54 protein-coding genes (2 of these 54 running past the window's edge) are annotated in these 57,056 nt (G+C 67.9%); 18 read left to right on the plus strand and 36 right to left on the minus strand.

The genetic code is table 11. The features are described 5' to 3' along the window. The 5 genes in view from sufC to AC5RUH_RS03465 are tightly spaced (at most 59 nt apart) and all read right to left on the minus strand, a layout consistent with a single transcriptional unit that may run on beyond the window. On the minus strand, positions 1–651 hold the 5' portion of the coding sequence (gene sufC / locus AC5RUH_RS03445) for a Fe-S cluster assembly ATPase SufC (RefSeq protein WP_493999656.1). It extends 111 nt beyond the left edge of the window; the window shows 651 of its 762 coding nt (coding positions 1–651); the start codon lies at positions 649–651; its stop codon lies beyond the left edge, outside the window. A gap of 59 nt (positions 652–710) precedes the next feature. After that, positions 711–1,070, minus strand: coding sequence for a non-heme iron oxygenase ferredoxin subunit (locus tag AC5RUH_RS03450; protein WP_493999655.1), 360 nt, complete (start codon positions 1,068–1,070; stop codon positions 711–713). Continuing rightward, a complete protein-coding gene (gene sufD / locus AC5RUH_RS03455; protein WP_494127894.1) occupies positions 1,070–2,353 on the minus strand; it encodes a Fe-S cluster assembly protein SufD in 1,284 nt (427 codons plus the stop codon). The genes AC5RUH_RS03450 and sufD overlap by 1 nt, the downstream gene beginning before the upstream one ends. Then, the gene (gene sufB / locus AC5RUH_RS03460; RefSeq protein ID WP_493999653.1) at positions 2,353–3,837 is read right to left on the minus strand and encodes a Fe-S cluster assembly protein SufB; all 1,485 of its coding nucleotides are present in this window, start codon (positions 3,835–3,837) and stop codon (positions 2,353–2,355) included. Before sufB ends, sufD begins: the two co-directional genes overlap by 1 nt. Beyond that, positions 3,837–4,616, minus strand: a complete 780-nt coding sequence (locus AC5RUH_RS03465; RefSeq protein ID WP_494109226.1) for a helix-turn-helix transcriptional regulator — start codon at positions 4,614–4,616, stop codon at positions 3,837–3,839. Before AC5RUH_RS03465 ends, sufB begins: the two co-directional genes overlap by 1 nt. 98 nt (positions 4,617–4,714) lie before the next feature. Here AC5RUH_RS03465 and AC5RUH_RS03470 point away from each other — a divergent pair, with 98 nt between their 5' ends. Genes AC5RUH_RS03470 through AC5RUH_RS03480 form a run of 3 tightly spaced genes read left to right on the plus strand, consistent with a single transcriptional unit; the run spans position 4,715 to position 7,348 of the window. Next, positions 4,715–5,665 (plus strand): ABC transporter ATP-binding protein, encoded by a 951-nt coding sequence (locus AC5RUH_RS03470; protein WP_494127895.1) that lies wholly within the window; start codon positions 4,715–4,717, stop codon positions 5,663–5,665. Then, positions 5,662–6,408, plus strand: a complete 747-nt coding sequence (locus AC5RUH_RS03475) for an ABC transporter permease (protein WP_494076029.1) — start codon at positions 5,662–5,664, stop codon at positions 6,406–6,408. The genes AC5RUH_RS03470 and AC5RUH_RS03475 overlap by 4 nt, the downstream gene beginning before the upstream one ends. Positions 6,409–6,412: 4 nt before the next feature. Further along, positions 6,413–7,348 carry a COX15/CtaA family protein gene (locus tag AC5RUH_RS03480; protein WP_494023133.1) on the plus strand — a complete coding sequence of 312 codons (936 nt, stop codon included), beginning with the start codon at positions 6,413–6,415 and terminating at the stop codon, positions 7,346–7,348. Positions 7,349–7,437: 89 nt separating this feature from the next. Here AC5RUH_RS03480 and AC5RUH_RS03485 read toward each other — a convergent pair whose 3' ends face one another. Together AC5RUH_RS03485 and AC5RUH_RS03490 are read right to left on the minus strand one after the other, a co-directional pair. Further along, positions 7,438–8,376, minus strand: coding sequence for a dihydrodipicolinate synthase family protein (locus AC5RUH_RS03485; protein WP_494127896.1), 939 nt, complete (start codon positions 8,374–8,376; stop codon positions 7,438–7,440). 106 nt (positions 8,377–8,482) lie between these two features. Beyond that, a complete protein-coding gene (locus AC5RUH_RS03490) occupies positions 8,483–9,442 on the minus strand; it encodes a heme o synthase (protein ID WP_493978526.1) in 960 nt (319 codons plus the stop codon). A 406-nt stretch (positions 9,443–9,848) separates the two neighbouring features. On the opposite strand from AC5RUH_RS03490, the gene tkt reads away from it, so the two are divergent. The 6 genes from tkt to pgl are packed head-to-tail and all read left to right on the plus strand — an operon-like array spanning position 9,849 to position 17,977. After that, positions 9,849–11,954 carry a transketolase gene (gene tkt / locus AC5RUH_RS03495; RefSeq protein WP_494127914.1) on the plus strand — a complete coding sequence of 702 codons (2,106 nt, stop codon included), beginning with the start codon at positions 9,849–9,851 and terminating at the stop codon, positions 11,952–11,954. A 10-nt stretch (positions 11,955–11,964) separates the two neighbouring features. Beyond that, positions 11,965–13,089, plus strand: a complete 1,125-nt coding sequence (gene tal / locus AC5RUH_RS03500; RefSeq protein WP_494023136.1) for a transaldolase — start codon at positions 11,965–11,967, stop codon at positions 13,087–13,089. Beyond that, positions 13,086–14,699, plus strand: coding sequence for a phosphoglucose isomerase-related protein (locus AC5RUH_RS03505; protein WP_493999644.1), 1,614 nt, complete (start codon positions 13,086–13,088; stop codon positions 14,697–14,699). The genes tal and AC5RUH_RS03505 overlap by 4 nt, the downstream gene beginning before the upstream one ends. Further along, on the plus strand, positions 14,699–16,258 hold the full coding sequence (gene zwf / locus AC5RUH_RS03510; protein ID WP_494127897.1) for a glucose-6-phosphate dehydrogenase: 1,560 nt from the start codon (positions 14,699–14,701) through the stop codon (positions 16,256–16,258). The genes AC5RUH_RS03505 and zwf overlap by 1 nt, the downstream gene beginning before the upstream one ends. Before the next feature lie 53 nt (positions 16,259–16,311). Next, positions 16,312–17,196: a glucose-6-phosphate dehydrogenase assembly protein OpcA gene (locus tag AC5RUH_RS03515; RefSeq protein WP_494001252.1), complete on the plus strand. Its 885-nt coding sequence runs from the start codon at positions 16,312–16,314 to the stop codon at positions 17,194–17,196. After that, on the plus strand, positions 17,186–17,977 hold the full coding sequence (pgl, locus tag AC5RUH_RS03520) for a 6-phosphogluconolactonase (protein ID WP_494049991.1): 792 nt from the start codon (positions 17,186–17,188) through the stop codon (positions 17,975–17,977). Before AC5RUH_RS03515 ends, pgl begins: the two co-directional genes overlap by 11 nt. 43 nt (positions 17,978–18,020) lie before the next feature. Here pgl and AC5RUH_RS03525 read toward each other — a convergent pair whose 3' ends face one another. The 14 genes from AC5RUH_RS03525 to AC5RUH_RS03590 all read right to left on the minus strand — a co-directional run bounded on the left by AC5RUH_RS03525 (position 18,021) and on the right by AC5RUH_RS03590 (position 32,360). Further along, a complete protein-coding gene (locus AC5RUH_RS03525; RefSeq protein WP_493999641.1) occupies positions 18,021–18,407 on the minus strand; it encodes an RNA polymerase-binding protein RbpA in 387 nt (128 codons plus the stop codon). Between the two features lie 176 nt (positions 18,408–18,583). Then, on the minus strand, positions 18,584–18,835 hold the full coding sequence (gene secG / locus AC5RUH_RS03530; RefSeq protein ID WP_127515609.1) for a preprotein translocase subunit SecG: 252 nt from the start codon (positions 18,833–18,835) through the stop codon (positions 18,584–18,586). Between the two features lie 46 nt (positions 18,836–18,881). After that, positions 18,882–19,697 carry a triose-phosphate isomerase gene (gene tpiA / locus AC5RUH_RS03535; RefSeq protein ID WP_494127898.1) on the minus strand — a complete coding sequence of 272 codons (816 nt, stop codon included), beginning with the start codon at positions 19,695–19,697 and terminating at the stop codon, positions 18,882–18,884. 140 nt (positions 19,698–19,837) lie between these two features. Continuing rightward, complete coding sequence (locus tag AC5RUH_RS03540; protein WP_494127899.1) at positions 19,838–21,076, minus strand: phosphoglycerate kinase; 1,239 nt, start codon at positions 21,074–21,076, stop codon at positions 19,838–19,840. 35 nt (positions 21,077–21,111) lie between these two features. Then, on the minus strand, positions 21,112–22,122 hold the full coding sequence (gene gap, locus AC5RUH_RS03545; RefSeq protein WP_494127900.1) for a type I glyceraldehyde-3-phosphate dehydrogenase: 1,011 nt from the start codon (positions 22,120–22,122) through the stop codon (positions 21,112–21,114). A gap of 81 nt (positions 22,123–22,203) precedes the next feature. Beyond that, positions 22,204–22,398, minus strand: coding sequence for a hypothetical protein (locus AC5RUH_RS03550; protein ID WP_493999637.1), 195 nt, complete (start codon positions 22,396–22,398; stop codon positions 22,204–22,206). 27 nt (positions 22,399–22,425) lie between these two features. Continuing rightward, on the minus strand, positions 22,426–23,406 hold the full coding sequence (whiA, locus tag AC5RUH_RS03555; RefSeq protein WP_493987300.1) for a DNA-binding protein WhiA: 981 nt from the start codon (positions 23,404–23,406) through the stop codon (positions 22,426–22,428). A 15-nt stretch (positions 23,407–23,421) separates the two neighbouring features. Continuing rightward, on the minus strand, positions 23,422–24,462 hold the full coding sequence (locus tag AC5RUH_RS03560; RefSeq protein ID WP_493999636.1) for a gluconeogenesis factor YvcK family protein: 1,041 nt from the start codon (positions 24,460–24,462) through the stop codon (positions 23,422–23,424). Then, positions 24,462–25,376 (minus strand): RNase adapter RapZ, encoded by a 915-nt coding sequence (rapZ, locus tag AC5RUH_RS03565; protein ID WP_493978538.1) that lies wholly within the window; start codon positions 25,374–25,376, stop codon positions 24,462–24,464. Before rapZ ends, AC5RUH_RS03560 begins: the two co-directional genes overlap by 1 nt. A gap of 36 nt (positions 25,377–25,412) precedes the next feature. Continuing rightward, on the minus strand, positions 25,413–27,422 hold the full coding sequence (gene uvrC, locus AC5RUH_RS03570) for an excinuclease ABC subunit UvrC (RefSeq protein WP_493999635.1): 2,010 nt from the start codon (positions 27,420–27,422) through the stop codon (positions 25,413–25,415). Positions 27,423–27,470: 48 nt separating this feature from the next. Continuing rightward, on the minus strand, positions 27,471–28,136 hold the full coding sequence (locus AC5RUH_RS03575) for a lysophospholipid acyltransferase family protein (protein ID WP_493999634.1): 666 nt from the start codon (positions 28,134–28,136) through the stop codon (positions 27,471–27,473). Further along, positions 28,133–28,852 (minus strand): HAD hydrolase-like protein, encoded by a 720-nt coding sequence (locus tag AC5RUH_RS03580; protein ID WP_494023142.1) that lies wholly within the window; start codon positions 28,850–28,852, stop codon positions 28,133–28,135. Before AC5RUH_RS03580 ends, AC5RUH_RS03575 begins: the two co-directional genes overlap by 4 nt. Before the next feature lie 77 nt (positions 28,853–28,929). After that, entirely contained in the window at positions 28,930–31,776 is a 2,847-nt protein-coding gene (gene uvrA, locus AC5RUH_RS03585; RefSeq protein WP_494023311.1) for an excinuclease ABC subunit UvrA, read from the minus strand. A 200-nt stretch (positions 31,777–31,976) separates the two neighbouring features. Next, positions 31,977–32,360 (minus strand): GntR family transcriptional regulator, encoded by a 384-nt coding sequence (locus tag AC5RUH_RS03590; RefSeq protein ID WP_493978542.1) that lies wholly within the window; start codon positions 32,358–32,360, stop codon positions 31,977–31,979. A gap of 109 nt (positions 32,361–32,469) precedes the next feature. Between AC5RUH_RS03590 and AC5RUH_RS03595 the strand changes: the two genes are divergently transcribed. Continuing rightward, the gene (locus AC5RUH_RS03595; RefSeq protein WP_493999632.1) at positions 32,470–33,114 is read left to right on the plus strand and encodes an MBL fold metallo-hydrolase; all 645 of its coding nucleotides are present in this window, start codon (positions 32,470–32,472) and stop codon (positions 33,112–33,114) included. 125 nt (positions 33,115–33,239) lie between these two features. On the opposite strand, the gene AC5RUH_RS03600 is transcribed toward AC5RUH_RS03595, so the two are convergent. From AC5RUH_RS03600 to AC5RUH_RS03625, 6 genes are all read right to left on the minus strand, one after another. After that, positions 33,240–34,235 (minus strand): DNA topoisomerase IB, encoded by a 996-nt coding sequence (locus AC5RUH_RS03600; protein ID WP_494127915.1) that lies wholly within the window; start codon positions 34,233–34,235, stop codon positions 33,240–33,242. Beyond that, entirely contained in the window at positions 34,199–34,654 is a 456-nt protein-coding gene (locus tag AC5RUH_RS03605; RefSeq protein ID WP_494109216.1) for a hypothetical protein, read from the minus strand. The genes AC5RUH_RS03600 and AC5RUH_RS03605 overlap by 37 nt, the downstream gene beginning before the upstream one ends. Positions 34,655–34,811: 157 nt before the next feature. Then, positions 34,812–35,063 carry a hypothetical protein gene (locus AC5RUH_RS03610; RefSeq protein ID WP_493999630.1) on the minus strand — a complete coding sequence of 84 codons (252 nt, stop codon included), beginning with the start codon at positions 35,061–35,063 and terminating at the stop codon, positions 34,812–34,814. Between the two features lie 289 nt (positions 35,064–35,352). Then, on the minus strand, positions 35,353–35,562 hold the full coding sequence (locus tag AC5RUH_RS03615; RefSeq protein ID WP_494127901.1) for a hypothetical protein: 210 nt from the start codon (positions 35,560–35,562) through the stop codon (positions 35,353–35,355). 11 nt (positions 35,563–35,573) lie between these two features. Continuing rightward, positions 35,574–35,987 (minus strand): CBS domain-containing protein, encoded by a 414-nt coding sequence (locus AC5RUH_RS03620; RefSeq protein ID WP_494013916.1) that lies wholly within the window; start codon positions 35,985–35,987, stop codon positions 35,574–35,576. Positions 35,988–36,237: 250 nt separating this feature from the next. Then, positions 36,238–36,456 carry a CsbD family protein gene (locus AC5RUH_RS03625; RefSeq protein ID WP_493999627.1) on the minus strand — a complete coding sequence of 73 codons (219 nt, stop codon included), beginning with the start codon at positions 36,454–36,456 and terminating at the stop codon, positions 36,238–36,240. 301 nt (positions 36,457–36,757) lie between these two features. Between AC5RUH_RS03625 and AC5RUH_RS03630 the strand changes: the two genes are divergently transcribed. Further along, positions 36,758–37,651, plus strand: a complete 894-nt coding sequence (locus AC5RUH_RS03630) for a glucose 1-dehydrogenase (protein WP_494127902.1) — start codon at positions 36,758–36,760, stop codon at positions 37,649–37,651. Positions 37,652–37,740: 89 nt separating this feature from the next. Here AC5RUH_RS03630 and AC5RUH_RS03635 read toward each other — a convergent pair whose 3' ends face one another. Continuing rightward, positions 37,741–38,517 carry a trans-aconitate 2-methyltransferase gene (locus tag AC5RUH_RS03635; RefSeq protein WP_494127903.1) on the minus strand — a complete coding sequence of 259 codons (777 nt, stop codon included), beginning with the start codon at positions 38,515–38,517 and terminating at the stop codon, positions 37,741–37,743. 90 nt (positions 38,518–38,607) lie between these two features. Between AC5RUH_RS03635 and AC5RUH_RS03640 the strand changes: the two genes are divergently transcribed. The 4 genes from AC5RUH_RS03640 (at position 38,608) to AC5RUH_RS03655 (ending at position 44,325) form a co-directional block, all read left to right on the plus strand. After that, positions 38,608–41,157: a DEAD/DEAH box helicase gene (locus tag AC5RUH_RS03640; protein WP_494013913.1), complete on the plus strand. Its 2,550-nt coding sequence runs from the start codon at positions 38,608–38,610 to the stop codon at positions 41,155–41,157. Between the two features lie 170 nt (positions 41,158–41,327). Continuing rightward, complete coding sequence (locus tag AC5RUH_RS03645; protein WP_494013912.1) at positions 41,328–42,506, plus strand: zinc-dependent alcohol dehydrogenase; 1,179 nt, start codon at positions 41,328–41,330, stop codon at positions 42,504–42,506. Between the two features lie 29 nt (positions 42,507–42,535). Then, a complete protein-coding gene (locus tag AC5RUH_RS03650) occupies positions 42,536–43,030 on the plus strand; it encodes a GNAT family N-acetyltransferase (protein WP_494127904.1) in 495 nt (164 codons plus the stop codon). Between the two features lie 38 nt (positions 43,031–43,068). Then, a complete protein-coding gene (locus tag AC5RUH_RS03655) occupies positions 43,069–44,325 on the plus strand; it encodes an alpha/beta fold hydrolase (protein ID WP_494127916.1) in 1,257 nt (418 codons plus the stop codon). Positions 44,326–44,379: 54 nt separating this feature from the next. Here AC5RUH_RS03655 and AC5RUH_RS03660 read toward each other — a convergent pair whose 3' ends face one another. The 3 genes from AC5RUH_RS03660 to uvrB form a co-directional block, all read right to left on the minus strand. Next, on the minus strand, positions 44,380–45,708 hold the full coding sequence (locus AC5RUH_RS03660; RefSeq protein WP_494127905.1) for an MFS transporter: 1,329 nt from the start codon (positions 45,706–45,708) through the stop codon (positions 44,380–44,382). 39 nt (positions 45,709–45,747) lie between these two features. Beyond that, positions 45,748–46,866 (minus strand): TerC family protein, encoded by a 1,119-nt coding sequence (locus AC5RUH_RS03665; RefSeq protein ID WP_494013909.1) that lies wholly within the window; start codon positions 46,864–46,866, stop codon positions 45,748–45,750. Between the two features lie 259 nt (positions 46,867–47,125). Continuing rightward, positions 47,126–49,222: an excinuclease ABC subunit UvrB gene (gene uvrB, locus AC5RUH_RS03670; RefSeq protein WP_494023150.1), complete on the minus strand. Its 2,097-nt coding sequence runs from the start codon at positions 49,220–49,222 to the stop codon at positions 47,126–47,128. Between the two features lie 162 nt (positions 49,223–49,384). On the opposite strand from uvrB, the gene AC5RUH_RS03675 reads away from it, so the two are divergent. Then, positions 49,385–50,218, plus strand: a complete 834-nt coding sequence (locus AC5RUH_RS03675) for a VOC family protein (RefSeq protein WP_494023151.1) — start codon at positions 49,385–49,387, stop codon at positions 50,216–50,218. Between the two features lie 11 nt (positions 50,219–50,229). On the opposite strand, the gene coaE is transcribed toward AC5RUH_RS03675, so the two are convergent. Both coaE and AC5RUH_RS03685 read right to left on the minus strand, forming a co-directional pair. Further along, complete coding sequence (coaE, locus tag AC5RUH_RS03680; RefSeq protein WP_494127906.1) at positions 50,230–51,441, minus strand: dephospho-CoA kinase; 1,212 nt, start codon at positions 51,439–51,441, stop codon at positions 50,230–50,232. Positions 51,442–51,640: 199 nt separating this feature from the next. Further along, positions 51,641–51,874, minus strand: a complete 234-nt coding sequence (locus tag AC5RUH_RS03685; RefSeq protein ID WP_493999616.1) for a DUF6480 family protein — start codon at positions 51,872–51,874, stop codon at positions 51,641–51,643. A 117-nt stretch (positions 51,875–51,991) separates the two neighbouring features. Between AC5RUH_RS03685 and AC5RUH_RS03690 the strand changes: the two genes are divergently transcribed. Continuing rightward, positions 51,992–52,666: an IMPACT family protein gene (locus tag AC5RUH_RS03690; protein ID WP_494127907.1), complete on the plus strand. Its 675-nt coding sequence runs from the start codon at positions 51,992–51,994 to the stop codon at positions 52,664–52,666. Further along, positions 52,659–53,792, plus strand: coding sequence for a class I SAM-dependent methyltransferase (locus AC5RUH_RS03695; protein WP_494127908.1), 1,134 nt, complete (start codon positions 52,659–52,661; stop codon positions 53,790–53,792). Before AC5RUH_RS03690 ends, AC5RUH_RS03695 begins: the two co-directional genes overlap by 8 nt. 56 nt (positions 53,793–53,848) lie before the next feature. On the opposite strand, the gene AC5RUH_RS03700 is transcribed toward AC5RUH_RS03695, so the two are convergent. The 3 genes from AC5RUH_RS03700 to AC5RUH_RS03710 form a co-directional block, all read right to left on the minus strand. Next, positions 53,849–54,157, minus strand: a complete 309-nt coding sequence (locus AC5RUH_RS03700; protein ID WP_493999613.1) for a PRC-barrel domain-containing protein — start codon at positions 54,155–54,157, stop codon at positions 53,849–53,851. 232 nt (positions 54,158–54,389) lie between these two features. Then, positions 54,390–55,862, minus strand: coding sequence for a 30S ribosomal protein S1 (rpsA, locus tag AC5RUH_RS03705; RefSeq protein WP_493980210.1), 1,473 nt, complete (start codon positions 55,860–55,862; stop codon positions 54,390–54,392). 287 nt (positions 55,863–56,149) lie between these two features. Beyond that, positions 56,150–57,056, minus strand: the 3' portion of a protein-coding gene (locus tag AC5RUH_RS03710) for a GNAT family N-acetyltransferase (RefSeq protein WP_494127909.1). Its footprint extends 404 nt past the window's final position; 907 of the gene's 1,311 nt are visible here — the last part of the coding sequence; the start codon falls outside the window, past its right edge; it ends in the stop codon at positions 56,150–56,152.

Genomic DNA, 57,056 nt, shown 5'->3' on the forward strand with positions numbered 1-57,056 from the left:
GTCGGGCTTGATGTAGCGCAGGATACGCGTGTAGTGGGTGATGAGCAGGGTGCCCATCGCGCCGCCGGCATGCACGCGGTTGTGGCCTTCGGAGACCACCTTGAGCGCATCCACGTCCAGGCCGGAGTCGGTTTCGTCCATGATGGCGAACTTGGGCTTGAACAGTTCGAGCTGGAGGATCTCCACGCGCTTCTTCTCGCCGCCGGAGAAGCCCTCGTTCACGTTGCGCTGGGCGAAGTCTGCGTCGATGCGCAGCTGGCTCATCGCTTCCTTGACGTCCTTGGTCCAGGTACGCAGCTTCGGGGCCTCGCCGTCGAGGGCGGTCTTGGCGGTCCGCAGGAAGTTGGTCATGGTCACGCCGGGCACCTCGACCGGGTACTGCATGGCCAGGAAAAGGCCGGCGCGGGCGCGCTCGTCAACGCTCATGGCCAGCACATCTTCGCCGTCCATGGTGATGGAGCCGGAGTCGACGTTGTAGCGCGGGTGTCCGGCGATGGTGGCCGCCAGGGTGGACTTGCCGGAACCGTTCGGGCCCATGATGGCGTGGATCTCGCCGGTGTTGATCGTCAGGGACACGCCCTTGAGGATCTGCTTGCTGCCCTGCTCGGTGTCGATGCTGACGTGCAGGTCCTTGATTTCAAGAGTAGACATCTGTCTGCTTTCTCCTTTGCGCCCGGTGCGGGCGGGCGCCGTTCACGTGATGGAAGTTCTTAGTTGAGGTCCGGGGCAGGCGCCCCGTTGAGGACGTTCGTGACGTCCACGTAGACACTGTCGCCATCGAGCGCCAGCGCGAACACCGGGACGGGTTCGAACGCCGGCAGGCTCAGCGGCTCGCCGGTGCGCAAATCGAACTGGGAACCGTGGCCCCAGCATTCGATCGCGCAGCCTTCGACGTCGCCTTCGGAGAGGGAGACGTCCGCGTGCGAACAGGTGTCCCCGATGGCGTGGAGTTCGCCCTCGGAGTCCCTGACGATGGCTACCGGGTAGTCATCGATCAGGATGCGCACTGCCTGGTTGACCTGTATGTCGGAGGCCTGGCACACCAGTTCGCCGCGCGGCGTCCCGCTCATCAGAGGTTGCCCGCCTCGAGTTCCCGCTCGAGCGCCGCATTGAGGCGCTCTTCGAGGGCGGGCACCCGGATCTGCTGAATGACCTCGTTGAGGAACCCGCGGACCACCAGGCGGCGGGCGACGTCCTGCGGGATGCCGCGCGCCATTAGGTAGAACAGGTGCTCGTCGTCGAAGCGGCCGGTGGTGCTGGCGTGGCCGGCACCTTCGATCAGGCCGGTCTCGATTTCGAGGTTCGGCACCGAGTCGGCGCGCGCGCCGTCGGTCAGCACCAGGTTCCGGTTTGCCTCGTAGCTGTCGGTGCCCTCGGCTTCCTTGCGGATCAGCACGTCGCCCACCCAGACGGTGTGCGCGTTCTTGCCCTGCAGGGCGCCCTTGTACAGCACCCGCGACTTGCAGTTCGGCACCGCGTGGTCCACGAACAGGCGGTGCTCAAGGTGCTGTCCGGCGTCGGCGAAGTAGAGGCCGTACATTTCCACATCGCCGCCGGTGGCGGTGAACCGGGTGGACGGCGTGACGCGGACCAGGTCGCCGCCCAGGCTGACGGTCACGTGCTTGAACTTCGCGTCGCGGCCCACGCGGGCCTGCTGCGAGGAGGCGTGAACGGCGTCGTCGGCCCATTCCTGCACCGAGACGACGGTGAGGTCGGCGCCGTCCTGCACGTCGATCTCCACGTTCTGCGAGACCGTGGCGCTGCCCTTGTGATCCAGCACGACGACGGCCTTGGAGAACTTTTCGGCCACGATGACCAGGTGCTGCGCGGACAGCTCGGTGCTGTTGCCTTCCACCACCACGGCGACGCCGGAGTCCAGCTGGGCCTCGGCCGGGATGGTCACCACTGTCGCTTCGCGGAAGGCCTCCCAGGCGGCGGCGGAGACGCGGTCCTCGGGGATGCCGGCGACGCCGATGCGGGCATCGGCACGGCCCACGGTCTCGACCAGGACGCCGGCCGGCAGCTCGGCGCCTTCGGGGCCGGTGACGGTGACGGCCGGGGCGGTACCGGTCAGCGCGTCGCTCTGCAGGCCGCGCAGGCGCTTGAGCGGCGTGAACCGCCAGTCTTCTTCGCGTCCGGTGAGCGGGCCGAAGTCTTCCGACTTGTACGAGGTCAGGCGGCCGGCGCGGGAGCTGTCCGGAACACCGACGCCGCCTCCGTGGCTGTGGCTCTTGGCGCTGTCGCCTGCCAGCGGGCCTGCGGCAGCGTTGGCCGGGGAGAGATTTTCGCCTTCCTCCGTGAATCCGTCGATGGCCGGAGCACCGATGCGTGCCTTCTCAGTGATCTCAGTCATTAACCTACGGATCCTTCCATCTGCAGTTCAATCAAGCGGTTCAGCTCGAGGGCGTATTCCATCGGCAGCTCGCGGGCGATCGGTTCGATGAAACCGCGCACGATCATGGCCATTGCTTCGTCTTCGGCCAGGCCGCGCGTCATCAGGTAGAACAGCTGCTCTTCGCTGACCCGGGACACGGTCGCCTCGTGGCCCATGGTGACGTCGTCCTCGCGGACGTCGATGTACGGGTACGTGTCCGAGCGCGAGATGGTATCCACCAGCAGGGCATCGCAGACCACGCTGTTCTTGGTGTTCTTCGCGCCCTCGCGCACCTGGACCAGGCCGCGGTAGGCCGAGCGGCCGCCGCCGCGCGCCACGGACTTGGCCACGATCGCGCTGGACGTGTTCGGCGCAATGTGGACCATCTTCGAGCCGGTGTCCTGGTGCTGGCCCGCACCGGCGAAGGCGATGGACAGCGTTTCGCCCTTGGCGTGCTCACCGGTGAGGTAGACCGCCGGGTACTTCATGGTGACCTTGGAGCCGATGTTGCCGTCGACCCACTCCATGGTGGCGCCCTCGTGGGCGATGGCCCGCTTGGTCACCAGGTTGTACACGTTGTTCGACCAGTTCTGAATCGTCGTGTACCGGACGCGCGCGCCCTTCTTCACGATGATCTCGACGACGGCGGAGTGCAGCGAGTCCGAGCTGTAGATCGGCGCCGTGCAGCCCTCGATGTAATGCACGTAGGAGTCTTCGTCGGCGATGATCAGCGTGCGCTCGAACTGGCCCATGTTCTCGGTGTTGATCCGGAAGTAGGCCTGCAGCGGGATATCGACGTGGACGCCCTTGGGGACGTAGACGAAGGAGCCGCCGGACCAGACGGCGGTGTTCAGCGAGGCGAACTTGTTGTCGCCCACCGGGATGACCGAGCCGAAGTACTCCTGGAAGATCTCCGGGTGTTCCTTCAGGCCGGTGTCGGTGTCCAGGAAGATGACGCCCTGGGCTTCCAGGTCTTCGCGCAGCTGGTGGTAGACGACCTCGGACTCGTACTGGGCCGCGACGCCGGAAACCAGGCGCTCACGCTCGGCCTCGGGGATGCCCAGCTTTTCGTAGGTGACCCGGATGTCCTCGGGCAGGTCCTCCCACGTCTTGGCCTGCTTCTCCGTGGACCGGACAAAGTACTTGATGTTGTCGAAGTCGATGCCGGACAGGTCGGCGCCCCAGGTGGGCATCGGCTTGCGGTCGAAGTACTTCAGGCCCTTCAAACGCAGGTCCAGCATCCACTGCGGCTCGCCCTTCTTGGCGGAGATGTCGCGGACCACTTCTTCGTTCAGACCGCGGCGGGCGTTGGCGCCGGCGGTGTCGGCGTCGGCCCAGCCGTATTCGTAGGTCCCGATGCCATGCAGCTCGGGGTTCTTTTCCAGGATTTCGGAAATGGTGGTGTCGGCTACATCGGTCGTCCCGACCGCGTTCCTCATGCTCTGATCCACTTGGTCCGTCATCACGGCCTCTCTTGCAGATTGATGGATACTCGTCTCGTGCCTGTCGCCGGTTCGACGGGTCGAACCGCAGACCTTGTTCGACCCACCGGGATGTGGGTCGTACACACATGTCCCCCGCTGGCCAGCGTGGACAGTCGCCTGACATCCACCCCGAGCAGCCGGGAAAAAACTTCGGTTTCGCTGTCGCAGAAATCCGGGAAATCCGCTGCCAGCTGCTGCACCGGGCAGTGCCCCTGGCACAGCTGAACGGCCAGCATGGTGCTGTGCGGCGCCTGGGTTCCCACCACGTTGGTGGACCCGACGAAGCCGTCGGCGCTCAGCGCCTCCGCCAGCGCCTTGGCCCGCTCTTCAATTCCGGGCCCTGCGGCCTCCACCACCGGGCGGTAGCGTTCTTCCATGTCCCGGTATCGGTTCCGCGCGAACTCAGCGACCGCCTCGCGGCCGGCAGCCTCGCCCAGGGCCGCCAATGCGGTGCGCGCAATATCCAGGTAGTCGTTGCCGAGGCGCGTCTGGCCCTGCCGGCTTAGAACGTACTTGCGGGCCGGGCGACCGGCACCGGTGGCCGAATTCGCGGTGAGCTTGACCTCGATCAGGCCCTTGCGGGACAGGGCATCCAGATGGCGCCGCACGGCCGCGGGCGTGAAGCCCAGTATCTCGCCGAGCCCGGCGGCGCTGACGGGTCCGTGTTCCAAAACGGCATTCAACACCCGGTCCCGGGTCCGCTCCTCGGACTCCGGTGCCTGGGCGCGCAAAGAAGCACTACTGGTCATGGAATACACAACACAATCATGACGTATTCTATTCCGCGCTACCAGTAAGGCAGGCCTTAGCGAAGCTTGCTCTGCGTCGACCGCTCTACGTCCCGTAGAATGTTCGGGTGCCTACCTCCGAACCCTGCCTGGACATCCAGGGACTCGTGAAAGATCTGGGACCGGTGGAGGCCCTGGACAACAAGATGATCCGCGTGATCGATGGGGTCCACATGCGCGCCTATCCCGGGCAGGTCACGGCCTTGCTCGGGCCCAACGGCGCGGGCAAGACCACCACCTTAGCCTGCGCGCAGGGCCTGATGCGCCCCAGCGGCGGGACGGTCCGCCTGCTCGGCCAGGATCCCTACCAGGCGGGAGCCGAGCTGCGCAGCCGGGTGGGCGTCATGCTGCAGGAAGGCGGCCTGCCGCAGGCCATCCGGCCGCTGGCCCTGCTCCAGCATGTTGCCGGGATGTACCGGGACGCCCGCAGCGTAGACGAACTGGCGGAGCGGCTGGGTATCAACGGCTTCGCCAACACACCCATCCGCAGGCTTTCCGGCGGCCAAAAGCAGCGGGTCGCGCTGGCCGCCGCCCTGGTCGGCGATCCGGAGGTCCTCTTTTTGGACGAACCGAGCGCGGGCCTGGATCCGCAGTCCCGGGCCGTGGTGTTCGACCTGATCCAGGAACTGCGGGCCGAGGGGCTGGGCATCATCCTCACCACGCACCTCATGGACGACGCGCAGCGGCTGGCCGACTATGTCTTCATCATCGATGCCGGCAGGACCGTGGTGCACGGCACGGTGGCCGAACTCACGGCGGCCACGGACGAGAGTGCCGGCGTCGAACGCCTGCTGACGTTCGATGCCGTCCCGGGCCTGTCCTTCGCCCTGCCCGAGCCGTTCGCCGCCGTCGAAAACGTTCCCGGCCGTTACATGGTGGCCGGCCACATAACCCCCGCGCTGCTGGCCGCCCTGGCGGCGGAGTGGGCGGCCCACAATGTCATGCCGGCCTCCATCCACATGGCACCGCGCTCACTGGAAGATGTCTTCCTCGATATTTCCGGGAAGGACCTGCGATGAGCGCCCCCGCCGCCTTGATCCGCCGGATCGCCCTGCAGGGCCGCTACGAGACGTTGGGCATGCTTCGCAACGGCGAGCAGTTGCTGATCGCCATCATCCTGCCGCTCCTGGCGCTCATCGGCCTGACCGTCACGCCGCTGCTGGACACCTTCACGGACGACAGGATCGCCATGGCCGCCCCGGGCGTCCTGGCCTTGTGCACGGTATCCACGGCCCTGACCGGCCAGGGAATCGCCACCGGCTTCGACCGCCGCTACGGGGTCCTCCGCTTCCTGTCCACCACGCCGTTGGGACAGAGCGGCCTGATCCTGGGAAAGATCCTCGCCGTGCTTGCCATCATGGTCATCCAGGTGGTGGTGGTGGGCGGGACAGCCCTCGTCTTCCTCGGATGGGAGCCCGCGCTCGGCGGCCTCCTGCCGGCGGCCGCCCAATTGGTGCTCGGTGCCGCGGCTTTCACCTCGCTGGGCCTTTTGATCGCCGGTACCGTCCGGCCGGAAGCCACGCTGGCGATCACCAACCTGCTGTGGGTGCTGTTGGCGGCGGCCGGGGGTATCCTCTTTCCGGTGGCCAGTTGGCCTGACGTTTTCGAGCCGGCCGCCCACGTGCTGCCCTCGACGGCCTTGGGCGACGCCCTGCGCAGCGCCCTGATCGACGCGCAGTTCAATCTCACCGCCTCAATCGTGCTGCTGGCCTGGACCGTAGTGGCCAGCCTTGCCGCCATCCGCTGGTTCAAATGGAGCTAAGTCAATGACCACCGCCACCCCGAAGTCCCGCGACCTCAAGGATCGGCTGCCCGTCTCGGTCACTCGAACCGTGCACGGGCTGGCCATCGCCTCGCTGGTATCGCAGATGGGCATCATCATCACCGGCGGCGCCGTGCGGCTGACCAAGTCCGGCCTGGGCTGCTCCGAGTGGCCCAACTGCGTGCCCGGTTCGATGACGCCGACGCCGGAGATGGGCATCCACGGGCTGATCGAATTCGGCAACCGCACGCTGACGTTCATCCTGGTCATTATCGCCGTGGCCATGCTCGTGTCGCTGTGGCGGATGCGCCGTTCGCACCGCACCCTGTTCGGCCTGGCGGTGGCCCTGCTGTGCGTCATTCCGGTGCAGGCCCTGATCGGCGGCATTACCGTGTGGACCGACCTTAACCCGTGGGTGGTGAGCCTGCACTTCCTGGCCTCGGCGGCACTCGTGGCCGTGGCCACGCTGCTGGTGAACCGCACCGGCATGTACCTGCGCGGCCGCTCCGCCGTGGCAGTTGCTCCGGTCCCGCGCATCCAGGCAACCCTGGGCTGGACCATCGCCGCTACCTCCGCTGCCTCCATCGTGCTGGGCACGATCGTGACCGGCACCGGCCCGCATGCCGGCGACGCCAGTGCCCCGCGGCACGACTTCAGCGCCGACCTGGTCACGCGGATCCACGTGGTGCCGGTCTACCTGCTGGTCGCGGCCATAGTGCTGGCGCTGGTGCTAGCCTACCGCCGCGCCACCTCCCCGCAACTGCGCACCGCCCTTTGGTGGCTGGCCGCCGTGGTCGTGCTGCAAGGCGGCATCGGTTACCTCCAGCACTTCACCGGCCTGCCCGTCGGCCTCGTGCTGCTGCACATGCTCGGGTCCGCCCTGCTGACCGTCGCGGCCACGAACGTCTGGGACCGTTCGACGGGCAAGTTCCCGCTCTAGTCCGGCCCGGCGGCGGGCAAGTTCCCGCTCTAGTCCGCCGGTCGGCGGGCAAGTTCCCGCTCTAGTCCGGCCGGGCGGCGAAGCCGCCGCTACTGTCCTGCCGGCGCCCGGTCAGCCGGGCGGAACGCCTCGATATCCTCCAGGAGGCGCGCGAGTTCGCGGCGGCTGCTCCCGGGCAATGGGTGCAGCGGCAGCCGCGGATCGCCCGCATCGATCCCGGCGGCCCTCGCCAGCGAGTAGAGATTGCTGAGTGGGCGCAGCGACGCGAAATAGGCCATGAGCGGGGCCAACGCGGCCCGTGCCGCGGCCGCGGTTTCCTCATCTCCGGCCAGCACCGCGTCGCGCAGCACCCGGTAATGCGCCGGCAGCACGGCAATCGGCCCGCCGTGCCAGGCATCGGCCGCGAAGCCGGCGTCGGCGATCAGCGCGTCGCCGCTCATGCCGTGGCTGAAGTCGCCGGCCTCGACCGGGAGCAGGCCGCGGAGTTCTTCATATCGTCCGCGGAATACTTCGGCGGAGGGTGCCGATTCTTTCACGGCCACGATGTTGGGTTCCGCGGCCAGCTCGGCCACGAGCTCCAGGCTGAAGCTGAACTGCGTGGTGCGGGGATTGCTGTACAGGCAGACGGGGAGGCCGGACCGGCGGGCGGCCGTAACACACTGGGCCGCCACTTCCTCGTCCGTCAGTGGATAGTAGGACACCGTGGAAACCAGGAGGCCGTCGGCACCGGCCCCGTGGGCGTCGTCAATGTTCTGCAGGAGTTCACGGGTGCCCACCGCGCTCACGCCGACGCACACCGGCAGCCCGGGCCGGACCGCCTTAACCGCCTCCACCGCCGCCGTGACGACGACCCGTCGTTCCGCGCGGTCCAGATACGCGAAGTTTCCCGAACTGCCCAGCACCGTGATCGCGTCGACGGGCGCCTCGCTCACGGCCGCGATATGGCGGATCAGCTCCGGAAGGTTGACGCCGCCGTCGTGATGGAAGGGGGTCACCGGATAGGCAATCAGGCCGCGGAAGGGATTCATGCCGCAATCTTAGGGCAGCAGGGCCGCCCCCGCAGGGCTCGGCACGGGCAGCAGGGCCCCCGGCGCACCGCCGGGAGGCAGCAGGCCGGCGTCGGGCGCATTGCGCCTAACCGAAGACGGGACCGCCGATAAAGGGATCCAGGGCCAGGGCCAGGAACAGCACCGTGAGGTAGCTGATGGAACCATGGAACACGCGCATGGCGCTCTTGTTCGTGACGGCGGTGCTTTCGGTTCCGCGCTTGGTCAGCGCGTAGAGCCGGTGCGATTCGTAGACGAACCAGGAACCGCTGAGCAGTGCCACGATGGTGTAGACCCAGCCGGCGCCGCCGACCGGAGCCAGCAGCAGCGAGCAGACCAGGGTGGCCCAGGCATAGAGGACAACCTGCACGGAGACCTGCCGTGCGCTGGCGATCGCGCCGAGCATCGGCACGTTGGCCGCGTTGTAGTCGTCGCTGTATTTCATGGACAGCGGCCAGTAGTGCGGAGGCGTCCACAGGAAGATGACCATGAACAGGATCACCGCCGGCCACGCCACCGTGTTGGTCACCGCGGCCCAGGCGATGAGCACGGGGAAGCACCCGGCGGCGCCGCCCCAGACGATGTTCTGCGAGGTGCGGCGCTTGAGGATCAGCGTGTAGATCACGACGTAGAAGAAGATCGCGCCGACGCCCAGCATGCCGGCCAGCGGATTCGCCCCGAACCAGAGGAGCGCCACGGCCACCACGGCGAGCACCCAGGAGAACACCAGCGCCTCGCGCGGAGTCAGTTCCCCGGTCACGAGCGGGCGGTTTTCGGTCCGGTGCATGAGCTTGTCCATGTCCCGGTCGATGTAGCAGTTAAAGGACCCGGCCGCACCGGCGGCGAGGGCACCGCCGACCATCGTGGCAGCCATCAGCCAGAGGTCGGGGAAACCGCCCTGGGCGAAGATCATGGTGGGCAGGGTGGTCACCAGCAGAAGTTCCATCACGCGGGGCTTCGTGAGCGACAGGTAGGCCTTGGCCTTGCGCGAGAAGCCGGGCTTGGCCGGAACGGCCAACGCCTGGTCCGGAACGGTCTGGATATTCAAGGAAAAACCACTCAGTTCTGCTGGAGTTCGTCTGACACACGAAAGCGCCCAGCCGTTAAGGACGGGCCAAGGTGCACCTACATCATACTCCTTCTATGTCTCGTAGAAACCGGTTTCCTGCCCGTGGAAACCGGTGTCGCCTGCCCCCGCCGAAACCCGCGCGGGCCGGGGGCGGCCGCCGGCGTCAAACAGTGACCGCTGTGACTGCTGGCACTGCACCACGTCCTGCGCATTGCAGACGCAACGGATAGAGTGGGGAAGGAGCGCCAATCCGCGGTTATGGGCGCAACAAGCTTGAGGCAGCAACAACGGCGAATGGCCCAATCGGTCCGCGGCCACGGCTGTTTTCCGGACCGTCGGCTGCCGCTTAGACGTAGATCAGAAAGGGGCCCACCCGGTGCCACACATGGAAGATCAGGAATTGTCCTGGACATCGCTGGACCAGCGGGCGGTGGACACGGTGCGTGTCCTCGCGGCGGATGCAGTCGAGAAGGTCGGCAACGGCCACCCCGGCACCGCCATGAGCCTGGCCCCGGCCGCGTACCTGATCTTCCAGAAGTTCATGCGCCACGACCCCACCGATCCGCACTGGGTGGGCCGCGACCGGTTCGTCCTCTCCCCCGGCCACACCTCGCTGACGCTGTACATCCAGCTGTTCCTCTCCGGCTACGGCCTGGAACTGGAGGACCTGAAGGCGCTGCGGACCTGGGGATCGCTCACGCCGGGCCACCCGGAGTACAAGCACACCCCGGGTGTCGAGATCACCACCGGCCCGCTGGGCCAGGGGCTCGCCTCCGCCGTCGGCTTCGCCTATGCGCAGCGCCGCACCCGCGGCTTGTACGACGCCGATGCTGCCGCCGGCGAGAGCCCGTTCGACCACACGGTCTGGGTGATCGCGTCCGACGGCGACCTGCAGGAGGGCGTCACGTCTGAGGCCTCCTCCCTGGCCGGCCATCAGGAGCTGGGCAACCTGGTGGTGCTCTACGACGACAACAAAATCTCGATCGAAGACGACACCGACATCGCCTTCAGCGAAGACGTGCTCAAGCGGTACGAGGCGTACGGCTGGCACACCCAGCGGGTCGACTGGACCGAGACCGGCGAATACGTCGAAGACGTCCCGGCCCTGTTCGAGGCCTTGAAGGCCGCGAAGGCCGAGACTTCCCGGCCCTCGATCATCTCGCTGCGCACCATCATCGGCTGGCCCGCCCCCAAGAAGCAGAACACCGGCAAGATCCACGGCTCCGCCCTGGGTGCCGAGGAGGTCGCCGCCGTCAAGGAGGTGCTCGGCTTCAATCCGGAGCAGCATTTCGCGGTCGAGCCGGAGGTCCTGGATCACGCCCGGCAGGTGGCCGCGCGCGGCAAGCAGGCCCGCGCGGACTGGGAGACCGGCTACCAGACGTGGCGCGAGGCCAACCCGGAGAACGCCGCGCTGCTGGACCGTGTGCAGGCGTCCGAGTTGCCGGAAGGCTGGGAGGCGGCGCTGCCCGAATTCCCGGCCGGCAAGGACGTCTCGACCCGGGCCGCCTCCGGCAAGGTGCTCAACGCCATCGGCCCGGTGCTGCCGGAGCTGTGGGGCGGTTCGGCGGACCTGGCCGAGTCCAACAACACCACGATCGAAGGCTCCCCGTCGTTCGTTCCCGAGTCGCGGCAGACCGATATGTGGTCCGGCGGGCCGTACGGCAGGGTGCTGCACTTCGGCATCCGCGAGCATGCGGCCGCTTCCATCGTGAACGGCATTGTGCTCAGCTCCAACACCCGCGCCTTCTCGGGCACGTTCCTGATCTTCAGCGACTACCAGCGGCCGGCCATCCGGCTGGGCGCCCTGATGGGCGTTCCCTCCATCTATGTGTGGACGCACGATTCCATCGGGCTGGGTGAAGACGGACCGACCCACCAGCCGGTGGAGCAGCTGGCAAGCCTGCGTGCCATTCCGGGCCTCGACGTCGTCCGCCCGGCCGATGCCAACGAGGTGGCGCAGGCCTGGAAGGCCGTGCTGGAGAACCACAGCAACCCGGCCGGCATCGTGCTCACCCGACAAAACCTGCCCGTCTACGAGCGCGGCGAGAACGGCTTCGCCTCCGCCGAGAACGTGGCAAAGGGCGCCTACGTGTTGGCCGAGGCGCAGTCCGGCGGCACGGACACGACGCCGCAGGTGATCCTGCTCGCCACCGGTTCCGAGGTGCAGCTGGCCGTCCAGGCCCGCGAAACGCTGCAGGCCGACGGCATCGCCACCCGCGTGGTCTCCGTCCCCTGCCTCGAGTGGTTCAACCGGCAGGACCCCGCCTACCGCGAGTCCGTACTCCCGGCCGGCATCAAGGCCCGCGTGTCGGTTGAAGCCGGCATCGCGCAGTGCTGGGACGGACTGGTCGGCGACGCCGGCCGCAGCGTGTCCCTGGAGCACTACGGCGCCTCCGCCGACTACAAGACCCTGTTCCGCGAATTCGGACTCACGGCCGAGGCTGTTGTCGAGGCCGCCCGCGACTCGCTCTCCCAGACCACCGATTCCTAAGGAGGACGCAATGTCCAACCCGAATACCCAGGCACTCTCCGACGCGGGCGTTTCCATCTGGCTCGACGACCTTTCGCGGGAGCGGATCAATTCCGGGACCCTGAAGGCCCTGATCGACGAACGGAACGTGGTGGGCGTCACCACCAACCCCTCCATCTTCGCCGCCGCCCTGCAGGACGGCCGCAGCTACGAAGCGCAGGTCCAGCAACTGGCCGCCGACGGCGCGGACGTGGATACGGCGGTCTTCGCCATCACCACGTCCGACGTGGCCGAGGCCTGCGACCTGTTCTCCCCGCTCGCCGCCGATACGGAGGGCGTGGACGGCCGCGTGTCGATTGAGGTGGATCCGCGGCTGGCCCGTGACGCGCACGGCACGGCCGCCGAGGCGCAGCATCTGCACAAGGCCGTGGGCCGCACCAATGCCTTCATCAAGATCCCGGCGACCAGCGAAGGCCTGGAGGCCATCACCGAGACCCTCGCGCTCGGCATCAGCGTCAACGTGACGCTGATCTTCTCGCTGCAGCGCTACCGCGAAGTGATCAACGCCTTCATGCTGGGCCTGGAGCAGGCCAAGGAAAACGGCAAGGACCTGTCGACCATCCACTCGGTGGCTTCGTTCTTCGTCTCCCGCGTCGATACCGAGATCGACAAGCGCCTGGACGCCGCCGGGTCCGCGGAGGCGGCCGCGTTGAAGGGCAAGGCCGGCGTCGCCAACGCCCGCCTGGCGTACCAGATCTACGAGGAGCAGTTCGCGACCGAACGCTGGCAGGTGCTGGCCGCCGCCGGCGGCCGGCCGCAGCGGCCGCTGTGGGCCTCCACCGGCGTGAAGAACCCGGACTACCCGGACACCCTGTACGTCACCGAACTGGTGGCCCCGAACGTGGTCAACACCATGCCGGAGCCGACGCTGGAAGCCCTCGCCGACCACGGGAAGGTCGAGGGAGACCGGGTCACCGGCACCTACGCGGAAGCGAACAAGGTGCTCGACGACATCGCGCAGGCCGGAATTTCCTATAACGAGGTGGTGGAGCTGCTCGAGGAGGAGGGCCTGGAGAAGTTCGTGGCCAGCTGGCAGCAGTTGCGGGAGACCGTCCAGAACGCCCTCGACTCGGTGCACGGAGCCCGGCAGTCATGAGTTCGCTGGCTTTCGAAGCGTCGGGAGCCGCACTGGCCGCCGTCCGCCGTCATATCGGCACCCTGGTGGAGGACCGCGTCGCGTCCCGCATCGCGACGCAGGACAACACCCTGTGGGGCCCGGAGGCAGAAGCCGAGGCGGCCGTCCGCCTGGGCTGGGTCGATGCGGCGGCGCTGTCCCGGCCGCTGGTTCCGGAGATCCTGGAGCTGCGCAAGGAGCTTGCGGCCGAGGGCGTGACGCGATTTGTGCTGGCCGGGATGGGCGGCTCCTCGCTGGCGCCCGAAGTGATCGCCAATACCGCCGGCGTGGAGCTCACCGTGCTCGACAGCACGGATCCCCAGCAGGTGGGTGCCGCGCTGGCCGAACGGCTGGCCGACAGCGCCATCATCGTGTCCTCCAAGTCCGGTTCCACGCTGGAAACCGATTCGCAGCGCCGTGTCTTCGAGCAGGCTTTTGCCGACGCCGGGTTGGACGCCGCCTCGCGCATCATCGTGGTCACCGATCCCGGCTCCCCGCTGGATGAGGCGGCGCGGGAAGCCGGGTACCGTGCGGTGTTCAACGCCGACCCCAACGTCGGAGGACGGTACTCCGCGCTGACCGCGTTCGGGCTGGTCCCTGCCGGACTGGCCGGCGTGGACATCGAGAGGCTGCTCGACGACGCCGAAGAGGCCGCCGAGGTGCTCTCCGAGGATTCCGCCGACAACATGGCCCTGGCTCTGGGCGCCGCGCTGGCCGGCACGGAGCCGCTGCGCAACAAGGTAGCCATCGCCGACGACGGTTCCGGAATCGTCGGCTTCGCGGACTGGGCCGAGCAGTTGATCGCCGAGTCCACCGGCAAGCTGGGAACCGGACTGCTGCCGGTGGTGGTCAACGCCGGCGACCCGGAGACCGTCTCGGGAGCCAAGGATGTGCTGGTGGTCCGGCTGGTCTCCCCCGATCACGAGGTGACGGTCGGAGCCGACGAGGTTGCCGTCGGCGGGAGCCTGGGCAGCCAACTGCTGCTGTGGGAATACGCCACGGCGGTGGCCGGCCGCCTGCTGGGCATCAACCCCTTCGACCAGCCGGACGTCGAGGCGGCGAAGGCCGCGGCACGCGGACTGCTGGACGAACGCCCGGCCGCGGCGCTGCCCGACTTCACCGACGGCTCCGTCCAGGTGCGCGGCAGCGGCCTGGCCATGGGTGCGTCGCTGGACGACGCGCTGCGCGGCCTGCTGAGCCAACTGGGGCCGGACGGCTACGTGAGCGTGCAGGCCTACCTTGACCGCTTCGGCCAGGCCGAGTTGGAACGCATCCGGCCCCTGCTGGCCGAGGCGACCGGACGGCCCGTCACCTTCGGCTGGGGCCCGCGGTTCCTGCACTCCACCGGGCAGTTCCACAAGGGCGGGCCGGGCATCGGGGTCTACCTGCAGCTGACCGGCGAGGCCGCGACGGACATCCCCATTCCGGGACGCGAGTTCAGCTTCGGCGAACTGATCGATGCCCAGGCCGCCGGCGACGCCAACGTGCTGCGGGAGGGCGGCCGCCCCGTCCTGCGCCTGCATTTGGCCGACCGGGCCGCCGGTGTGCGCCAGGTGATGGACGCGGTGTCCCGACTGGGTGGAAAGCAGTAATGGCCCCTTCCGAACGACGGCGGCGTCAGGTCAACCCGCTCCGGGACCCGCGCGACCGCCGGCTCGACCGCATTGCCGGCCCCTGTTCCCTGGTGCTGTTCGGGGTCACCGGAGACCTTGCCCGCAAGAAGCTCATGCCGGCGGTGTACGACCTGGCCAACCGCGGGCTGCTGCCGCCGAGCTTCGCGCTGGTCGGTTTTGCCCGCAGGCCGTGGGACGACGACGAGTTCGCGGCCCAGGTGAAGGAATCCGTGCAGCGGCATGCCCGCACCCCGTTCCGCGAGGACATCTGGACGCATCTGGCGGCGGGCATCCGGTTCGTCCAGGGCGCCTTCGACGACGAGGATGCCTTCGAGCAGCTCCGCGGCACCCTGGAAGAGCTCGACGAGCAGCGCGGGACGCAGGGCAACCACGCGTTCTACCTCTCGATTCCGCCCAAGGCCTTCGAGCAGGTGTGCAAGATGCTCTCCTCGCACGGTCTGGCCCAGGCGCCCGAGGAAGCAGACGGCATGCCCTGGCGGCGGGTTGTCATCGAGAAGCCCTTCGGGCATGACCTTCAGTCCGCACGCGAACTGAACAACATCGTCGAATCGGTCTTCCCGCCGGACGCGGTGTTCAGGATCGACCACTATCTGGGCAAGGAGACGGTCCAGAACATCCTGGCCCTGCGCTTCGCCAATCAGCTGTTCGAGCCGCTCTGGAACGCGAACTACGTGGACCACGTGCAGATCACCATGGCGGAAGACATCGGCATCGGCGGCCGCGCAGGCTATTACGACGGCGTCGGGGCGGCGCGCGACGTCATCCAGAACCACCTGCTGCAGTTGCTCGCCCTGACCGCCATGGAGGAACCCATTTCCTTCAACGCCGAGGACCTGCGGACGGAAAAGGAAAAGGTGCTGGCCGCCGTCAAGCTCCCCGAGGACCTGTCGGCCCATTCGGCCCGCGGCCAGTACACCGGCGGGTGGCAGGGCGGTGAGAGGGTGGCCGGCTACCTGGAGGAAGAAGGTTTCAACCCGGATTCGGTCACCGAGACCTATGCGGCGCTGCGGCTGGACATCCACACCCGGCGCTGGGCCGGCGTGCCGTTCTACCTGCGTGCCGGCAAGCGCCTTGGCCGCCGGGTCACGGAGATTGCGGTGGTGTTCAAACGCGCGCCGAATCTGCTGTTCCCCAACCACCACGAGGACGACTTCGGCCAGAACGCGGTGGTGATCCGTGTCCAGCCCGATGAAGGAGTCACCATGCGCTTCGGGTCCAAGGTGCCCGGCACGCAAATGGAGGTCCGGGACGTCACCATGGACTTCGGCTACGGGCACGCGTTCACCGAGTCGAGTCCCGAGGCCTACGAACGGCTGATCCTGGACGTACTGCTCGGCGAGCCGCCGCTGTTCCCCCGCCACCAGGAAGTCGAGCTGTCCTGGAAGATCCTGGACCCGTTCGAGGAGTACTGGGCCAACAGCCGTACCCGGCCGGAACCCTACTCCCCCGGCAGCTGGGGACCGGCGTCGGCCGATGAGCTGCTGGCCCGCGACGGACGCACTTGGAGAAGGCCGTGATCAAAGAGCTCAAGGACACCACCACATCGAAGGTCTCCAAGGAAATCGTGGCCATGCGGGAACAAGGCGGCGTTGTGGCCCTGGGGCGTGTGCTGACCCTGGTGGTCGTGACCTCGCTCGGGTACGAAGAAGAGGCCATCTTCGCCGCCAACGCCGCGAGCCGGGAACATCCCTGCCGGATCATCGCCCTGGTCGACGCCGGGTCGGAGGCGGAGACCAAGCTGGATGCCCAGATCCGGGTCGGCGGCGACGCCGGAGCGGCCGAGGTGGTGGTGCTGTACGGCTACGGCCAGCTGGCAGCCGAGAGCGAGTCCCTCGTGGCCGCGCTGCTGCTGCCCGACGCCCCGATCGTCGCCTGGTGGCCGCACGGCATGCCGAAGGATGCTTCGCGCACGTCCATCGGCCGGATTGCGCACCGCCGCATCACGGATTCAGACAAGGAGCCGGACCCGCAGCAGGCGCTGTTCAGCCTGCGCGAGACTTATACCGCCGGCGACACGGACCTGGCCTGGACGCGGCTGACCAGTTGGCGCGTGCAGCTGGCCGCCGTCTTTGACCAGCTGGAACCTGCCCCGGTCACCTCGGTTGCCGTGGAGGGCGCCTCGGACTCCCCCAGCACCGTCCTCTTGGCGGCGTGGCTGACGCTGGCACTGAACGCGCCGGTGACCATCGTGGAGGACACTGCGGGGACCGGCATCAGGGGCGTGCGCATTTCACGGACGACCGGCGACATCCGGATCCTGCGTCCCGGCCCGTCCGTGGCCGAACTGATCATGCCCGGCCTGCCGGTGCAGCGTATTACGCTGCCGCGCCGCCCGCTGGAGGAATGCCTGGCCGAGGAACTGCGCCGGCTGGACCCGGACGAAGTGTTCGGCGAGGTGCTGATACACGGATTGCCCCGAACCAATTTGAGGAGCGTGCGCCGCAGTGACCGCTGAACCACACGTCATCGTCCACCCCGACACCACCGCCGTCGCCGGCTCGGTGGCCCGGAGGCTGGTGGAGCGTCTGGCGGCGGCCCAAGCCGCCCGCGGCGACGCCACGGTGGTGCTCACCGGCGGCAGCCTGGGCATCAACACCTTGAAGGCGGTAGCCGCCGTCGATACCCCCGCCGGCTTCGATTGGTCCAAGGTGAACATCTGGTGGGGCGACGAGCGGTTCGTCCCCAAGGACAGCCGCGACCGCAACGAACGGCAGGCACGCGAAGCGCTGCTGGACGCGCTCCCCCTGGACCCGGCCCGGGTGCACCCCTTCGGGGCCGCCGGAGAACACGCCGACCCCCACGCGGCCGCCGTGGCCTATTCCGCGGCGCTGCGCCAGGCCGCGGCCGAGGAGGGCACCAGCGGCCCGGTGCCGAGGTTCGACGTGCTGCTGCTGGGCGTCGGGCCGGATGCGCACATCGCCTCGTTGTTCCCCGAGATGGGCGGCATCCGCGAGGAAGAGCGGTCCGTGATCGGCGAGACCGATGCGCCGAAACCACCTCCGGAGCGCGTGTCCCTGACGCTCCCGACGATCAACTCCGCGGACGAAGTCTGGCTGGTGGTGGGCGGCCAGGACAAGGCCGGCGCCGTGGGACTCGCCCTCGCCGGCGCCAACCCGGTGCAGGTTCCCGCCGCCGGTGCCCGCGGGCGCAAACGCACCGTGTGGCTGCTGGACCGGGACGCCGCGTCCAAGCTGCCCGACGCACTGCTGTCCGCGGCCGAGAGAGGCGACGGCTGACAGCAGTTGCTCCGGGCGGCGGCCGGGCCGGCGGGTTCGACCGCTAGCGCGCCTCCCGACGCCGGCGCCGCAACTTCTCGAGCGCCTGTTCAACCACGGCCTCCGCCTCGTCAGGGCTGCGCCGTTCCTTCGCATACTCCAGATGGCTCTTGTAGGGCTCGTCGCTGCTGCGGGCGTCGGTGACGTACGCGCCCGGTTCCCTGGCCGCCGTCTGGCCGCAGTGCGGGCAGTCCCAGGACGGCGGGATGTCGGCTTCGCTCAGATTGGCGAAGACCGGCGTGGTCTCGTGTCCCTTCGGACACCAATACGTGACGGGAACCTTGGTCACCGGAACTACCGTCCGCCCGGTCACGGCCTGCCAGCCTGCGAGCCCGGCACCCGATTCGGAGCCCACCCGGACCGCGCGGAAAGAATTCGACGGATCAACCATGTTTGCTCCCCCGCTGAGAAGAATCGATGCCCCCTGCATCGGGCACCAGTCTACGGGTCGAACAGCGAAGGGTTAAGGGGTTGGGCCAAGTCGTCGGCCCGCCGGTCCCGGACAGCGGAGCCGGGAGCGGAGCCGGGAGCGGCGCCGGGAGCGGCGCCGGGCCCCGGAAGCGTCGGTCAGGATTCCGCGCTGAAACGCATCATGAGGCCCAGGGCCACGATGACCGTGCCCCAGACCAGCCCCAGGACCACCGTGAACCGGTTGAGGTTGCGCTCCGCGACGCCGGACGATCCCAGGCTGGTGGTCATGCCGCCGCCGAACATGTCGGACATGCCGCCGCCGCGCCCCTTGTGGAGCAGGATGAGCAGGGTCAGCAGCAGGCTCGTGATGCCGAGCAGGATTTGCAGCGTGATCTTCAGAGCTTCCACAGTGGCCTTTCGTCAGCTGTCGGGATATCCCAGTGGCGGGCAGACATCACTTTGTCAGCAGGTGTTGTTCGAACCTGACAATATTAGCAAATTCGCCTGCATCCAGGCTGGCGCCACCGACCAACACGCCGTCCACGTCGCGCTCGTTCAGGATCGCGGCCGCGTTCGCCGCCTTCACGGAGCCGCCGTAGAGCAACCGCACCCCGGCCGCCACGCTGTCATCGAAGAGGACGGCCATCTCCGCGCGGATGGCGGCGCACATCTCCTGGGCGTCCTCGGGACCGGCCACTTCCCCGGTGCCGATCGCCCACACCGGTTCGTAGGCGATGACCAACCAGGCGGCCTGACCGGCGTCCAGGCCTGCCACATCGGCCCGCAACTGACCCAGCGTGTGCTCCACATGGTTCCCGGCCTGGCGCACCGCGAGGCCTTCGCCGACGCACAGCACCGGGGTCAGCTTGTGCCGGTAGGCCGCCTTCAGCTTCCCGTTGAGCAACGTGTCGTCCTCGCCGTGGATCTCGCGCCGCTCGGAATGCCCGACCAGCACGTACCGGCAGCCCAGCTTGGCCAGGAACTGCCCGGAGATGTCACCGGTGTAGGCGCCGGCGTCGTGCGGCGAGAGGTCCTGGGCGCCGTAAACCAGCTTCAGATCGTCCCCATTGACCAGCGTCTGCACGCCGCGCAGATCGGTGAACGGCGGGAACACGGCGACCTCGACCCGGGCATAGTCGTGCCGGGCATCGCTGAGCGTCCACGCCAGTTTCTGCAAGAGGGTGATGCCCTGGACATGGTCCATGTTCATCTTCCAGTTGCCGGCGATCAGCGGGGTGCGGTCGAACTTTCCGTTGGTCGAGCTGGTCACTGAGGTCTCCATCTGTCGGGGGCGCCGCGGTGGACGCCGTGCTGAGCGGTGTGGCGGGGCAATCCGGAGGCGCCGCGCGGCGGCGCGGGCCTGGGCGATGCCGGCATCTCCTGCCGTCGGGGGCAGGAGATGCCGCTCGATCAGTTCTCCAGTGCCGCCAGGCCGGGCAGGGTCTTGCCCTCGAGGTATTCGAGGCTGGCGCCGCCGCCGGTGGAAATGTGTCCGAAGGCGCCGTCGTCAAAGCCGAGGGCACGCACAGCGGCGGCGGAATCGCCTCCGCCGACGACGGTGAAGCCGTCGCTGCCGGTGAGGGCCTTGGCGACCGTGCGGGTGCCGTTGGCGAAGGCGGCGAACTCGAACACGCCCATCGGTCCGTTCCAGAAGACGGTGTTCGCCGAGTGGATCTGGTGGGCGAAGGCCTCGGCCGACTCCGGGCCGATGTCCAGGCCGATGCCGGCGGAGCCAAACGATGCCGACTCGATGCTGTCCGCCGGGACCACTTCCCAGGCCGCATCGGCGGCAAACTTCTCGGCGACCACGATGTCGGTCGGCAGGATGAACGTGCAACCCAGTTCCTTGGCGCGTGCCAGATAGCCGCGCACGGTGTCCAGTTGGTCCTGCTCCAGCAGGCTGGAACCGACCTTGTAGCCCTGGGCCGCCAGGAAGGTGAAGACCATGCCGCCGCCGACCAGCAGGTAGTCGGCCTTGCCCAGCAGGTTCTCGATCACGGCCAACTTGTCCGAGACCTTGGATCCGCCCAGGACCACCACATACGGCCGCTGCGGCGCCTCGGTAAGCTTGTTCAGGACCTGGAGCTCCGTCCGCACGAGGTCGCCCTGGTAGGCCGGAAGCCGGCGGGCAATGTCGAAGACCGAAGCATGCTTGCGGTGGACGGCACCGAAGGCGTCGTCGACGTAGGCTCCGTCGGCGCCGGTCAGGGCGGCGAGTTCGGCGGCGAAGGCCTCCCGGTCGGCGTCGTCCTTGCTGGTTTCCCGGGGATCGAACCGCACGTTCTCCACCACCAGCACTTCCCCGTCCTGCAGCCGCGCGGCCGCCTCCCGGGCGGCCGGGCCCACCGTGTCCGCGGCGAACTTGACCGTAACCGGCGCCAGTTCCTTCAGCCGGGCGACGGCGGGGCGCAGCGAGAACTTCTCCTCGGGTGCGCCCTTGGGGCGGCCGAGGTGGGCCGTCACGACCACCCGCGCCCCGGCTTCCGCGAGCTTGACGATGACCGGCAGGGACGCCCGGATCCGCCCGTCGTCGGAGACCGCCAGGTCCGGGAGTTCGCCCTCCAAGGGGACATTCAGGTCCGAGCGGACCAACACGTGGCGTCCGCGGACCCCGGCGGCCAGCAGGGCATCAAGAGAATGTGCAGTCATTTCTTCCTTCGTGCGGAGGACGGGACGGGCGGGACCTAGGCCAGCTTCGAGGCGATCAGAGCCGTCAGGTCCACCAGGCGGTTGGAGTAGCCCCACTCGTTGTCGTACCAGCCAACAACTTTCACCTGATTACCCATTACCTTAGTCAGTCCCGAGTCGAAGATCGAAGACGCCGGGTCTGTGACGATATCCGAGGACACGATGGGGTCCTCCGTATACGTGATGATCCCGGCCCAGTGCGGGTCGCCGGCGGCCTCCTTGAACGCCGCGTTGACCTCTTCGACGTCGGTTTCGCGGGACACGGTGACGGTCAGGTCGGTCATCGAGCCCGTCGGCACCGGCACCCGGACCGCGAAACCGTCCAACTTGCCCTGCAGTTCCGGCAGGACCTGCCCGATGGCCTTCGCCGCGCCGGTTGATGTCGGCACCAGGTTGATGGCCGCCGCCCGGGCGCGCCGCAAGTCCCGGTGCGGCCCGTCCTGCAGGTTCTGGTCGGCGGTGTAGGCGTGGATGGTGGTCATGAGGCCGTGCTCGATGCCGAACTTCTCGTGGAGCACCTTCGCCATGGGCGCGAGGCAGTTCGTGGTGCAGGAGGCGTTCGAAATCAGGTGGTGGGAACCGGCGTCGTACTCGCCGTCGTTGACGCCCATCACGATGGTGATGTCCTCGTCCTTGGCCGGAGCCGAGATCAGGACTTTCTTCGCCCCGGCGTCGAGGTGCTTCCGGGCGCCGCCGCCCTTGTTGAACCTGCCGGTGGATTCGATCACGATGTCGACGCCGAGGTCGCTCCACGGCAGCGCGGCGGGTTCCTTTTCGGACAGGACGCTGACCTTCCGGCCGCCGACGATCAGGTTGCCGGCATCCACCTCGACCGTTTCTGCCAGCACGCCGAGCACGCTGTCGTATTTGAGCAGGTGGGCCAGGGTATGCGCATCGGTCAGGTCGTTGACCGCCACGACCTCCAGATCCGTGTCTTGCGCCAGGACGGCGCGGAAGTAGCTGCGGCCGATCCGGCCGAATCCGTTGATTCCAACTCGAGTAGTCATGAGCCTCTACCTCGTGGATGGGCCGTGACCGGAAGGGCTCCCCCGGTCCGTGCCCTTGTTGTTGGCCTGCTGGCCGGGTGGTCAGCGCGGAAGCGCCGGTGCGGGCGGCGGCGAAGCGGGCGGCGACGTCGGCCCGGTGGACGGTACCGGCGCGGTGTCCGCCGCCCCGGCCCCGTGGCTGGCATGCATGAAGTCGTTCAGTTCCATGATCCTCGCCCGGACGCGCCGTTCCAAGGCCGCGCAACCGTGGCCGGGGTGCAGTTCGTGCGTGCCCATGGTTCCCTCCAAACTGACGTGCCGTGCCTAGTCGTCCAGCATCTCCGGCGTCACGTTGGCTTCGGTCCCCGGGATGCGCAGCTCCAGCGCCCGCTTGTCCGCCATGGCCAGCAGGCGGCGGATCCGGCCGGCGATGGCGTCCTTGGTCATCGGCGGGTCAGCCAAGCGCCCGAGCTCGTCCAAGGAGGCCTGCTTGTGCGCCACCCGGAGTTCACCGGCGTAGCGCAGGTGCTCCGGCACTTCGTCGTCGAGGATCTCGAGGGCACGCTCCACGCGCGCGCCCGCCGCGACGGCGGCCTGGGCCGAGCGCCGCAGGTTGGCGTCGTCGAAATTGGCCAGCCGGTTCGCGGTAGCGCGTACTTCCTTGCGCATCCGGCGTTCTTCCCACACCATCAGCGCATCATGGGCGCCCATCCGGGTCAAGAGCGCCGCGATGCTGTCGCCGTCGCGGATGACAACCCGGTCCACGCCGCGCACCTCCCGGGCCTTGGCCGCGATCCCGAGCCGGCGGGCCGCGCCCACCAGCGCCAGCGCCGCTTCCGGGCCGGGACAGGTGACCTCCAGGGCGGAAGAGCGGCCGGGTTCGGTCAGCGAACCGTGCGCCAGGAAGGCTCCGCGCCAGACCGCCTCGGCATCGGCGGCCGAACCGTTGACGACCACGGAGGGCAGGCCGCGGACCGGCCGGCCGCGGCCGTCCAGCAGGCCGGTCTGTCGGGCGAGGGACTCCCCGTCCTTGACCACGCGCACGACGTAGCGGTTCCCGCGGCGCAGCGCACCGCCGGAGACCACGATGATGTCGCCGCTGTGGCCGTACACTTCCGAGATGGCGGTGCGCAGCCGCCGGGCGGTCGCAGCCAGATCAACTTCGGCCTCGATGACGATGCGGCCGGAAATGATGTGGAGTCCGCCGGCGAAACGGAGCGTCGACGAGACCTCCGCCTTCCGGACCTGGGACTTCTTGATGTCAAGGCGAGCGAGCTCATCCTTGACTGCTGCGGTCAGCGCCATGCACCTTGTCCTTACCTAATCCTTGTGGCCTTCGAAAATGTCGTGGTAGGCACTCGCCAGTCTCAACGGATCGTGTACGGGGCGTCCGCCTGAACTTCCTACTCTACCGAAGACCACGCGTGCTCCCAGCGCGGCCGCGGCATCCTCGAAACGCCCCTTGTCGTCAATCACGGCCGGATCGGCCAAGACCACGTCGAAACGCATCCCGGGGGCGCAGCGCCTCACCGCGGCCAGGTGGTCCGAGGCGGTCATCCCGGACGTTTCCTTGGTGTCCACCGACAGGTTCATGGTCAGGCAGCGGCGCGCCGGGGTGTCGCAGAGCGCCTCGCGCATCTCCTTGAGCATCAGGTGCGGCAACACCGAGGTGTACCAGGAGCCGGGCCCGAGGATCACCCAGTCGGCATATTCGACGGCGTTCAGTGCCTCGACGCAGGCCGGGGCGTCGTCGGGCAGCAGGCGCACGTCGTGGACGTGGCTGTTGCGTCCGGCCGCCGCCAGCCGGGACTGGCCGGAGATCAGCGCGGTGCGCAGCCGCCCGTCCTCGCCCTCCACCAGCACGTCGCCCTCGATGGTCAGCGGAACGGTGGCCATCGGCAGCACCTCTCCACGGGCCCCCAGCAGGGCGCCGGCCCACTTCAGGCCGGCAACGGGGTCGCCGAGCAGCTCCCACAGGGTCACAATCAGCAGGTTTCCGAGGGCGTGGTTGTCCAGCGACGGCTCGGCGCCCGGGGATGACTTGAAGCGATGCTGCATCACATCGCGCCAGGTCCGCCCCCAGTCGGTGTCATCGCACAGCGCCGCGAGGGCCATCCGCAAATCTCCCGGCGGGAGGACGCCGAACTCCTTGCGCAGGCGGCCGGAGGATCCGCCGTCGTCAGCCACCGTGACGATGGCTGTCAGTTCCGTGGTGAGCAGCCGCAGCGCGCCCAGCGAGGCCGAGAGCCCGTGCCCGCCGCCCAAGGCCACCACGGAGGGAGGCGCGCCGCTCTTCCCGGTCCGGCTGCGGGAGGTCCCCGGGGCGGGAACCAGCGGCATCGGTCCGGTCAGGATCGCCACTATTCGCGCCCCAGGTCCCGGTGCTGGACGGTGACTTTGACGCTCGGCAGCTGGGCCAGCCGCTTCCCGATTTCCTCGGCGACCGCCACGGAGCGGTGCTTGCCGCCGGTACACCCGATGGCGATGGTGCCGTAGTGCTTGTTCTCGCGGCGGTAGCCCTCCAGCACCGGCTCCAGCGCGTCCACATAGCGGTTGACGAATTCATCGGCACCGGAGTCCACCAGCACGTAGTCGCGGACCTTCTCGTCCAGCCCGGTGTGCGGGCGCAGCGCGGGGACCCAGTGCGGGTTGGGAATGAAGCGGGCGTCGGCGACGAAGTTGGCGTCCACCGGCAGCCCGTACTTGAAGCCGAAGCTGACCACGTTGATGCGCAGCACGATCGGGCCGGATTCGGTGAAGAGTTCCGTGATGGCAGTGGCCAGGGCGTGGACGTTCATCTCGGTGGTATCCACCACCAGGTCGGCCGAGTCCTTGAGGCTGCTCAACAGTTCCCGTTCGGCGGTGATGCCGTCGGATATGCGGCCGTCACCCTGCAGCGGGTGCGGCCGGCGGCCCTGTTCGAAGCGGCGGACCAGGACGTCGCCGGAGGCGTCCAGGAACAGCACCCGGTAGTGGATGCCGCTGGCCGCCAGGGCATGCAGCGCCTCCCGGATGTCGCGGAAGAGGCTCTGGCTGCGCACGTCCACGACCACGGCAAGCTTGGGCAGCGACTGCGGCATCCGCGAAACCAGTTCGGCCAACGTGCCCAGCATCTGCGGCGGCAGGTTGTCCACCACGTACCAGCCGTGGTCTTCGAGGGCATGCGCCGCCGTGGTCCGGCCGGCCCCGGACATGCCGGTGACCACCAGGAGTTCGGATTCCACCGGCTTTTCCGGCGTCAAGTCCTCATCCACCGTCATCGTCATTCCATCCATCCCGACCCCCGCTCCTCGATTCAAGCTCTAGCCTAACTAAGATTCGATGATTTCGCCGGTCGCCATATTTACCGCCGGCGCGGGCTCCTCCGCGGCACCGGCAGCCAGCTGGCGCTTCAAGGAAGCCGCCAGCGCCGGGCCGATGCCCGGAACCTGCTGCAGCTCTTCGGCGCTGGCCGCCTTGAGTTTCTTGGCCGAGCCGAAATGTTTCAGCAGCGCCTTGCGTTTCGCCGGCCCGAGGCCCTGGATGCCGTCCAGCACCGAGACGGTCATGGCCTTGCCGCGCTTCTGCCGGTGGTAGGCAATCGCGAAACGGTGGGCCTCGTCGCGGATCCGCTGCAGCAGGAACAGGCCCTCGGACGAACGCGGCAGGATCACGGGGAAATCGTCGTCGGGCAGCCAAACTTCCTCCAGCCGCTTGGCCAGGCCGACCACGAACACGTCGGTGATACCCAGGTCCGACAGCGCGCGGGAAGCGGCGGCCACCTGGGGCGGCCCGCCGTCCACCACCACCAGGTTGGGCGGATAGGCGAACTTGGTTTTGGGCGCCGGCGTGAGCGTCTCTTCAAGCACGACGGCGGTGTCCGCGCCGTCCCCGGCAGGGGTTTCGCCTGCATCGGCGGCCGCCGGGATGCCCTGGTGGCCTTGTTCCGCCAGATAGTTCCGGAAGCGCCGGCTGATCACGTCATACATCGCCGAGGTGTCGTCCCGGGCGGCCTCGCCGGTGATCGCGAAGCGGCGGTAGTCGGACTTCTTGGGCAGCCCGTCTTCCACCACCACCATGGAGGCCACCACGTTGGTGCCCTGCACGTGTGAGATGTCGTAGCATTCGATCCGCAGCAGCGCCACGGGCAGATCCAGTGCCTCCTGCAACTGCTGGAGGCCGGCCGAGCGCGTGGTAATGTCGCCGGCGCGCCGGCTCTTGTGCAGGGCCAGGGCCTGCTCGGCGTTCTCCCTCACGGTGGCCAGCAGGGCAGCCTTGTCACCGCGTTTCGGCACGTGGATCTGCACCCTGCTGCCGCGGAGTGCGCTGAGCCAGGCCTGCAGTTCGGCGGCATTCTCCGGTTCCTGCGGCAGCATGACCTGGCGCGGGATCCGGTCCGGCCCGTCGGCGTCCCCGTAAACCTGCTGCAACAGGTGTTCGGCCAGGTCGGCGTCGCTCTGGTCCTCGACCTTTTCCACCACCCAGCCGCGCTGGCCGCGGATCCTGCCGCCGCGGACGTGGAACACCTGGACGGCCGCCTCCAGTTCGTCCTGGGCCAGGGCGAACACGTCGGCGTCGGTGTCTTCAGTGAGCACCACGGCATTGCGTTCGAAGACCCGGCGCAGCGCGGCGATGTCGTCCCGGTGACGCGCCGCCGTCTCGTAGTCGAGTTCGGCCACCGCCGCGGCCATCTTCTTTTCGAGGTCCCGGATAAACCGGTCGGCTTCCCCGCCCATGAACGCGCAAAACTCGGCGGCCAGGGCCTTGTGGTCCTCGGGCGAAATCCGTCCCACACAAGGCGCCGAGCACTTGTCGATGTAGCCCAGCAGGCACGGCCGGCCGGTGCGCTGGGCCCGGTTGAAGACGCCGGTGCTGCAGGTGCGGACCGGGAAAACCCGCAGCAGGGTGTCCACGGTCTCGCGGATCGCTTTGGCCGGGTAGTACGGACCGAAGTACTTCACGCCCTTGCGCCGCTCGCCGCGCATCACCTGCACGCGCGGGAACTTCTCCCCCATGGTCACGGCCAGGTAGGGATAGGACTTGTCGTCCCGGAACATGATGTTGAAGCGCGGTGTGAACTCTTTGATCCACGTGTACTCGAGCTGGATGGCCTCCAGTTCGCTGCCCACGATCGTCCACTCCACCGAAGCCGCCGTGTGCACCATCGCATGGGTCTTGGGCGGCAGGTTCTTGGGGCTGGCGAAGTAACTGTTGAGCCGGGACCGCAGGTTCTTCGCCTTGCCGACGTAGATCACCCGCCGGTGCTCGTCCCGGAAGCGGTAGACGCCGGGATTGGTCGGGATCTCCCCCGTCCGCGGACGGTAGGAAGCAGGATTAGCCATGGCCGGTCACTCCCTTCCTCGCCTGGGCCCTGGGTGCCGTCCGGCCGGTCAAGCCGACGGCGTCTTGTTGTAGCTGTTCGAGCGTTCCTGGCCGGTCAGGTCGGCGATCGCGTCCATGATCTGGTCGGTGGCCGACCGGCGCGCCGGCAACGAGTGCTCCGGCCCGGTCCGCTTGAAGTACAGCGGCTTGCCGATCCGGACCGTGAAATGGCTCGGCCGGATCATCATCCTCCCGGCGGGCTGCAGCTGTTCGGTGCCGATCAGCCCGACCGGCAGCACCGGCGCCCCGGTCGTGAGGGCCAGCCACCCCACGCCGGTGCGGCCCCGGTAGAGCTTGCCGTCACGGGACCGTGTTCCTTCAGGATAAATCCCGAAAGCCTCGTTGCGGTCCAGTACGTCCAGGGCACTCTGCAGCGCGGCCACGCTGGCGGCCTGTTCGCCCCGCTCCACCGGTATCGAGCCGACGCTGTGAAAAAACCACCGCATCGCAGCACCCTTGGGACCGCGGGTGGTGAAGTATTCGGCTTTGGCGAAAAAGGCCACCTTCCGCGGCATCATCGCCTGGATGATGACGCTGTCGAGGAAGGACAGGTGGTTCGGTGCCACAATCACCGGGCCGGTCGCGGGAAAGTTCGCGATGCCTTCAATCGTCGGCCGGCAGCTGAGCCGCAACCCGGCCCGGAACGAGGCGCGGGTCGCTTCGAACGTCCTCATGCGGCCGGTCCGGGGCGTCCGGCCAGGGCGCCCTCGGGCTCGGCGGCGGTCAGCCGCCCAATAGCGGCCTCAAGTTCTTCGGCGGTATCCACGACGACGACGGCGCCGGCGGCTTCCAGCTCCCCGGGGGCTGCGAAGCCCCAGCCGACCCCGACGGCGGGGATGCCGAGCCGGAGCGCAGCGGCCGCGTCGTAGAGCCGGTCGCCCACCATGACCACCGGGCCGCACGCGTCGCTGAAAGCGTCCAGCGCGGCCTGCAGGATCGGCACCTTGCCCAGCCCGGGTTCCGCCGGGGCGGGATCGTCACCCTCGGCTCCGTAAATTCCCGCAAAGTACTGCTCCAGGCCCTGCAGCCGCAGCAGCTCCCGCGCCAACCCGGTCGGCTTCTGCGTGGCGACGGCGAGGATAGCGCCGGTGGAGAGGAGCCGCTCCAGCAGGCCGGTAATGCCCGGGTACACGCGGCTGGCCGCCATGCCGGACCGGCGGTAACCCGCCCTGTACAAGGCGATCACCTCGCCGAGCCGGTGCTCCGGGACGCCGGCGCCGCGCAGAGATTCACCCAGCGGCGGCCCGACCAGGGATCCGAGTTCTTCCTGCGGCGGGACCGGCAGGCCGGCCGCCGCGAGGGCGCCGGCTATTCCGGTGGTGATGGCACCTGCGGGGTCAACCAGGGTTCCGTCGAGGTCGAAAAGTACCAGCGCAGGCAATTGAGTCACCCGGGCATTTTCCCACAGATCCGCGGATCCGCCGGAATCCATTCCTGCTCGGGAATACCTTCTTCCCTCCGGCAGGCTCACTGCTGGCCGAGCGCCTCCGCCAGGAAGCGCCCGGTGTGGCTGCCCTCGACTGCCGCCACCTGCTCGGGAGTGCCGCTGGCGATGATCTGGCCGCCGCCGGAACCGCCCTCGGGCCCCATGTCCACAACCCAGTCGGCGCTCTTGATCACGTCGAGGTTGTGCTCGATGGTGATCACCGTGTTGCCCTTGTCCACCAGCCCCTGCAGCACCTGCAGGAGCTTGCGGATGTCTTCAAAGTGCAGGCCGGTGGTCGGCTCATCCAGCACGTAGATGCTTCGCCCGTTCGAGCGGCGCTGCAGTTCGCTGGCGAGCTTGACGCGCTGGGCCTCCCCGCCCGACAGCGTGGTGGCGGGCTGTCCGAGCCGGACGTACCCCAGCCCGACGTCCACCAGGGTCCGCAAGTGGCGGGCGATCGGGGTGAACGCGGCAAAGAATTCCGCTGCTTCCTCGATCGGCATGTCCAGGACTTCGGCAATCGTCTTGCCCTTGTAGTGGACTTCCAGCGTCTCGCGGTTGTACCGCGCGCCGTGGCAGACCTCGCACGGAACGTAGACGTCGGGCAGGAAGTTCATCTCGATCTTCAGCGTGCCGTCGCCGGAGCAGGCCTCGCAGCGCCCGCCCTTGACGTTAAACGAGAACCGGCCGGGCAGGTAGCCCCGGAGCTTCGCCTCGTTGGTCTCGGCGAACAGTTTGCGGATGTTGTCGAAGACACCGGTGTAGGTGGCGGGGTTGGAGCGTGGCGTGCGGCCGATCGGGCTCTGGTCGACGTGGATGACCTTGTCCAGCTGGTCCACGCCTTCCACCCTGGTGTGCCGGCCGGCAACATGCTTGGCTCCGTTGAGCTTGTTCGCCAGCACCTTGTAGAGGATGTCGTTGACCAGGGTCGATTTTCCGGAGCCGCTGACGCCGGTGACCGCGGTGAAGATTCCCAGCGGGAACGAGGCATCGATGCCGCGGAGATTGTTTTCCCGGGCACCCACCACCTTGATCTGGCGCTTCTTGTCCATCTTCCGGCGCTTGGCCGGCAGTTCGATGCGGCGCCGGCCGGACAGGTAGTCACCGGTGATGGAACGCGTGTTGTCCAGCAGTTCCTGAAGCGAGCCGGAGTGCACCACTTCGCCGCCGTGCTCGCCGGCGCCGGGTCCGATGTCCACTATCCAGTCGGCCTCGGCGATGGTGTCCTCGTCGTGTTCCACCACTATCAGGGTGTTGCCGAGGTCGCGCAGCCGTGTGAGGGTCTCGATCAAGCGGCGGTTGTCCCGCTGGTGCAGGCCGATGGAGGGCTCGTCGAGCACGTAGAGCACGCCGACCAGGCCGGAGCCGATCTGCGTGGCAAGCCGGATGCGCTGGGCCTCCCCTCCGGACAACGTGCCGGCGGCGCGCTCCAAATTCAGGTATTCCAAACCCACGTCCAGGAGGAACCGCAGCCGCGCCTGGATCTCGATGAGTACCTGGTGGGCGATCTGGGTTTCGCGGGCCGAGAGCTCCAGGCCCGCGAGGAACGAACTCGCCTCGCGCAGCGGCAGGGCAGACACATCCGCGATGGACTTGCCGTTGATCAGCACGGACAGCGACGCGGGGTTCAGCCGCGCGCCGTTGCATTCCGGGCACGGGACCTCGCGCATGTACTCCTTGTAACGGTCCCTCGCCCACTCGGACTCGGTTTCCTCGTGCTTTCGGTGGATGTACTGGAACGCGCCCTCGAATCCGGTGCTGTATTTCCGTTCCCGGCCGAAGCGGTTGCGGTACTGCACCACGACCTTGAAGTCCTTGCCGTGCAGTACGGCCTCCCGGACCTTCTTCGGCAGGTTCTTCCATGGCTCGTCCATGGAGAACCCCAGCTCATGCGAGAGCCCTTCGAGCAACCGCGTCCAGTACTCCTGCGTGGCTTTGCCCAAGGACCACGGGGCAATGGCGCCCTCGGACAGGCTCCGGTCGGGATCCGGGACCACCAGGTCCACATCTACTTCAAGCTTGCTGCCGATACCGGTACAGGCCGGACAGGCGCCGAACGGGTTGTTGAACGAGAACGAGCGCGGCTCGATCTCGTCGATGGCGAGCGGGTGTTCGTTCGGGCAGGCCAGGTGCTCGGAGAAGCTACGCGTACGGCCCGGGTCGTCCTCGTCTATGTCGACGAAATCGGCCAGCACGCGGCCCTCCGCGAGGGCCAAGGCGGTTTCCACCGAGTCGGTCAGGCGCTGGTGGATGCCTTCCTTGGCCACCAGCCGGTCCACCACCACCTCAATGGTGTGCTTGTACTGCTTCCCCAGCTTCGGCGGTTCGCTTAGCTGCACCGGCTTGCCGTCCACCTTCGCGCGGGAAAAGCCCTTGGTGCTCAGTTCCTTGAACAGGTCGACGAACTCGCCCTTGCGCCCGCGCACTACAGGGGCCAGGATCTGGAACCGGGTCCCTTCGGGAAGCTCTTGCAGCTGGTCCACGATTTGCTGCGGGGTCTGCTTCTCCACCGGTTCACCGCACTGGGGGCAAAAGGGGCGGCCGACGCGGGCCCACAGCAGGCGCAGGTAGTCGTAGATCTCGGTGATTGTTCCCACGGTGGAGCGCGGGTTGCGGCTGGTCGATTTCTGGTCGATCGAGACCGCCGGCGACAGGCCCTCGATGAAGTCCACATCCGGCTTGTCCACCTGCCCCAAGAACATCCGCGCATAGGAAGAGAGCGATTCCACGTACCGGCGCTGGCCCTCGGCGAAGATCGTATCGAAGGCCAACGACGACTTGCCCGAGCCGGACAGGCCCGTGAAGACGATCATGGCGTCGCGGGGCAGGTCCACGCTGACGTTCTGCAGATTATGCTCGCGGGCGCCCTTGACGACCAGCCGGGACATGTCCGCGGAGCGGGAAACGGGGGTGGCAGACTCGGAATCGGTCGCCGGGACGGACGTTTCGCTTGCTTTTAGCACGGTATCTACTCTAATCGAAAATTCGTTCGAACTTGTATTACATCGGTCACGGCGGACGGCACCTGCGGACAGAGAGCGTCCGCAATTGCGGGCTCCCCTGGCCGGCAGACGACGGCTGATGCCGCCTACTTGATGCCGTGGCGCTCCAGCGCGGCCTTGGCGGCGGCGAGTGCTTCCTTGCCGCCGATCCCTTGACCGTGAACGGCGCGGGCGAATGCTTCGGCGGCATCGCCCAGCTGTTGGCGGGCCTTGCCGGCTCCGGCGCTGACCACGGTGCCGGCCCGGCCGTGGGTTTCCACCCGCCCGGCAGTTTCAAGCTCCCGGTAGGCGCGTGCCACGGTATTCGGGACCACACCCAGATGATCGGCCAACCGCCTGACGGGCGGCAGCTTCGTGCCCACCGGAAGTTCGCCGGCATCGGCCGCTTCGATGATCCGCAGCCTCAACTGCTCGAAGAGCGGCACGGCGCTGTCGCGGTTCATCCGCCAGTCAAACTCGCTCGCTTCCATCGTCTGCGCCCGCTCCTCGTCGTGTCCCCAGCATCGCGCTGCCTGTCCGCTGCTACAACCAGAATGACATCCTGAGCCGTCCGGGTCGACTGTCGGTAGGCTGGGAAGCATGTTGCTTCACGAAGATCCTGCAGTCACCATCCGCGGTATTTCCGTTTCCGAGATGGACAACAACGTCTATCTGCTGACGGCCAAGGCTTCCGGCACCCAGGTGTTGATCGACGCCGCCGATGACTTTCCGGCCATCCAGCAACTGCTGCGCGAGGGCGCCGCGGATGCCGGGCGGCCGGCCGAGGTTGCCCTGATCGTGACCACGCACAGCCACTGGGACCATGTCCGGGCCCTGCCGGAGGCGGTGGCCGCTACCGGCGCCAAAACGGCGGCCGGGGTGGAGGATATTCCGCAGATCGAGGTGCGGACCGATGTTGCGCTCGAGCATCAGGACGTCGGCCGCTTCGACGGATTCTCGTTGGAAGCCATCAAGCTGCGCGGGCACACGCCGGGTTCCGTGGCGCTGCTCTACCGCGCACCCGAGGGTCCGCCGCACCTGTTCACCGGAGATTCCCTGTTTCCGGGCGGGCTGGGCAACACGCAGCAGGACCCGGAACGGTTTTCAACCCTCTTCAACGATGTGGCCGAACGGGTGTTCAACTACCTGCCCGACGACACGGTGGTCCATCCGGGCCATGGCGCCGGCACCACGCTCGGGGCAGAACGGCCTCATCTGGACGAGTGGAAATCGCGCGGCTGGTAGGGCGCATTCAACCCCGACAGACGTGGACGTTGGGGGGAATCCCGCCTGCCGGGGCTCTCTAATTCTAGCGCCGCGGGCTGCTTTCGCTCCCTTGCCACCCGAGGAAGGATGGCAGGCTGCCCCTGTCAGGCCAGGAAGGACGGCAGGCTGCGTTCCGCCGCGGAGTACGTGGCGGCGTCCGGGATCTGTCCCGCCATAAAGCGGTCCACGAGCCGCGGATCCACGTACGACTTGCGGGCGACGGCGGGCGTATTGCCCAGCCGCTCCGAGACGGCGTGCATGGCTGCGACCACGGCCTTGCGCCGTCCGGTGAGATTCGGCTTGCCGGTGTAGCCGGCCAGTGCCACGGCGGCCGTTACCGTTCCCTGCCACGTCCGGAAATCCTTGGCACTGAACTCCGGCCCGCAGAGTTCGTGGATAAACTCGTTCAACTCCGACGCGCCCAGCCCCGACCAGTCTCCGGTGCCGTTGCGGTAACCGATGGCCGGATCGTCGGCCTTCAGGGTCCGCACCGCCGCCAGCTGGACGGCGATATCCGGATCCTTCAGTTCCACGTCCCACTGCAGTCCGCTCTTCCCGGGAAAATGCAGCCGGACGGTATCTTCCCGCACCTGCACGTGGCGAACCAACAACGTCGTAACCCCGTAGGATCCGTTATCTTCGGCGTAGACTTCCGAACCGATCCGCAACGACGCGCTGTCCAGCAGGCGGAAGGCAACGGCACAGGCCACCGGGCGGGTTCGTTCGCCGGACCTCAGCAGCCTCGTCACCTTGCGGCGCGCGGTGGTCAGGGTGGCTCCGAACGCCAGGGAGCGGTCGAACTTTTCCCGATCCCTGAGTTCCCGCCAACGGGCATGGTAGATGTATTGCCGCCGCCCGGCGTCGTCGGTTCCCGCGGCCTGGATATGCCCGTTGGGTGCCGGGCAGATCCACACATCCGACCACGCCGGCGGGACCGCCAACGCCTTGATCCTTCGGAGCTCGTCCCCGGCAGGCCTCGAACCGTCGGGGTTGCGGTAGGAAAACCCCGTCCCGTGGCGCCGGCGGGTGATGCCGGGTGCACGGACGTTGCTGCGCCTTAGCCTCAGACGGGCACCTCCATCTTGAATCCGCAGCTGCAGCGAAGGATTTCGACGTCGACCCGCACGGTCGGGAGCGGCCCGGTTTCCGGGGAGCCTGCATCCACGGGATCTACGATGGAGTGGTCGATGCGTTCCACCGGCTGCATGGGCTCCCCGCAGTGCATGTAGCCCTCGGCGCCGAAATCGATTCCGACGCTCTCGGATTCCGTGGCCGGCACCTTGAAGGTTTCGTGCCCGTAGTACGCGTCGCAGCGGCTGCACCAGTAGCTGACGTCCCATCGCGGCAGTGCGGGTGCCCCGGCCTGCGGCGGCAGCAGCGTTACGGCATCGAAGACCAGGTACTCGTCGGTGCTGCAGGCAGAGCACGAGGGATCGGGCAACGCGCTTCCCGGTTCCCGGTCCTGGCCGGCATGGGCACTTGAACTGTCATTGGCAATCATGATCGTCTGCCCTTCCAATCTGCAATCCAACTAATGATAAGTATACTGTTTGTAACCCATCATACTGAGGTTGGAAAAGCAGCATAAGCGCCGCGGCGGCGCCCCCGGAAGGGTGTACGGCCACCGCGGCACGGGCCGCTTGGATCAGCCGCCAGGGAAGCAGCCCCGGGCGGGGCTAACTGGTGCCGTCATACAGCGAGTCCGGCGGTTCGCCCCCGGGTTTGCCGTACAGGCCACGGACCCGCCGCTTGCTGGCCTGCAGCGCGTCCCTGCTGTCGCGCCGGTCCAGTTCGACCCGCAGCTCCTCCAAGCGGAACTCGGTCTCGGGGTCGGCCGCGCCGAACTGGATGCTTTCCCGCTCGAGCTGGCGCATGGCCCTGCCGTACAGTGCCAGCAGTTCGGGGTCGCCGAGGGGAGCCAGATCCATGGGAAATTCGTCGGCGGGTGACAGATGGCGGTGCCGCATCAGTTCCGCCCCAAACCGAGGAAACCCCCTGCATACCGACCGGCATCGGACCTGTCCATGCGCAGCCTCCAGATAGCCCGGGAGCCGATTCGGCTCCAACTGCTGCGAGCTTACAAGCGCTTCCCCCCTCCGGCAACGAATGACTGTATTATCGCGCCGGCGCGGTTAATTTTACGCCTTGGTCTTGACAGGCGGCAGCCCGGGATGCCGTGGGCATCCCGGGCACCCGTCCGCCGGGGCGGCGGGATGATTATTCGTCGTAGCGTTCTTCCCGGATGGTTCCGAACGGGACCTCCTCGGTCGCCATGGCTTGCACTTCGTTGGGGAGGAAGCGGACCAGCACGCCGCGATCGCCTTCGGCGGCCGATTGCTTCAGCACCGGCAGGATCGCGTCGGCCTGGGTCGGCTCATATCCGGCCAGGTACTTGGCATACGCCTCCGGCAACTGCTCCGACATCATGGCCGCCGGGATCAGTAGGAGATGAACTCGACCAGTTCACCCACCCGGTCCTCCGGATAGTTGCGGGCGACGTCGGCCTGGCTGAGTATTCCGACCAGGTCGTGTCCATCGATGACCGGCAGCCGGCGCACCTGATGGTCCTGCATGGTTCTGATGGCCTCTTCGATGCTGTCGTCCGCGCCGATGGTCACCGGCTTGCCTTGGCCCAGTTCGCCCGCTTTCACCTCGCGCGGGTCCCGCCCGTCGGCCAGGCACTTGATCACAATGTCGCGGTCCGTGACCATGCCCTTGAGCCTGTTGTCCTCACCGCAGATGGGCAACGACCCCACGTCGAGGTCGCGCATTTTTTGCGCGGCCAGCTCCAGCGTCTCGTTCTCGCCAATGCATTCAACACCACCGGTCATGATTTCCCTTGCGGTTGTCACGGATATCAGTCCCTTCAGGTAGTTCGAGCCGCTTCGCGCACCGTCCGGCCAGCGGGGACGAGCACGCCAAGCTGATTTATAAGGTTACTTACAATTACCATAGGGCGCGGGGGAATTGAAGGGCGGCCGGCGCCTCCCCCGCCGCTGACGTCGGATTTGCGCCCATCCCCTTGGCCGCCGGCCAGCGCTTTAAGCCACGGAGCCCCCGTGAACCAGCGGCTCACGGGGGCTCTGTGACAAAGGAACCGGATCAGCGCCTGGCGCCGCCTTCGGTGTCGTCGGCAACACGGTCGGCGTCCTCGTTCAGGTGGGCCTTGGCGTCGGCGATCTTGTCCTTGGCCTCGCCCTCGACCTGCTGGCCCTTGCCCTTCAGCTGCTGGGACTTGTCATCCCTCGCCTCGCCGACGGCTTCGTTGACCTTGCCGGTCACCTTGTCCTTCGCAGCATCGAACTTGTCGCCCATACCCATATCAGCACCTCTTTCGGTTCAGGTTTTCCTACAGGTTCAGCCAGAGTATCGCGCCGCGGGCCAAGTAGAAAGCTTGCTGACCTTCGGGCCGGTTCGCCCGGGGCTGCCCTTTCGCGCTTCCGGATCCTCACGGGAGGGCAGGCCGCTACCCGGCTGTACGACCCGATGCGCGACAGCGTAGGGTGGCATCACGATCAGCATACTGACCATACCGGCCGGTCCCCGGCCACGCCTTCCACTCCAGTGGGGCACCAAAGGTGCCGGCGGAGCCTTCGCAGCGGCCGTTAGAAGGGAGCCAGACATGACAGATCAGTACACCTTCCAGAATCCGGTAGACCGTTTTCCCAGCATCTCGCCGCCCAAACAGAGCCAGCCGGAGCCCGGGCTGGACAAAGAGCTGGAGCCCGAGACCGACCGCGGCGAAGAGTCGTACCGCGGCACCGGCAGGCTGACCGGCCGCAAGGCCCTGATCACGGGAGCGGACTCCGGCATCGGCGCCGCCGTCGCCATCGGGTTCGCCCGCGAGGGAGCCGACGTCGCCCTCTCCTACCTTCCGGCGGAGGAATCCGATGCCCGGCACGTCGCTTCGGTCATCGAGCAGGATGGCCGGACGGCGGTGCTCCTTCCGGGCGATATTTCCGATGCCGAGGCGTCCCGCGAGCTGGTCGCAAAGGCGGTGGAACAGTTGGGCGGGCTGGACATCCTGGTCAACAACGCAGGGCGCCAAATCGCCGTCGAGAAGATCGAAGACATCAGCGACGAACAGTTCGAGGACACGTTCCGCACGAATGTTTTTGCCATGTTTTGGATCACCAAGGCGGCCGTGCCGCACATGCCGCCGGGCTCGACGATCATCAACACGACCTCGGTCCAGGCCTACAATCCCTCGCCGGTCCTGCTGGACTATGCCTCCACCAAGGCGGCCATCAACAACTTCACCAAGGGTCTTGCGCAGCAGTTGGCAAGCCGCGGCATCCGGGTCAACGCCGTGGCCCCCGGCCCCTTCTGGACCCCGTTGCAGGTCAGCGCGGGACAGCCGAAGGAAAAGCTGCCGGAGTTTGGCAAGAACGTTCCCCTCGGCCGCGCCGGGCAGCCCACAGAACTGGCGCCGGCCTACGTCTATCTGGCCTCGCCGGAGTCGAGCTACGTTTCCGGCGAGACGCTGAACGTCAACGGCGGAACGCCCACGCCGTAGAAGCGAAACGCCCGGCCTTCGAGGACCGCCCCTGCGCCGCCCACCGGGCCGCGGGGCGGTCGTCCGGAGGAAAGCGGAGAACAGAAGACTCAGCCGAGCTTGCGTCCCACCGCGAAGATCCGGCGGAATCCGAACACGGTTCCGTGTTCGCCGGCCGGGTAGGCGTCGCGCAACAGCGTGGCGTACGCGGATTCGAACTTGGCCGCTTCTGCCGCCGGCAGGGCGGCCAGGACGGGGCGCAAACCGGTGCCCCTGACCCACTCCAGCACCGGGTCCGGCCCATGGAGCAACTGCTGGTAGGTCGTTTCCCAGACGTCGGCGTCACAGCCTTCGTCCCGTAGCAGCATGAGGTAGTCCTCGGGTTCGGAGACTGCGTCCTCGTGGCGAAGCACCCCGTCCAGCCGGCGATGCCACCGCGGCGAGCCGGCGAGCGCCCGCATGAGCGCGTGCGACGGCGCGGCGAAGTTGCCGGGTACCTGCACGGCGAGCCAACTGCCGGGCTTCATGGCGCGCAGCCAGGAACGCATGAGGTCCTGGTGCCCGGGCACCCACTGCAGCGCTGCGTTGGACACCAGCACGTCCAGCTCCGCCGGAGGGGTCCAGGTCCGGATATCCCCTGCCACGAATGCCAACCTGGCCGAGGTGTGCCGCTGCTGTGCCTGCCGGATCATCTCGGGCGAGGAATCCACTCCGGTGACGCTGGCGGCGGGCCAGCGGTCGGCGAGCGCCGCCGTCAGGCCGCCCGGGCCGCAGCCCAGATCCACCACCACTGCGGGGTCGTCGGCGGCGATCCTTCCGGTCAGGTCAAAAAACGGCCGGTCGCGGTAGCCGGCGAATTCCACATACTTCTGCGGGTCCCAGTGCATGGGCAGTACGTTACGCCACGCCCCCGCCGGGGCACGCACCGCCGGGTGCCCGCATGGCGGGGCACAACCACCGCATAAGCTGGAAACAACATGAATCTTCTCCAGCTCCTGCCGGGCACCGGCACTGCCTCAGATCCCGACGACGTGTACACCTGGTTCACCGAGTGGGTCGAATCCCGTGGAATGTCGCTCTACCCTGCCCAGGACGAAGCCGTCATGGAGTTGGTCACCGGCAACAACGTCATCCTGGCTACCCCCACCGGGTCGGGGAAGTCGTTGGTCGCGATCGCGGCCCACTTCCACGCCATGTCCGCCGGGACCGTCAGCTATTACACGGCACCTATCAAGGCGCTCGTGTCGGAAAAGTTCTTCGCCCTGTGCGACATCTTCGGCCCGGAGAACGTCGGCATGGTCACCGGCGACTCGTCGGTCAACCAGGACGCCCCGATTATCTGCTGCACCGCCGAGATACTGGCCAACATCGCGTTGCGCGAGGGCTCCGCCGCGGACCTTGGCACGGTGGTCATGGACGAGTTCCACTACTACTCCGACCCGCAGCGCGGCTGGGCCTGGCAGGTGCCGCTGCTGGAACTGCCGCAGGCGCAGTTCCTGCTGATGTCCGCGACGCTGGGCGACGTGACCCGGTTCGAGAAGGAACTCACCGACCTCACCGGCAGGGCGACGGTCACCGTCAGTTCGGCCGAACGCCCCATTCCGCTGCATTACTACTATGTGCAGACCAGCGTGCAGGAGTCGCTGGAGGAACTGCTCTCCACCAAGCAGGTACCCGTCTACGTGGTGCACTTCAGCCAGTTGGAAGCCATCGAGCGCGCACAGAACCTCATGAGCATCAACGTCTGCACCCGGGAGGAGAAGGACCGCATCGCGGAACTGATCTCCGGTTTCCGGTTCGCGGCCGGATTCGGCAAGACCCTCAACCGCCTGGTCCGGCACGGCATTGGCGTCCATCACGCGGGCATGCTGCCCAAGTACCGGCGGCTCGTGGAGCAGTTGGCGCAGGCCGGGCTGCTGAAGGTCATCTGCGGCACCGACACCTTGGGGGTGGGCATCAACGTGCCCATCCGCACCGTGCTGCTGACCGCCTTGAGCAAGTACGACGGCGTGCGCACCCGCCTGCTCAACGCGCGCGAATTCCATCAGATCGCCGGGCGCGCGGGCCGGGCCGGCTATGACACGGCGGGCACCGTCGTCGTGCAGGCCCCGGAACACGTGGTGGAGAACACCAAGGCGATGGCCAAGGCGGTAGCCAAGTTTGGCGATGACCAGAAAAAACTTCGCCAAGTGGTGAAGAAGAAGCCGCCGACCGGCTTCGTGAGCTGGGGCGAACCGACCTTCCACAAGCTGGTGGAGAGCGACCCCGAACCGCTGACGTCCAGCTTTACCATCAGCCACGCGATGCTGCTGAACATTCTCGAGCGCCCCGGGGACCCGTTCGCCGCCGCCAAACGGTTGCTGACGCGCAACCACGAAACTCGCGCATCCCAGCTGAAGCTGATCAAGAAGGCACTGGGCATTTACCGGGAGCTGGTGGTTTCCGGCCTGGTGGAACGCCTGGACGCTCCGGACGAGAACGGGCACCTCGTCCGACTGAAGGTGGAGCTGCAGCCGAATTTCGCGCTGAACCAACCCCTTTCCCCGTTCGCCGTGGCCAGTCTGGACCTGCTGGACCCCGAAGACGGCGGCTATGCCCTGGACGTGGTCTCCATCATCGAGGCCACGCTGGAGAAGCCCCGCCAGATCCTGTCCGCGCAGGAGAAGAAGGCACGCGGCGAAGCAGTGGCTGCGATGAAGGCCGACGGCATCGAATACGACCAGCGGATGGCCCTGCTGGACGAGGTCACCTACCCGCAGCCGCTGGCCGAGCTGCTCGAGGCCGCCTTCGAGACCTACCGCCACGGTGCGCCCTGGCTGGGCGATTTTGAACTTGCGCCGAAGTCGGTCATCCGTGACATGTACGAACGGGCGATGAATTTCGGCGAGTTCGTGCAGTTCTACGGGCTGGCCCGCAGCGAGGGCATAGTGCTCCGCTACCTGACCGACGGCTACAAGGCACTGCGGCAGACCGTGCCGGCCGAGGCCCTGCGCGAGGACCTGGCCGACATCATCGCCTGGCTGGGCGAGCTGGTGCGGCAGGTCGACTCCAGCCTGCTGGACGAGTGGGAAGAACTCGCCGCGGGCAAGGGCGCCGCAGATCTGGCGGCCGAGCACGCCGCCGAGTCGGTGTTCACGCAGGAGCCGCCGAAACTGACGGATAACATCCGGGCCTTCCGCGTGATGGTGCGCAACGAGTTGTTCCGCCGGGTGGAACTGTTCGCCGAGGAGCAGGAAGAGGACCTCGGTGCCCTGGATGCCGATGCGGGCTGGGACGCCGACCGCTGGGCGGACGCCATGGACGCCTACTACGAGGAGTACGACGACCTCGGCATCGGGCCGGATGCGCGCGGACCGGCGCTGCTGATCATCGAGGAGCAGCCGGCCGTCTGGAAGGTACGGCAGATCTTTGATGACCCGGCCGGCAACCGGGACTGGGGCATCAGCGCCGAGGTGGACCTTGCCGCCAGCAACGAGACGGGAGCGGCCGCGATCCGGATTCTCGACGTCGGACCGGCCGGCGGCTGAGGCCGGCGGGTCGGCCCGATGCGAGGGCCGGCGGGGCGCACGACTGCTGCCCGGGCCGGCCGGCGGCTTCCGCTTGCAGGCGGTTGGCAGCGACCCTAGGGTGGTAAGCACACTTACCTTCCGCGGGCCGCGGTCCGCGCTCCCCCGGGCGGCGCGACAGGGGGACAAGCGTGAAAGCACTGACCTGGCAAGGCAAACGGAAGCTGAGCGTCGAGCAGGTTCCGGACCCGGTGCTGCGGGAACCCACGGACGCCATCATCAGGGTCACCTCCACCGCCATCTGCGGATCCGATCTGCACCTCTACGAGCTGTTTGGCCCGTTCCTGTCGCCCGGCGACGTCCTGGGCCATGAACCCATCGGGATCGTCGAGGAGACCGGAAGTGCCGTGCCGGGCCTCAAGCCCGGCGACCGGGTGGTGGTTCCCTTCAACATCGCGTGCGGGCGCTGCCACATGTGCAGCCGGGGGTTCCAGTCGCAGTGCGAAACCACGCAGGTCAAGGACAAGGGTTCAGGCGCCGCATTGTTCGGCTACACCGAGCTCTACGGCTCCGTTCCGGGCGGGCAGGCCGAGTTCCTGCGCGTCCCGCACGCGGACTACGGCCCCATCAAGATCGAGGACAGCCAGGCGCCGGACGAGCAATACCTGTTCCTCTCCGACATCCTCCCGACCGCGTGGCAGGCGGTGGCCTACGCCCAGGTTCCCGACGGCGGCACGCTGGCGGTTTTCGGGCTCGGGCCGGTCGGTCAGTTCGCCGCCCGCATCGGCCGCCACCTGGGCCACCGCGTGATCGGGATCGACCTTGTTCCGGAGCGGCTGGAGATGGCCCGCAGGCACGGCGTCGAGACCCTGGTGTGGGGACCCAAGATTGCCGACGAGCTGCGCGACGCGACCCGGGGCCGCGGTCCGGAGTCGGTAGTCGACGCCGTCGGCATGGAGGCGCACGGCGCGACGGCGGCGGCCACCGCGCAATTCGCCGTCGGACTCCTCCCCGACCCCGTGGCCAGGAAGCTGATGTCAACGGCGGGCCTGGACCGCCTCTCCGTCCTGCACGCCGCGATCGACGCCGTGGCCCGCGGCGGCACCATCTCGCTGTCCGGCGTCTACGCCGGCCAGGCCGACCCCATGCCGATGCTGACGCTCTTCGACAAGCAGGTCACGCTGCGGATGGGCCAGTGCAACGTCCGGCGCTGGATCGACGATGTGCTGCCGCTGGCGGCTGATCCGGCGGATCCGCTCGGCGTCGGCGACCTGGTCACGCACACGGCCCCGCTGGACCAGGCCCCGGAGATGTACGAGAAATTCCAGAAGAAGGACGACGGCTGCATCAAGGTGGTGCTCAAGCCGTAGCGCCCGCTCCGGGACGCTAGGCTTTTGTCATGTCTGTGATCCGCCCGGCCGACGAAGCCGATGTCCCCGTTATCCTCGACCTGATCTGCGACCTGGCCGTGTACGAGAAGGAACCGTACGCGGTCAAAACCACGCCCGAACAGCTTAAGGACGCCCTGTTTTCCGCCCGGCCGTCGGTCTTCGCGCACGTCGCGGAAGACGACGGCGGTGTGCAGGGTTTCGCGCTCTGGTTCCGGAACTTTTCCACGTGGGAGGGTGTGCACGGCATCTATTTGGAGGACCTGTATGTACGGCCCGAGGCTCGCGGACGAGGTTACGGCAAGGCCCTGCTGCAGACGTTGGCCAGCCACGCGGTGGCTTCCGGGTACGCCCGGGTGGAGTGGTCGGTACTGAACTGGAACCGCCCGTCCATCGACTTCTACCGCAGCCTCGGCGCCCGGCCGCAGGAGGAATGGTCGACGTTCCGGCTGGCCGGCGACGCCCTCGCCTCGTTCGGCTCGGGCGCCGGCCGGGTGCACCCGTGACCGGACACCGGGTGACCGGAACGCACCGCATCCGCGGCATGCGGACGGCCGGGTATTTCTTTGACGTGCCGCTCGACCATGCGGATCCGGACGGCGAAACCCTCGAGATCTTCGCCCGCGAGTATTCATCCCTGGAACACGACGACGGCGCCGCGGCGCGTCTGCCGTGGCTGCTGTTCCTGCAGGGCGGGCCCGGCGGCCGAGGCAACCGGGTGACGTCGTTGTCCGGCTGGATGAAGGAGGCGGCCAAGACCTTCCGCATCCTCATGCTGGACCAGCGCGGCACCGGCCTCTCCTCCCCCGTGAACCGGCAGACGCTGCCGTTGCGCGGCGACGCGGCGGCGCAGGCGGCCTTCCTGGCCCATTTCCGTGCGGACTCGATCGTGCGAGACGCCGACCTGATCCGGCAGGAACTCGGCAGCGGACCGTGGAGCATCTTCGGGCAGAGCTACGGCGGCTTCTGTGCGCTGACCTACCTCTCCCTCGCACCCGAGGGGCTGCGGGAAGTGTTGATCACCGGCGGCCTGGCCCCGCTGGCGGGAGGAGCCGAGCAGGTCTACCGGGCCACGTTTCCCCGGGTGGAAGCACGCAACCGGGAATACTTCGCCCGCTACCCGGAAGACCGGGCCCGGGTCACCGCCGTCGCACGACACCTGGAATCGGTGCCCGAATACCTGCCGTCCGGCGAGCGACTGACCACCGGCCGGTTTCAGATGGCCGGGTCGTTTTTGGGCGGCAACACCCGGATCGACGCCCTGCACTACCTGCTGGAGGACGCCTTCGTCCCGACGCCGTCCGGCCGGCGGCTCTCGGATACCTTCCTGGAGCAGGTCTCCGCGCTGGCGGGCCGTGCTTCCAACCCCCTATATGCCCTGATGCACGAATCCATCTATGCCCAGGGCGAAGCGACCGGGTGGGCGGCGTGGCGCGTGCTCCGGGAGTTCCCGCAGTTCGCCCCGGAGGCGGACGAGCCGCTGCTCACCGGCGAGATGGTCTATCCCTGGTACTTCGAGCAGGACCCGGCCCTGGTGCCGCTGCGGGAGGTGGCCGAGCTGCTGGCGGCGAAGTCGGACTGGCCGGCGCTCTACGACGCCGACCGGCTGGCCGGGAACGACGTCCCCGCCGCCGCGGCCGTCTATCGCGACGACATCTACGTGGAGCGCGGCCTGTCCCTGGAAACGGCCGCGCGGGTGAAGGGGCTGCAGGTCTGGGAAACCGGTGAGTTCCATCACGACGGCATTGCGGACGACGGCGAGGCCGTCTTCCGGCGCCTGCTCGCCATGGTCCGGGGCTGACTGCCGTCCCTCACGGCCCGGCAAACGTGCCCGAATGCGCTTTTACCCCGTGGCTCACGATGGGCTCCTGTCGCCGGCACCCACGCCTGCCGGGATGCCCCGGCTGCGGGCGGCGAAAGCCATCGCCAGCAAGACGCAGGCAACGACGGCGGCCGCCGCGTTCAGGCCGCCGAACCCCAGGGCGGCCAGCAGCGGGCCGGACAGGGCTGCCCCCATGGCCCCGGCGGCGCCCATCAGCGTGTCGGACAGGCCTTGGGCCGGCACGCGGCCGGACTCCGGCACCGACTCGGCCAACAGCGTGGAGCCGGCAATCACCGAGGCCGACCACCCCAGGCCCAGCAACACCAGACCGGCACCCACCAGCCACGTGTCCTGCTGTCCGAACCCGGCCAGCGCCGTCGCGGCCAGGAGGACCAGTTGCCCGGCCGCGATGGTGCGGGTTCGTCCCAGCCGGTCGGTCAGCCAGCCCATCAGCGGCGAGAGTGCGTACATGCCGGCCAGGTGCAGCGAGATCGTGAAGCCGATGATGGCGAACGTGTCTGTCTGGCTGTGCTGGTGCCCGCCGGCATGGTCCAGCGCCTGCAGGTGCACGGGCGTCATGGACATCACCGCTACCATCACCAGCTGGGCGCCCACCACGGACGCCAATCCGAGCGCGGCCATGGGGTGGTGCCGGATCGCCGCCACGCCCGTCCGCAGGGTTCCGCGGCGGTTGACCGGCAGGGCTTCCCGGCCGCCGCGGGCGCGCGCATAGCCCAACGGGTCCGGCCGCAGGCCCACCAGCAGCAGCACGGCGCCGATGGCCATGCCCGCCATCGAGAACAGGAATGGTCCGGAGGATTCGGGCAACCCGAGCGCAGCGCCCAATTCGGCGCCCGGGCGGATCAGGTTGGGGCCGGCCACGGCACCGACCGTGATGGACCAGACCACGAAGGCCAGGTCCCGGCCGCGATGCTGTGGCACGGCCAGGTCCACCGCCGCGAAACGGGCCTGCAGGTTGGCTGCGTTGCCGACCCCCAAGAGGGCGGAGCCGGCCAGCAGCACCGCAAAGGATCCGGTGACCGGGGCCAGCGCCATCAACGCCGAACCCAGCAGGGCCAGCAGCAGACCGGTGACCAGCGCCCGCCGGCGTCCGGAACGGGCGGCGACACCGGCCAACGGCAGCGCCGCCAGCGCGCCCGCCAGTGCTATCGCCATCGTGGACGTTCCCGCCAGGGCCTCGCTGCCGGTGAGCTCCACGGCCAGCAGCGAGCCGATGGCCAGCCCGGCGCCGTGGCCCAAGCCGCTGAACAGCTGGGCCAGGGACAGGGAAACAACGACGCGGCGCTGAACGGCCCTCGTGCGAGGGTCTGCGTTCAGCGCCGCGTCTGGTTGCTGGGTCACACGCCGATCCTAGTCGACCTGCAACCGGTTAAACCGCCGTTACTCGGTGTCGGACTTGGCGCGCTCGGCCTCCGACTGGACGCGCTCAGCGTTGGACCGGGCCGGCTCGGCGTCGGCCCGGGCGGCCTCGCTGTCGGCCCTTGCGCGCTCGGCGTCCTTCGCCAGCCGCGCATCGATGGCTGCCTGACGGCCGGCCGGGCTGAGCAGGCTGGCCACCGTGGCGACCACCAGGGTGCCGATGATCACTCCGAGCGACAGCTGGGTGCTGATCTCCGGGACCCACTCGACGTGCTGGCCGCCGTTGATGAACGGCAACTCGTTCTCGTGCAGCGCGTGGAAGATCAGCTTCACGCCGATGAAGGCCAGGATGACCGACAGCCCGTGCTTGAGGTAGACCAGGCGGTCCATCAGGCCGCCCAACAGGAAGTACAGCTGGCGCAGGCCCATCAGCGCGAAGATGTTCGCCGTGAAGACGATGAACGCGCTCTGGGTGAGGCCGAAGATCGCCGGGATGGAGTCAACCGCGAACAACAGGTCGGTCATGCCGATGGTAATGAAGACCATGACCATGGGGGTGAACAGGCGCTTGCCGTCGACCGTGGTGCGCAGCTTGTTGCCGTCGTAGTGCTCGCTGACCGGCAACTTCTTGGTCAGCCGGGAAATCAGCCCGGACTCGGAGCCCTCTTCCTCGTCCTCGCCCGAGTCTGTTGCCTGCTTCCAGGCGGTCCAGAGCAGGAACGCCCCGAAGATGTAGAAGACCCAGCTGAACTGGGCGATCAGCGTCGCGCCCAGCAAGATGAAGATGCCCCGCAGGATCAGCGCGATGATGATGCCGAACATCAGCACTTCCTGCTGGTACTTCCTCGGCACGGAGAACCTGGCCATGATGATGATGAAGACAAACAGGTTGTCCACGCTGAGGCTGTATTCGGTGATCCAGCCAGCCACGAATTCCTGGCCATAGTCGGGGCCGGCCTGCCAGAACAGCATGCCCGCGAAGATCAGCGCCAGGGTGACGTAGAAACCGACCCAGAGGCCGGCTTCCTTCATGGACGGCTCGTGCGGCCGCTTGACCACGTACAGCAGGTCGAACAGCAGGATGGCGCCCAGGACCACGAAGGACGTGATCTCAAAGGACAGCGATAATTGGTCCGACACGGAACCTTGCCTTTCACAGAAGATGCCGCGCGGGTGCTGTGCGCGGGTGCGAGTGTTCGCCGCAAGTCTCTCCGCCTGCCGCTCTGCGGCCAGGCCACTGCGCCCGGCGGGGCGTCGATGCCCCGCGTGTTGACGTCCACAGTGTTCGGGATACTCCCCTACGCTCGGTCAAGTGTAGCGCAGGAGCGCCCGACGACGGCGGGCGCGCACCGCCGTCGTCGTTTCACCGCCGGAAGTCCGGGCGGCAGCTGCCGAGCGCCTAGGCGTGGCCCGCGGCGCGCATCTGCCGCAGGTCCTTCTTCAGGTCCGAGACCTCGTCGCGCAGCCGGGCAGCCAGCTCAAACTGCAGCTCCGCCGCGGCGGCGTGCATCTGCTCCGTCATCTGGGCGATTAGCTCGCCCAAATCCTCGGCTGGTGCCGCGGCCAGACCGTCGCGGCGGATCTTGTCCTTGGGCACGGCGGCGGACAACCCCCGCTTGCCCTTGCCGTAGTCGAACTCCTTGAGCAGTTGCTGGGTGTCGGCGTCCTCGCGGGCCAGCTGGTCGGTGATGTCGGCGATCCGCTTCCGCAGCGGCTGCGGGTCCACCCCGTGTTTCTTGTTGTGCGCGACCTGGATCTCCCGGCGGCGGTTCGTTTCCTCGATCGCCTTGGCCATGGAGTCTGTGATCTTGTCCGCGTACATGTGCACCTGCCCCGATACGTTTCGGGCGGCACGGCCGATGGTCTGGATCAGCGAGGTGCTGCTGCGCAGGAAGCCTTCCTTGTCCGCGTCCAGGATGGCGACCAGCGAGACCTCCGGCAGGTCCAGGCCCTCGCGCAGCAGGTTGATGCCCACCAGCACGTCGAACGTGCCCATCCGCAGCTCGCGGAGCAGTTCGACCCTGCGAAGGGTGTCCACGTCGGAGTGCAGGTACTGGACCTTCACGCCGTGCTCGTTCAGGTAGTCGGTGAGATCCTCGGCCATCCGCTTGGTCAACGTGGTGACCAGGACGCGTTCGTTGCGTTCCACGCGCGCGTTGATCTCGCCCAGCAGGTCGTCGATCTGGCCCTTGGTCGGCTTGACGATGACCTCGGGGTCCACCAGGCCCGTGGGCCGGATGATCTGCTGGACATAGCCGTCGGACTTGGACAGCTCGTACTTGCCCGGCGTGGCGGAGAGGTAGACGGTCTGGCCGATCCGTTCCAGGAACTCGTCCCACTTCAGCGGCCGGTTGTCCATCGCGGACGGCAGGCGGAAACCGTAGTCCACCAGATTGCGCTTGCGGGACATGTCGCCCTCGTACATCGCGCCGATCTGCGGCACAGTAACGTGCGATTCGTCGATCACCAGCAGGAAATCGTCCGGGAAGTAATCCAGCAGGCAGTGCGGCGCGGTGCCCGGACCGCGGCCGTCGATATGCCGCGAGTAGTTCTCGATGCCGTTGCAGAACCCCATCTGCTGCATCATTTCGAGGTCATAGGTGGTGCGCATCCGCAGCCGCTGCGCCTCCACCAGCTTGTTCTGCGACTCGAGGACCTGCAGCCGGTCGCGCAGTTCGTCCTCGATGTCCCTGATCGCCCGGCTCATCCGGTCCTCACCGGCCACATAATGCGATGCCGGGAAGACGTACATTTCAGTCTCTTCGCGGATGATCTCCCCGGTAACGGGATGCAGCGTCTGGATGTTTTCGATTTCGTCCCCGAAGAACTCGATCCGCACGGCCAGTTCCTCGTACATCGGAATGATCTCCACGGTATCGCCCCGGACCCGGAACGTGCCCCGGTGGAAGTCGATGTCGTTGCGGGCATATTGCATGGCGACGAACCGGCGCAGCATGTCATCCCGGTTCATTTCCGCACCCTTGCGGAGCGTGACCATGCCCGCGATGTATTCTTCCGGCGTGCCCAGACCGTAGATGCAGGACACGGTGGCCACCACGATGACGTCGCGCCGGGTCAGCAGCGCGTTGGTGGCAGAGTGGCGCAAACGTTCGACTTCCTCATTGATGGAGGAGTCCTTCTCGATGAAGGTATCCGTCTGTGCCACGTAGGCTTCCGGCTGGTAGTAGTCGTAATAGGAGACGAAGTACTCCACGGCGTTGTTGGGCAGCAGCTCACGGAACTCGTTGGCCAACTGCGCGGCCAGGGTCTTGTTTTGCACCAGCACCAGGGTGGGCCGCTGCACCTTTTCCACCAGCCAGGCGGTGGTCGCGGACTTGCCGGTGCCGGTGGCACCGAGCAGCACGACGTCCTTCTCGCCCGCCTGGATCCGTTCGGTCAGTTCCGCGATGGCGGCCGGCTGGTCGCCGGCGGGCTGGAATTCGCTGACGACTTCGAAGGGCGCCACAACACGTTTGATGTCCTGCGCAAGACTCATGACGTTAACGGTAGACCCGATTGCGGTCAGGGTGGGTCCGGAATCGCTCTGGGCCTAACCCGGGCAGCGGATCCGCGCCTGCCTTGCCCGCTGACCATTGCCCGGTACCCGCCGCGTGCGGTAGATGTGTGGGTGCAGCCGACGACGAACGGAAGGCACGCCATGGACCTGGTTCGGACCTATCCCGAGGGTGTGACGTCGTGGATTGACGTCGAACACCGTGACCTTGAGGCGGCCAAGGACTTCTACGGCGGGATCTTTGGCTGGACCTTCGCCGAGGCCACTCCGCCGGGGGTATCTCCGCGCTATGTGATCGCCAGGCTCGACGGCCGGGACGTTGCCGGCCTCGGCGAGGGCACGGCGGGCGCCACCCCCGCGTGGAACACGTACGTCGCCGTCTTGGATTCGGAAGCGGCGGCAGAGAGGATCCGCTCCGCGGGCGGTCAGGTGCTCTCCGGCCCGGCCGACGCAGGTGACGGCGGCCGGGCGACGCTGTGTGCGGATCCGGCCGGCGTCCCGTTCCGGCTCTGGCAGGCGCGGAACCGGCCGGGTGCCCAGGCGGTCAATATGCCGGGCGCCTGGAACTTCAGCGACCTGCACGCCGCCGATCCCGCCGCAGCGTCGGCCTTCTACGGAGAGGTCTTCGGCTGGCGCTTCGACGACGTCGGTTTCGGCAGCATGATTCGCGTCCCCGGCTACGGCGACCACCTGCAGGCGACCAGTGATCCCGGCATCCGCGAGCGCCAGTCGGGCATCAACGTCCCGCCGGGATTCGCCGATGCCATCGGGTGGCTCACGGGCCTGCAGCCCGGCGAGACGGCACACTGGCACGTGGCGTTCACGGTCGCTGACCGCGACGAGACCGCCGCCGAGGCTGAACGCCGGGGCGGGACGGTGCTTGGCCAAACCACGTCCGACTGGACCCGGGATGCCCTGATCCGGGACCCGCAGGGCGCCGTGTTCACCGCCAGCCAGTTCGCCCCGTCCGCGGGGTGAGGCGGGCGCCGCTAGCTGCCGACGGCGGGCGGTTTCCACCCGGTGTCCCGGGCCCATTCGTTCATCTGCGGATCGGCCGTCCGGCTGAACCAGTCGTCCTTCGCACGTGCGTAGGCGCCGGTGGAGGGGTCGGACGCATGCTGGCCGGCGAGCCGACGCTTCTCGGCCAGATAGGCCGCAGCCGCGCGGGGGTTGGCCCGCAGCCAGTCCCGGAACAGCAGGGCGTAGCGCCACCCCGGGGAACCTGCTGCCCGGATGTGGACGTTGACGGCGCGGCCCGGGTCGGCGTTGCCGTGCAGTCTTTTCTGCCAGTCCCCGGGCTCCGGGTGCTGTGGTCTCGGGGTGTCGCGCCAGGTGCCGGGCCAGCGCGGGAAGCCGGCGGCCGCGAGTGCGTCCGCGGCGGTGTCGGCGTCGTCCAGGCTGCCCACGGTCACCTGCAGGTCCAGCACGTCCTTGGCCGGCAGCCCCGGAACGGCGGTCGAGCCAACGTGGTCGACGGCAAGGATGCGTGGGTCGGAGCGGCTGATCCGCGCCGCGAGCAGGGCTGCCTGCGCGGGCCAGTGTGGCTGGGGGTCGAGCAGGACCGGCGGGCCGGTGCGCGGAGCCAGCCGCCCGGCCAAGAGGTTGCGGTTGAAGGGCATCAGGCGTTCCGCCCAGAGCGCGTCCAGCGCCGCTGACAATTCCTCCCGGCTGCCGTTGTTTTCCAGCACGACGTCGGCGGCGGCCCGGCGTTCGGCCGGGGAGGCCTGGGCGGCGATGCGGGAGCGGGCGTCGGTTTCGCTCATGCCGCGGTCCTCCACCATGCGCCGCAGCCGCTCGGCTTCGGGCGCATCGATCACCAGCACCAGGTGGAAGGAGGGGCTCTGCCCGGTTTCCACCAGCAGCGGGATGTCCTGCACCAGGATGGCGCCCTCGCCCGCCGCCGCCGCCCGCGCGGCAGCGGTGGCGCGCACCAGCGGGTGCACGATCCCGTTCAGACGCTCGCGGTGTGCGGGATCGTTGAAGACCAGGGCACCGAGCGCCGGACGGTCAAGCCGGCCGTCGGCCGTGAGGATCCCGGGGCCGAACGCGTCGACGACGGCGCGCAGTCCGTCGGTGCCGGGCTCTACCACTTCCCGGGCGATGGCATCGGCGTCGATGAGGGTGGCGCCGAGCTCGGCCAGCCGCCGGGCAGCCAGCGATTTTCCGGCGGCGATGCCTCCGGTGAGTCCGATTCTGAGCACGGCCTTAGTCTAGCCAGCACGCGGACAGGCAACGCGCCACCACGGGCCCAACGTGCTGCGGGCGGTCCGGGCGCCGGCCCGCCCGCGTCCTTCCTCCGCACCGGGCCCGCCGTCGTCCTGCCCGGGCACCGGCCCGCCGTCGTCCTGCCTCCGCGGGCCTCGGTGCCCTGCCTCCTCCGGGCTTTGGTGCCCGGGCACGCTACTCTTCGTGCCCTTGGTCTGCGCTCATCTGGTCTTCGGCGGGCGGCGTTTCTCCGGGCGGAACGCCACCGCCGGGTTCCAGTCCGGTGATGTTCTGGCTCTCGGGATCGGGGTTGGCCGAGTCGCCTTGGTCGGCCGAGACCCGGCCTTCGTTGACGCCCTCAGGCGCGGCCGGGCCGTGGCCCTTTCCGCCTGAAACACGGGGGTCGAATTCCGGTTGGTTTTTCGCCATGGTTCCGCCGTTCGTTGCGCTTTCCGGCCGCACCGCGGGCGCGGCCCTGTGCACCCACACTAGGCACGCGTGAGCCCCCCGGACAAGGGACCGGGCGGGCGCACTAGGCTGGATCCTATGGTTCCCCCGTCCCCCGGCAGCAGCTACACCACGGTAGCCGACGAGCACCGGCACGAGATCGAAATCAAACGCTCGAGGTTCATCACGGTGCTGCGGCGGGTGGAAACTGAGCAAGAGGCCCGCGGCCTGGTCGCGGAGCTGCGCCGCGAATTCCACGACGCCCGGCACCACTGCAGTGCCTTCCTGCTGGGCCCGGACCGGGGCGTCCAGCGCTCCAACGACGACGGCGAGCCCGCCGGCACGGCCGGGGCGCCCATGCTGGAGGCCCTGCTCAAACGCGAGACGGCGCCCGGGGTGACGGACCTCAGCGACGTCGCGGCCGTCGTCGTCCGCTATTTCGGAGGCATCCTGCTGGGAGCCGGAGGACTGGTGCGGGCCTATTCGGAGTCGGTGTCGCAGGCCGTGGCGGCCGCGCCGCTGGTCCGGCGGCGCCGGATGCGCCTGTTCGCGGTGCAGGCGGCGCATGCCCACGCCGGGCGTTTGGAAAATGACCTGCGCGCGGCGGGCACCGGGGTGCTTGGCAGCGAGTACGGTGCGGACGGGGTCCGGATCAGCCTGGCGATCGACGACGAGCCCGCGGTCATTTCCCGGTTCGAGGAGCAGCTTGCCGCGCTGACCTCGGGTGGTCCGGGCGCGGAGCCGCTGGGCACGAAATGGGTGGACCTTGACTGAGCAGCCCGCGTTCGATTTTTCCGACCTCCGGCGCTGGCCGGATGTGGAGGCTGACAACCTCTTCGCCTACGACGCGGCGGACAGGTTGCTCCTGGACACCGCCGCGCCCCTGTTGGACGGCGTGGACGGCAGCCGGATCACGGTCGTCAACGACCACTACGGGGCGCTGACGCTGGCCCTCGCGGCAGCCGGCAAGCAGGGCATGCGCGTGATTCAGGACCCGCTCAGCTCCGAGCGGGCCCTGGCCAACAACGCCGCGCGGATGGGACTGGCAGGCTACCGGAATTTCCTGCTGGAACCGGCGGCGTTCGACGACGCACGGCTCGTGCTGCTGCAGTTGCCCCGCGCGCTGGATGCGCTGGAGGAGATCGCCGGCTGTATCGCGGCGGCCGTCTCGCCGGGCGTCACCGTACTGGCGGGCGGGCGCGTCAAGCACATGACCACCGCGATGAATTCCGTGCTCGGTGCCTCCTTCTCTTCCGTGACCGCGGGGCTGGCGCGGCACAAGGCACGCGTGCTCACGGCCACGGGTCCGCTGCCGGCGACGGGCGGGCGCTTTCCCCTGGCGGAAGAGCATGACGTCGGGCTGCCGGTTCCGTTGCGACTGCTTGCCTTCGGCGGCACCTTCGGCGGGCCCAAGCTGGATCCCGGGACACGGTTCCTGCTGCCCTTGTTGGCGGGCGCCCGGCAGGCGGAGCGCGCCGTCGACCTCGGTTGCGGCAACGGATCCATCGCGGCCTATCTGGCCCTCTCACGCCCGGGCATGCGGGTACTGGCCACCGACCAGTCGGCCTCCGCCGTCGCGTCGGCACGTGCAACGGCGGAAGCAAACGCCGTGGCGGACCGCGTGCAGGTTTGCCGGGACGATGCGCTGTCCACACTACCGGCGGCCTCTGAGCAGCTGGTGGTGCTCAACCCGCCGTTCCACATTGGCAACGCCGTGCACGCGGGCATCGCGCTGAAGCTCTTCGCCGACGCCGGGCGGGTGCTGGGGCCGGCCGGGGAACTCTGGACTGTCTGGAACAGCCACCTGGCCTACAAGCCGGCGCTGAACCGGCTCGTGGGTCCCACCCGGCAGGTGGCGAGGAACTCCAAGTTCACGGTCACCGTCAGCACACGGCGCTGAGGAGCGGCTCCCGCGTGCCGGGTGTCCCCTGCTGTGCCGCGGTTCCCGGGGCAGCCCTAGGTGCCGTAGTACCTGCGTAATTCGGCCTCTTCCTCCGGGGTGAGGCTGTCGGACGCGTCCGGCGAGGGCGAGTCCTTGATGGTGTCATGGCTGTAGGCGACATACACGTCGCGCGACTCGATGCGGGCTCCGGCGACCGGCACGAACTTTTCGCGGGTGTCGGCCAGGCCCAGGCCAACCGTGAGCCAGGTGATGGTTCCGGTCGCCGGATCCTGGTGGACCTGCCCCACTACGCCCAGTTTTTGCTGCTCGCTGTCCCACACTGTGGATCGCTGCAAGGCGTGAATGTCGACTTTTTCTGCCATGTTTTCTCCATTCCGGCCAACGGCCTGCGTGGGTGTGCGTACGTTCCTCACCCTAAATCCCACGCCTGGACCGGGCAAGGACCGCAGCAACCCCCGGGCGGGCACCGGCCGCGCAGCGACGGTCTTCCGGCGCTTAGGGAAAGGCGCCGGAGACGGCGGAACCCCCGCGCCCTGGGGGCGCGGGGGTTCCTCAGTCAGCGATGCCCGGTTGCCCCGGCGTCGAGAACCGTTGTTACTGGCCGGTCAGCTTCTCACGCAGTGCAGCCAGGGCTTCGTCGGAAGCCAGGGTGCCGCCGCTGGAGGCCGGAGCCGCCGGGGCGTCGGAGGAGTAGCTGGTCGGTGCGGCCTCGGACTCGCTCGGAGCCTCGGCTTCCTCTGCCATGGAGGCAGCAACCTGCTTCTTGTGGGCTTCCCAGCGCGCCTGGGCGTCGGCGTACTGCTGCTCCCACGCGGCGCGCTGCGCCTCGTAGCCTTCGAGCCACTCGTTGGTCTCCGGGTCGAAGCCCTCCGGGTACTTGTAGTTGCCCTGCTCGTCGTACTCGGCAGCCATGCCGTACAGGGCCGGGTCGAACTCGGAGCCCTCCGGGTCGACGCCCTCGTTGGCCTGCTTCAGGGACAGCGAGATGCGGCGGCGCTCCAGGTCGATGTCGATGACCTTGACGAAGACCTCGTCGTTGACGGAGACAACCTGCTCGGCCAGCTCCACGTGGCGCACGGCCAGCTCGGAGATGTGGACCAGGCCCTCGATGCCGTCTTCGACGCGGACGAACGCACCGAACGGAACCAGCTTGGTGACCTTGCCCGGGACGATCTGGCCCAGGGCATGGGTGCGGGCGAAGGTCTGCCACGGGTCTTCCTGGGTGGCCTTCAGGGACAGGGACACGCGCTCGCGGTCCAGGTCCACCTCGAGCACCTCGACGGTGACTTCCTGGCCAACCTCGACGACCTCGGACGGGTGGTCGATGTGCTTCCAGGACAGCTCGGAGACGTGCACCAGGCCGTCGACGCCGCCCAGGTCCACGAAGGCACCGAAGTTGACGATCGAGGAGACGACGCCCGGACGGACCTGGCCCTTCTCGAGCTTGTTGAGGAAGGTGGAGCGGACCTCGGACTGGGTCTGCTCGAGCCATGCACGGCGGGACAGCACAACGTTGTTGCGGTTCTTGTCCAGCTCGATGATCTTCGCTTCGATCTGCTGGCCGATGTACGGAGCCAGGTCGCGCACGCGGCGCATCTCGACGAGGGACGCGGGCAGGAAGCCGCGCAGGCCGATGTCGAGGATCAGGCCACCCTTAACAACCTCGATGACGGTGCCGGTAACAACGCCGTCCTCTTCCTTGACCTTCTCGATGTCGCCCCAGGCGCGCTCGTACTGAGCACGCTTCTTGGACAGGATCAGGCGGCCTTCCTTGTCTTCCTTGGTCAGCACCAGGGCTTCAACCTCGTCGCCGACGGAGACAACTTCGCCCGGGTCGACGTCGTGCTTGATGGAAAGCTCGCGGGAGGGGATGACACCTTCGGTCTTGTAACCGATGTCGAGCAGGACTTCGTCGCGGTCAACCTTGACGACAGTGCCTTCGACCAGATCGCCATCATTGAAGTACTTGATGGTCGCGTCGACGGCTGCGAGGAAGTCTTCAGCGGTACCGATGTCGTTGATGGCGACCTGCGGGGTACCGGGCTTCTCGGTGGAGGTGATGGTCATGTAGTAGGGGCTCCGATGTGGATAGTTTTCTGAGTTCCGCTGCTGCCCTGCTTCCCGGCGCGCAGCAGCATTGAACCGCTGCAGCGCAAGGGATGCATTGCCGTTTACGGAAACGGACTGATGTGTTTTGGTGAAGCTCATGGAGCCTGCCCTTCACTGAAGGGCTCTCCATACGCATTACGCGCCCAATAAGTCTAACTGGTCGCGCCAATCCCGGCAAAGCGACCCGCCTGCTCGACGGGGCAGGGTCACACCGAAACGGCGTCCGGCGGCCCCCTTCGGAAGGATCAAAAATGCGTGATGCAATACGGAGGGGTGTCCGTTGCGAACAGCCGGTCCATCCTGGACACTGCCTCCGCTGACGTACCGGAGAAGTGGCCGCCCGCCGCCAGGGTCCGCGCCCGGACTCCGCCCAGATAGAGCGAGCCCAGGGAATCCACGGGCACTGTGGCGTCGACGTCCGCGTCCTCCGGCAGCACGTCGACCACTCCCCGGCCGTCCGTGACGGTCAGCCGGTAGGCGCCGCCGCAGATGTCCAGCGGATCGGTGATCCGCAGGGTGCACGAGCCGTCGTGCAGGTACGGCCTGGCTTGGAGGGCCGCTACCGGGTCCAGCACGCGCAGCCACAACACATCTTCGACCGCCGCCACCTCGTAGCCGCGGCTGTCCGCCAGTCCCCACGCCAGCGGATCTTCCACCGGCCCTAGCGGGAACTTGATCCGTTCCACCAGGTCCAGCGACCCGAGGTAACGCCACAACTCCACGTACGCATCCTGTCCGGCGGCAACCAGGTCAGCCACTTTCACGGTGTAGGGCTTGCTGTCCCAGCCGGCAAAGCGGTAGCTGACATAGCCGTCCGGCCGGCCGTCGCCGTCGTAATGGACGGCCGCCCGCAGCGACTTGTCTTCCGACGCCTTGTCCTCGCTCCAGCGGCCGGAGACACGGAAGGCGTAACTGGCCTGGCGTCCGACCGAGCCAGGGGTTCGGGCGTGGAACCCGTTGAATATTTCCGGCGCCAGGTCCTGGAGCGAAGCCGGGTCGGCCAACTCCATCGTCCCCGTCGCCGCGGCGCGCAGCCCGAACCGTTCGCGGGCATCGATTTCCACTTCGCGGATGAACGTCGCCGCGCCAAACCCGAAGCGTCCGTAGATGGTGGCCTCGGAAGCGGTGAGCGCCGCCATCGCGAGTCCCCGG

The organism is Arthrobacter sp. Y3223166 (genome assembly GCF_059090935.1).

Coding starts and splice junctions, on each gene's coding strand:
- AC5RUH_RS03485 (WP_494127896.1), bottom strand. CDS start 8,376: ATGAATCCCTTCCGCGGCCTGATTGCCTATCCGGTGACCCCCTTCCAT.
- uvrA (WP_494023311.1), bottom strand. CDS start 31,776: ATGTCCCGGCTGGTCGTCAAGGGCGCCCGCGAGCATAATCTGCAGAAC.
- AC5RUH_RS03615 (WP_494127901.1), bottom strand. CDS start 35,562: ATGATGTCGGAGCAGTTGCCGGAGGCGTATGCCAAGTACCTGGCCGGA.
- AC5RUH_RS03650 (WP_494127904.1), top strand. CDS start 42,536: ATGTCTGTGATCCGCCCGGCCGACGAAGCCGATGTCCCCGTTATCCTC.
- rpsA (WP_493980210.1), bottom strand. CDS start 55,862: ATGACCATCACCTCCACCGAGAAGCCCGGTACCCCGCAGGTCGCCATC.
- AC5RUH_RS03640 (WP_494013913.1), top strand. CDS start 38,608: ATGAATCTTCTCCAGCTCCTGCCGGGCACCGGCACTGCCTCAGATCCC.
- AC5RUH_RS03590 (WP_493978542.1), bottom strand. CDS start 32,360: ATGGAAGCGAGCGAGTTTGACTGGCGGATGAACCGCGACAGCGCCGTG.
- AC5RUH_RS03480 (WP_494023133.1), top strand. CDS start 6,413: ATGACCACCGCCACCCCGAAGTCCCGCGACCTCAAGGATCGGCTGCCC.
- AC5RUH_RS03685 (WP_493999616.1), bottom strand. CDS start 51,874: ATGGCGAAAAACCAACCGGAATTCGACCCCCGTGTTTCAGGCGGAAAG.
- uvrC (WP_493999635.1), bottom strand. CDS start 27,422: ATGGCTAATCCTGCTTCCTACCGTCCGCGGACGGGGGAGATCCCGACC.
- gap (WP_494127900.1), bottom strand. CDS start 22,122: ATGACTACTCGAGTTGGAATCAACGGATTCGGCCGGATCGGCCGCAGC.
- AC5RUH_RS03515 (WP_494001252.1), top strand. CDS start 16,312: ATGCGGGAACAAGGCGGCGTTGTGGCCCTGGGGCGTGTGCTGACCCTG.
- AC5RUH_RS03505 (WP_493999644.1), top strand. CDS start 13,086: ATGAGTTCGCTGGCTTTCGAAGCGTCGGGAGCCGCACTGGCCGCCGTC.
- AC5RUH_RS03635 (WP_494127903.1), bottom strand. CDS start 38,517: ATGCACTGGGACCCGCAGAAGTATGTGGAATTCGCCGGCTACCGCGAC.
- sufB (WP_493999653.1), bottom strand. CDS start 3,837: ATGACGGACCAAGTGGATCAGAGCATGAGGAACGCGGTCGGGACGACC.
- rapZ (WP_493978538.1), bottom strand. CDS start 25,376: ATGGATGGAATGACGATGACGGTGGATGAGGACTTGACGCCGGAAAAG.
- whiA (WP_493987300.1), bottom strand. CDS start 23,406: ATGGCGCTGACCGCAGCAGTCAAGGATGAGCTCGCTCGCCTTGACATC.
- AC5RUH_RS03625 (WP_493999627.1), bottom strand. CDS start 36,456: ATGGGTATGGGCGACAAGTTCGATGCTGCGAAGGACAAGGTGACCGGC.
- tkt (WP_494127914.1), top strand. CDS start 9,849: ATGGAAGATCAGGAATTGTCCTGGACATCGCTGGACCAGCGGGCGGTG.
- AC5RUH_RS03675 (WP_494023151.1), top strand. CDS start 49,385: ATGGACCTGGTTCGGACCTATCCCGAGGGTGTGACGTCGTGGATTGAC.
- AC5RUH_RS03655 (WP_494127916.1), top strand. CDS start 43,069: ATGCGGACGGCCGGGTATTTCTTTGACGTGCCGCTCGACCATGCGGAT.
- AC5RUH_RS03550 (WP_493999637.1), bottom strand. CDS start 22,398: ATGGGCACGCACGAACTGCACCCCGGCCACGGTTGCGCGGCCTTGGAA.
- AC5RUH_RS03690 (WP_494127907.1), top strand. CDS start 51,992: ATGGTTCCCCCGTCCCCCGGCAGCAGCTACACCACGGTAGCCGACGAG.
- sufD (WP_494127894.1), bottom strand. CDS start 2,353: ATGACTGAGATCACTGAGAAGGCACGCATCGGTGCTCCGGCCATCGAC.
- uvrB (WP_494023150.1), bottom strand. CDS start 49,222: ATGAGTCTTGCGCAGGACATCAAACGTGTTGTGGCGCCCTTCGAAGTC.
- AC5RUH_RS03610 (WP_493999630.1), bottom strand. CDS start 35,063: ATGGATCTGGCTCCCCTCGGCGACCCCGAACTGCTGGCACTGTACGGC.
- AC5RUH_RS03575 (WP_493999634.1), bottom strand. CDS start 28,136: ATGAGGACGTTCGAAGCGACCCGCGCCTCGTTCCGGGCCGGGTTGCGG.
- AC5RUH_RS03630 (WP_494127902.1), top strand. CDS start 36,758: ATGACAGATCAGTACACCTTCCAGAATCCGGTAGACCGTTTTCCCAGC.
- AC5RUH_RS03475 (WP_494076029.1), top strand. CDS start 5,662: ATGAGCGCCCCCGCCGCCTTGATCCGCCGGATCGCCCTGCAGGGCCGC.
- AC5RUH_RS03595 (WP_493999632.1), top strand. CDS start 32,470: ATGTTGCTTCACGAAGATCCTGCAGTCACCATCCGCGGTATTTCCGTT.
- AC5RUH_RS03525 (WP_493999641.1), bottom strand. CDS start 18,407: ATGGTTGATCCGTCGAATTCTTTCCGCGCGGTCCGGGTGGGCTCCGAA.
- AC5RUH_RS03540 (WP_494127899.1), bottom strand. CDS start 21,076: ATGACTGCACATTCTCTTGATGCCCTGCTGGCCGCCGGGGTCCGCGGA.
- AC5RUH_RS03450 (WP_493999655.1), bottom strand. CDS start 1,070: ATGAGCGGGACGCCGCGCGGCGAACTGGTGTGCCAGGCCTCCGACATA.
- tal (WP_494023136.1), top strand. CDS start 11,965: ATGTCCAACCCGAATACCCAGGCACTCTCCGACGCGGGCGTTTCCATC.
- zwf (WP_494127897.1), top strand. CDS start 14,699: ATGGCCCCTTCCGAACGACGGCGGCGTCAGGTCAACCCGCTCCGGGAC.
- AC5RUH_RS03700 (WP_493999613.1), bottom strand. CDS start 54,157: ATGGCAGAAAAAGTCGACATTCACGCCTTGCAGCGATCCACAGTGTGG.